At 32.1% G+C, this 57,671-nt stretch carries 43 protein-coding genes, 1 rRNA gene and 1 riboswitch (1 of these 45 running past the window's edge); of the genes, 34 read left to right on the plus strand and 10 right to left on the minus strand.

Features of this window, described 5'->3' with window-relative positions; all coding sequences use genetic code 11:
* Nucleotides 1–57: 57 nt before the first annotated feature.
* The 12 genes from rrf (at nucleotide 58) to C4S75_RS03270 (ending at nucleotide 12,757) form a co-directional block, all read left to right on the plus strand.
* Nucleotides 58–165: ribosomal RNA gene (rrf, locus tag C4S75_RS03215) — 5S ribosomal RNA — on the plus strand.
* Nucleotides 166–340: 175 nt separating this feature from the next.
* Nucleotides 341–1,738 carry a dipeptidase gene (locus C4S75_RS03220; RefSeq protein ID WP_105296892.1) on the plus strand — a complete coding sequence of 466 codons (1,398 nt, stop codon included), beginning with the start codon at nucleotides 341–343 and terminating at the stop codon, nucleotides 1,736–1,738.
* A gap of 59 nt (nucleotides 1,739–1,797) precedes the next feature.
* Nucleotides 1,798–3,129: a DNA recombination protein RmuC gene (locus C4S75_RS03225; RefSeq protein ID WP_105296893.1), complete on the plus strand. Its 1,332-nt coding sequence runs from the start codon at nucleotides 1,798–1,800 to the stop codon at nucleotides 3,127–3,129.
* 74 nt (nucleotides 3,130–3,203) lie between these two features.
* Nucleotides 3,204–4,400: a glycoside hydrolase family 10 protein gene (locus C4S75_RS03230; RefSeq protein ID WP_105296894.1), complete on the plus strand. Its 1,197-nt coding sequence runs from the start codon at nucleotides 3,204–3,206 to the stop codon at nucleotides 4,398–4,400.
* Nucleotides 4,401–4,498: 98 nt separating this feature from the next.
* Nucleotides 4,499–5,488, plus strand: coding sequence for a zinc-binding dehydrogenase (locus C4S75_RS03235; RefSeq protein WP_105296895.1), 990 nt, complete (start codon nucleotides 4,499–4,501; stop codon nucleotides 5,486–5,488).
* 312 nt (nucleotides 5,489–5,800) lie between these two features.
* On the plus strand, nucleotides 5,801–7,564 hold the full coding sequence (gene argS, locus C4S75_RS03240; RefSeq protein ID WP_105296896.1) for an arginine--tRNA ligase: 1,764 nt from the start codon (nucleotides 5,801–5,803) through the stop codon (nucleotides 7,562–7,564).
* Nucleotide 7,565: 1 nt separating this feature from the next.
* Nucleotides 7,566–7,988 carry a Fur family transcriptional regulator gene (locus tag C4S75_RS03245; protein WP_105296897.1) on the plus strand — a complete coding sequence of 141 codons (423 nt, stop codon included), beginning with the start codon at nucleotides 7,566–7,568 and terminating at the stop codon, nucleotides 7,986–7,988.
* A gap of 42 nt (nucleotides 7,989–8,030) precedes the next feature.
* Nucleotides 8,031–9,122 carry a DNA polymerase III subunit gamma/tau gene (gene dnaX, locus C4S75_RS03250; protein ID WP_105296898.1) on the plus strand — a complete coding sequence of 364 codons (1,092 nt, stop codon included), beginning with the start codon at nucleotides 8,031–8,033 and terminating at the stop codon, nucleotides 9,120–9,122.
* A 104-nt stretch (nucleotides 9,123–9,226) separates the two neighbouring features.
* Nucleotides 9,227–9,745, plus strand: coding sequence for a hypothetical protein (locus C4S75_RS03255; RefSeq protein WP_105296899.1), 519 nt, complete (start codon nucleotides 9,227–9,229; stop codon nucleotides 9,743–9,745).
* 226 nt (nucleotides 9,746–9,971) lie between these two features.
* Nucleotides 9,972–10,709, plus strand: a complete 738-nt coding sequence (locus C4S75_RS03260) for an FKBP-type peptidyl-prolyl cis-trans isomerase (RefSeq protein ID WP_105296900.1) — start codon at nucleotides 9,972–9,974, stop codon at nucleotides 10,707–10,709.
* A 28-nt stretch (nucleotides 10,710–10,737) separates the two neighbouring features.
* Nucleotides 10,738–11,508, plus strand: a complete 771-nt coding sequence (locus C4S75_RS03265; protein WP_105296901.1) for an FKBP-type peptidyl-prolyl cis-trans isomerase — start codon at nucleotides 10,738–10,740, stop codon at nucleotides 11,506–11,508.
* Between the two features lie 118 nt (nucleotides 11,509–11,626).
* Nucleotides 11,627–12,757: a DegT/DnrJ/EryC1/StrS aminotransferase family protein gene (locus C4S75_RS03270; protein ID WP_105296902.1), complete on the plus strand. Its 1,131-nt coding sequence runs from the start codon at nucleotides 11,627–11,629 to the stop codon at nucleotides 12,755–12,757.
* Nucleotides 12,758–12,829: 72 nt separating this feature from the next.
* On the opposite strand, the gene C4S75_RS03275 is transcribed toward C4S75_RS03270, so the two are convergent.
* On the minus strand, nucleotides 12,830–14,200 hold the full coding sequence (locus C4S75_RS03275) for a hydroxymethylglutaryl-CoA synthase family protein (protein ID WP_105296903.1): 1,371 nt from the start codon (nucleotides 14,198–14,200) through the stop codon (nucleotides 12,830–12,832).
* A gap of 374 nt (nucleotides 14,201–14,574) precedes the next feature.
* Here C4S75_RS03275 and C4S75_RS03280 point away from each other — a divergent pair, with 374 nt between their 5' ends.
* Both C4S75_RS03280 and deoD read left to right on the plus strand, forming a co-directional pair.
* Entirely contained in the window at nucleotides 14,575–15,771 is a 1,197-nt protein-coding gene (locus C4S75_RS03280; RefSeq protein ID WP_105296904.1) for an aspartate aminotransferase family protein, read from the plus strand.
* Nucleotides 15,772–15,883: 112 nt separating this feature from the next.
* Entirely contained in the window at nucleotides 15,884–16,600 is a 717-nt protein-coding gene (deoD, locus tag C4S75_RS03285) for a purine-nucleoside phosphorylase (RefSeq protein ID WP_105296905.1), read from the plus strand.
* A 61-nt stretch (nucleotides 16,601–16,661) separates the two neighbouring features.
* On the opposite strand, the gene C4S75_RS03290 is transcribed toward deoD, so the two are convergent.
* Nucleotides 16,662–17,981, minus strand: coding sequence for a M28 family metallopeptidase (locus C4S75_RS03290; RefSeq protein ID WP_158254203.1), 1,320 nt, complete (start codon nucleotides 17,979–17,981; stop codon nucleotides 16,662–16,664).
* Nucleotides 17,968–18,429, minus strand: coding sequence for an energy transducer TonB (locus C4S75_RS03295; RefSeq protein WP_105296907.1), 462 nt, complete (start codon nucleotides 18,427–18,429; stop codon nucleotides 17,968–17,970). Before C4S75_RS03295 ends, C4S75_RS03290 begins: the two co-directional genes overlap by 14 nt.
* A 460-nt stretch (nucleotides 18,430–18,889) precedes the next feature.
* Between C4S75_RS03295 and C4S75_RS03300 the strand changes: the two genes are divergently transcribed.
* From C4S75_RS03300 to C4S75_RS03320, 5 genes are all read left to right on the plus strand, one after another.
* Nucleotides 18,890–20,563, plus strand: a complete 1,674-nt coding sequence (locus tag C4S75_RS03300; protein WP_105296908.1) for a M23 family metallopeptidase — start codon at nucleotides 18,890–18,892, stop codon at nucleotides 20,561–20,563.
* Nucleotides 20,550–22,976 carry a TonB-dependent receptor gene (locus tag C4S75_RS03305; RefSeq protein WP_255410573.1) on the plus strand — a complete coding sequence of 809 codons (2,427 nt, stop codon included), beginning with the start codon at nucleotides 20,550–20,552 and terminating at the stop codon, nucleotides 22,974–22,976. Before C4S75_RS03300 ends, C4S75_RS03305 begins: the two co-directional genes overlap by 14 nt.
* 182 nt (nucleotides 22,977–23,158) lie before the next feature.
* Entirely contained in the window at nucleotides 23,159–24,826 is a 1,668-nt protein-coding gene (locus C4S75_RS03310; RefSeq protein WP_105296994.1) for a formate--tetrahydrofolate ligase, read from the plus strand.
* A gap of 123 nt (nucleotides 24,827–24,949) precedes the next feature.
* On the plus strand, nucleotides 24,950–26,323 hold the full coding sequence (gene dgt, locus C4S75_RS03315; RefSeq protein ID WP_105296910.1) for a dGTP triphosphohydrolase: 1,374 nt from the start codon (nucleotides 24,950–24,952) through the stop codon (nucleotides 26,321–26,323).
* 117 nt (nucleotides 26,324–26,440) lie between these two features.
* Nucleotides 26,441–28,588 (plus strand): DNA mismatch repair protein MutS, encoded by a 2,148-nt coding sequence (locus tag C4S75_RS03320; RefSeq protein ID WP_105296911.1) that lies wholly within the window; start codon nucleotides 26,441–26,443, stop codon nucleotides 28,586–28,588.
* Between the two features lie 55 nt (nucleotides 28,589–28,643).
* Here C4S75_RS03320 and C4S75_RS03325 read toward each other — a convergent pair whose 3' ends face one another.
* The 4 genes from C4S75_RS03325 to C4S75_RS03340 form a co-directional block, all read right to left on the minus strand.
* Nucleotides 28,644–29,042 carry a thiol-disulfide oxidoreductase DCC family protein gene (locus tag C4S75_RS03325; RefSeq protein ID WP_105296912.1) on the minus strand — a complete coding sequence of 133 codons (399 nt, stop codon included), beginning with the start codon at nucleotides 29,040–29,042 and terminating at the stop codon, nucleotides 28,644–28,646.
* Entirely contained in the window at nucleotides 29,039–29,680 is a 642-nt protein-coding gene (locus C4S75_RS03330) for an ACP phosphodiesterase (protein ID WP_105296913.1), read from the minus strand. Before C4S75_RS03330 ends, C4S75_RS03325 begins: the two co-directional genes overlap by 4 nt.
* Before the next feature lie 46 nt (nucleotides 29,681–29,726).
* Nucleotides 29,727–31,103, minus strand: a complete 1,377-nt coding sequence (locus C4S75_RS03335; protein WP_105296914.1) for a tetratricopeptide repeat protein — start codon at nucleotides 31,101–31,103, stop codon at nucleotides 29,727–29,729.
* A gap of 108 nt (nucleotides 31,104–31,211) precedes the next feature.
* Entirely contained in the window at nucleotides 31,212–31,907 is a 696-nt protein-coding gene (locus C4S75_RS03340) for a biotin--[acetyl-CoA-carboxylase] ligase (protein ID WP_105296915.1), read from the minus strand.
* A 126-nt stretch (nucleotides 31,908–32,033) separates the two neighbouring features.
* Here C4S75_RS03340 and rsfS point away from each other — a divergent pair, with 126 nt between their 5' ends.
* The 6 genes from rsfS to C4S75_RS03370 all read left to right on the plus strand — a co-directional run bounded on the left by rsfS (nucleotide 32,034) and on the right by C4S75_RS03370 (nucleotide 37,794).
* On the plus strand, nucleotides 32,034–32,408 hold the full coding sequence (gene rsfS / locus C4S75_RS03345; protein WP_105296916.1) for a ribosome silencing factor: 375 nt from the start codon (nucleotides 32,034–32,036) through the stop codon (nucleotides 32,406–32,408).
* Nucleotides 32,409–32,458: 50 nt separating this feature from the next.
* Nucleotides 32,459–34,456 (plus strand): ATP-dependent zinc metalloprotease FtsH, encoded by a 1,998-nt coding sequence (gene ftsH / locus C4S75_RS03350; RefSeq protein ID WP_185116732.1) that lies wholly within the window; start codon nucleotides 32,459–32,461, stop codon nucleotides 34,454–34,456.
* Between the two features lie 99 nt (nucleotides 34,457–34,555).
* On the plus strand, nucleotides 34,556–35,125 hold the full coding sequence (locus tag C4S75_RS03355) for a hypothetical protein (RefSeq protein ID WP_105296917.1): 570 nt from the start codon (nucleotides 34,556–34,558) through the stop codon (nucleotides 35,123–35,125).
* Between the two features lie 12 nt (nucleotides 35,126–35,137).
* Nucleotides 35,138–36,001 (plus strand): phosphatidate cytidylyltransferase, encoded by an 864-nt coding sequence (locus C4S75_RS03360; protein ID WP_158254204.1) that lies wholly within the window; start codon nucleotides 35,138–35,140, stop codon nucleotides 35,999–36,001.
* Nucleotides 35,998–36,654: a phosphatidylserine decarboxylase family protein gene (locus C4S75_RS03365; protein ID WP_105296919.1), complete on the plus strand. Its 657-nt coding sequence runs from the start codon at nucleotides 35,998–36,000 to the stop codon at nucleotides 36,652–36,654. The genes C4S75_RS03360 and C4S75_RS03365 overlap by 4 nt, the downstream gene beginning before the upstream one ends.
* 246 nt (nucleotides 36,655–36,900) lie before the next feature.
* On the plus strand, nucleotides 36,901–37,794 hold the full coding sequence (locus C4S75_RS03370; RefSeq protein WP_105296920.1) for a bifunctional 5,10-methylenetetrahydrofolate dehydrogenase/5,10-methenyltetrahydrofolate cyclohydrolase: 894 nt from the start codon (nucleotides 36,901–36,903) through the stop codon (nucleotides 37,792–37,794).
* 45 nt (nucleotides 37,795–37,839) lie between these two features.
* Here C4S75_RS03370 and C4S75_RS03375 read toward each other — a convergent pair whose 3' ends face one another.
* Nucleotides 37,840–38,892 (minus strand): HmuY family protein, encoded by a 1,053-nt coding sequence (locus C4S75_RS03375; protein ID WP_158254205.1) that lies wholly within the window; start codon nucleotides 38,890–38,892, stop codon nucleotides 37,840–37,842.
* A gap of 3 nt (nucleotides 38,893–38,895) precedes the next feature.
* A complete protein-coding gene (locus C4S75_RS03380; protein ID WP_105296922.1) occupies nucleotides 38,896–41,067 on the minus strand; it encodes a TonB-dependent siderophore receptor in 2,172 nt (723 codons plus the stop codon).
* A gap of 120 nt (nucleotides 41,068–41,187) precedes the next feature.
* Between C4S75_RS03380 and C4S75_RS03385 the strand changes: the two genes are divergently transcribed.
* The 9 genes from C4S75_RS03385 to C4S75_RS03425 all read left to right on the plus strand — a co-directional run bounded on the left by C4S75_RS03385 (nucleotide 41,188) and on the right by C4S75_RS03425 (nucleotide 56,334).
* Nucleotides 41,188–42,423, plus strand: coding sequence for a T9SS type A sorting domain-containing protein (locus C4S75_RS03385; RefSeq protein ID WP_105296923.1), 1,236 nt, complete (start codon nucleotides 41,188–41,190; stop codon nucleotides 42,421–42,423).
* Between the two features lie 43 nt (nucleotides 42,424–42,466).
* The gene (locus tag C4S75_RS03390) at nucleotides 42,467–46,681 is read left to right on the plus strand and encodes a cobaltochelatase subunit CobN (protein WP_105296996.1); all 4,215 of its coding nucleotides are present in this window, start codon (nucleotides 42,467–42,469) and stop codon (nucleotides 46,679–46,681) included.
* A gap of 43 nt (nucleotides 46,682–46,724) precedes the next feature.
* Nucleotides 46,725–47,393, plus strand: a complete 669-nt coding sequence (locus tag C4S75_RS03395; RefSeq protein ID WP_105296924.1) for a hypothetical protein — start codon at nucleotides 46,725–46,727, stop codon at nucleotides 47,391–47,393.
* 34 nt (nucleotides 47,394–47,427) lie between these two features.
* On the plus strand, nucleotides 47,428–48,024 hold the full coding sequence (locus C4S75_RS03400; protein WP_105296925.1) for a MotA/TolQ/ExbB proton channel family protein: 597 nt from the start codon (nucleotides 47,428–47,430) through the stop codon (nucleotides 48,022–48,024).
* A 2-nt stretch (nucleotides 48,025–48,026) separates the two neighbouring features.
* Nucleotides 48,027–48,362 (plus strand): DUF2149 domain-containing protein, encoded by a 336-nt coding sequence (locus C4S75_RS03405; RefSeq protein ID WP_105296926.1) that lies wholly within the window; start codon nucleotides 48,027–48,029, stop codon nucleotides 48,360–48,362.
* 159 nt (nucleotides 48,363–48,521) lie between these two features.
* Complete coding sequence (locus C4S75_RS03410) at nucleotides 48,522–51,053, plus strand: ATP-dependent Clp protease ATP-binding subunit (protein ID WP_105296927.1); 2,532 nt, start codon at nucleotides 48,522–48,524, stop codon at nucleotides 51,051–51,053.
* 113 nt (nucleotides 51,054–51,166) lie between these two features.
* Nucleotides 51,167–52,315 (plus strand): MFS transporter, encoded by a 1,149-nt coding sequence (locus C4S75_RS03415; RefSeq protein WP_105296928.1) that lies wholly within the window; start codon nucleotides 51,167–51,169, stop codon nucleotides 52,313–52,315.
* A 76-nt stretch (nucleotides 52,316–52,391) separates the two neighbouring features.
* Nucleotides 52,392–52,490, plus strand: a riboswitch (SAM riboswitch).
* 106 nt (nucleotides 52,491–52,596) lie between these two features.
* Nucleotides 52,597–55,041 carry a TonB-dependent siderophore receptor gene (locus tag C4S75_RS03420; RefSeq protein ID WP_105296929.1) on the plus strand — a complete coding sequence of 815 codons (2,445 nt, stop codon included), beginning with the start codon at nucleotides 52,597–52,599 and terminating at the stop codon, nucleotides 55,039–55,041.
* A 27-nt stretch (nucleotides 55,042–55,068) separates the two neighbouring features.
* Complete coding sequence (locus C4S75_RS03425) at nucleotides 55,069–56,334, plus strand: APC family permease (RefSeq protein WP_105296930.1); 1,266 nt, start codon at nucleotides 55,069–55,071, stop codon at nucleotides 56,332–56,334.
* A gap of 67 nt (nucleotides 56,335–56,401) precedes the next feature.
* On the opposite strand, the gene C4S75_RS03430 is transcribed toward C4S75_RS03425, so the two are convergent.
* Nucleotides 56,402–57,671: the 3' portion of a C10 family peptidase gene (locus C4S75_RS03430; protein WP_105296931.1), read on the minus strand. Its footprint extends 782 nt past the window's final position; 1,270 of the gene's 2,052 nt are visible here — the last part of the coding sequence; its start codon lies off the right edge, out of view — the gene reads right to left on this strand; the stop codon is at nucleotides 56,402–56,404.

Genomic DNA, 57,671 nt, shown 5'->3' on the forward strand with positions numbered 1-57,671 from the left:
GTTAATATAATTGGCCGTAAGCGTTTACAAATTTATATAAAATCCCATTAAGATATTTAGGGTGGTTATAGCGGTAGGGCTCACCTGTTCCCATTTCGAACACAGAAGTTAAGCCTACTTGCGCTGATGGTACTGCAAACGCGGGAGAGTAGGTAGCCGCCGGTTTTTTAAAAAAGAAAGCTTTGTATAGAATTATACAAGGCTTTTTTTGTTTTTGTTTGGAGTGGTTTTTGGTTACCTTCTTTTTATCTGTTTATTACTTCTTCTTATTTATTAATTTCAAAAACTATCCTGGAAGCGGTTTTTTTATTTATATATTTGTTACTATAATAATAAATAAATGGATAAAGCTTTTCAATACCAAATAGAAAATAAACAAAGATATTTAGACGAATTATTTGATTTATTACGAATCCCATCTATTAGCGCGGATTCTGCATATGCTAATGACATAATAAAATGTGCCAATAGTATTTCTAATAATTTAAAAGAATCCGGATTTGTGAATGTTGAAATATGTAAAACACAAGGGAATCCGGTTGTTTATGCTGATAAAATTATTAGCTCCGATTTACCAACAGTTTTAATTTATGGTCATTACGATGTACAACCTGCAGATCCCTTGAATCTTTGGGAAACCGATCCTTTTGATCCTGTAATAAGAAAATCAAACATACATCCGGAAGGTGCAATTTATGCTCGAGGGTCTGCTGATGATAAAGGTCAATTCTTTATGCATGTAAAGGCTATTGAGTCTCTTATTAAAACAAATTCTTTACCATGTAATGTTAAATTAATTATTGAAGGAGAAGAAGAAATAGGTTCTGTCAATTTGGGGAATTTTTTAAAAGAAAATTTAAGCAAACTTTCATGTGATATTATATTGATATCAGACACACATATTTTTTCAAATCAAGTTCCCACAGTTACAACCGGTTTAAGAGGTCTAAGTTATGTAGAAGTTGAAGTAGAAGGGCCTAATCGAGATTTACATTCAGGTTTATATGGTGGTGCAGTTCCTAATCCTATTAACGTGCTTTCTGATATGATCGCTTCGTTAATTGATAAAGACGGCAAAATTACAGTTAAAGGCTTCTACGATAAGGTAATAGAATTATCTCCTGAAGATCGGGCAGAATTAAATAAAATTCCTTTTGATGAAGAAGAGTTTAAAAAATCAATCGGTTTAAAAGGGACGCAAGGGGAAAAAGGATATAACTCGTTAGAGAGAACATCTATACGACCTACCTTAGATGTAAATGGTGTTTGGGGAGGTTATACAGGAGAAGGAGCTAAAACTGTTATTCCATCAAAAGCTCATGCTAAAATATCCATGAGGTTAGTTCCTGACCAAAATCCTGAGGAAATAACTGAATTGTTTACAAAACATTTTTTATCCATTGCTCCGGAAAGTGTTAAAGTAAAAGTCACCCCTCATCACGGAGGTAATGCGTATGTTTTACCCTCTTCAGATCCCGGATATAAAGCAGCTAAACTGGCTATGGAAAAAACCTTTAATAAAGAAGTTTTACCCTACAGAACCGGGGGCAGTATTCCTATTGTTTCTCTATTTGAAGAATTATTGGGAGCAAAATCCGTTTTAATGGGATTTGGATTGGATAGTGATGCTATTCATTCTCCTAATGAACACTACGGATTATTTAACTTTTATAAAGGAATTGAAACCATTCCCTATTTTCTCAAATTTTATACAGAAAACTTACGAAGTAAAAAATAATATTTAAAACGTAAGTAGAACTTGATTTTTCAAACATCCATTTTTGTACTCTTATATTTATGATTGAAATATTTTTGGTTTTACTATTTAGTATCATTTTTTTATTAATAGGAATATATATCGGAAAAAAAATTAATGATTCATCCATTAATTCCGAAAAAATTCTTTTAAATGAAAAGATAAAAGCTTTACATGCCGGTTTAAGTAAAAGTGAAGAACTAAAAGAAAAAGAGTTGTTTGAAAAGGAAAAAATAAAAAAGGAAAGAGAACAATTATTGCTTGAATTAGCTCGTAAAGATGCCGATTTTGAAAACCTAATGCATAAAAATAAAGAGCAAAAATTAGAGATTGAAGAAATTCAAGATAATTTTAGGAAAGAATTTGAGATAATAGCAAGTAAAATACTGGAACAAAAAACTGAAAAATTTACAGAACAAAACAGGCATAATATAAAAACACTTTTAGATCCCTTACAAGAGAAAATTTCCGTTTTTGAAAAGAGAGTGGAAGAAAGCCAAAAAGAAAATATAGGGATCTATGCATCTTTAAAAGAACAATTACATTATTTACAAAACCAAAATTTAAGAATCTCTCAGGAGGCTGAAAATCTCACTAAAGCTCTTAAAGGAGATACAAAAATTCAAGGAAATTGGGGAGAATTGGTTTTAGAAAGAGTTTTAGAAAAATCGGGATTAGAAAAAGGAAGAGAATATTTTATACAAGAACGCTTGAGTTCTGAAGATGGAAAACGGTATATCCCCGATGTAGTAATATATCTTCCTGATAATAAAAAGATGATTATAGATTCCAAAGTTTCATTAATAGCCTATGAACGTTACATAAACAATGATAATGAAGAAGAAAAAAAACTTCATTTAAAAGATCATATAAATTCTATAAAAAAACATGTTGATCAACTTTCATCTAAAAATTACCAAGGGTTGTATGCAGAAAATTCATTAGATTTTATATTACTTTTCATCCCCATTGAAACGGCTTTTTCTTTAGCTTTAAATTATGAATCATCTTTATATAACAAAGCCTTCGAAGAAAATATTGTTATAGTTACTCCGTCTACTCTTTTAGCAACCTTGAAAACTATTGATAGTATGTGGAATAACCAAAAGCAACAAAGAAATGCATATGAAATAGCTAAAACTGCCGGTAATTTGTATGATAAATTTGAAGGATTTCTACAAGATTTGTTGCGTATAGGGAAAAAAATGGATGAGGCTAAAAATGAATATGGAAACGCTATGAATAAGTTGGTAGAAGGGCGAGGTAATCTTGTCTCTCAAATACATAATTTAAAAAAAATGGGTGCAAAAGCTAAGAAAACTTTGCCTGATGATCTTATATCAAAAGCTGAAATTTTTGAAAGTGAATCTTAATTTTCAAAATCGATGATTAAAAAAAATTTATAAATAAATTGAATGAATTCTCTAAGTAATAAATAATAAAATAAATGAAAAGCAAAAAATTATTTTTGATTGTAGCACATTTTTTATCATTAACATTAATTTTTGCCGGTACTAATGAGCCTGTTGAAGAAGAGAATGAAGAAAAAAACAACAAAGAATTCAGGGCCGTATGGGTGGCTACATTTTTAAATATAGATTGGCCTTCAAAACCCGGTTTACCTGCCGAACAGCAAAAAGAAGAATTTATAACCTTATTGGAGAATGTCAAAAAATGGAAAATGAATGCCATTATTGTTCAGGTGAAACCCGCATCCGATGCTTTATATCCATCTAAATTAAGTCCCTGGTCGGGTTATTTGTCAGGAACTCAAGGAGTAGATCCGGGGTACGATCCCCTTGAATTTATGGTTAAAGAAGCACATAAAAGAAATATAGAAATACACGCTTGGTTTAATCCTTTTAGACTTTCAGCAGCCAATGCCAATTGGAGCTCATTGGCTACTGATAATATTGCATTCAAGCATCCCAATTGGGTGGTTAGATATGCCAATCAATTATATCTAAATCCGGGTCTTCCGGAAGTACGTGATTATGTAATACAGTCTATTATGGAAGTAGTTAATAACTATGAAGTAGATGGTATTCATTTGGATGACTATTTTTATCCCTATAAAGTGGGTAAACTCGATTATCCTGATTTTACGGCTTATACTAAATATGGGGTAACTTTTGCCAGTAAAGCAGATTGGAGAAGAGACAACATTAATACTTTTGTACAAAAATTATATAAGAGCATTAAATCCAAAAATAAAGATATAGAATTTGGAATTAGCCCATTTGGTGTTTGGAGAAATCAAAATAATGATCCTTTAGGATCGAAAACCAAAGCATTACAAAATTATGACGATTTGTACGCTGATGTTTTACTTTGGATGAGAAAAGGGTGGTTAAACTATGTAGCTCCTCAGTTATATTGGCATCGAGGACATAATCTTGCCGATTATGCCACTTTAGTGGAATGGTGGAGCAGTATGGCTAAAGAAACAGACACCAAACTGTATATAGGAATGGCGGCCTATAGAGTCAATCAATGGAAAAATCCGAATGAACTTGTTGAGCAAGTATATTATAATCGTGAATTTCCAGAAGTTAAAGGAAGTATATTTTTCAGTTATAAATCACTAGTAAATGATCCTAAAGGAGTTCTTACCAATTTAATATCCGGACCTTTTGCAGAATAAATTCTTTAAAGTATAAAAGTGTAGGTTTCGATAAAATCCTAATTTAAGTTGAGCAGTTTACATATCATTTATAAATCTATATAAATTGACAAATAATTATGAACGAGATATATTCAAAAGCTTGGTGTTGGCAGCATAGAGGAGAACCGGAAGATTTAATTTGTAAAGAATATAAAATCCGAGAAGTTGAAGATGATGAAGTACTCATTAAAAATGCTGTTATAGGACTTAATCCGGTTGATTGGAAACTGATATCATCCGGCAATCCTTCATGGGTAAAAGATCAAATTCCCGGAGTAGATGGTGCCGGTATTGTTATTAAAACAGGAAAGAAAATGAAGCGTATACAAATCGGTGCAAGAGTATGTTATCATTCTGATCTTACCCAAGCAGGCAGTTTTTCCACTCATACTATTCTTAAAGGGAATCGCATTATGCATATTCCTGAAAAACTTAGTGATTATGCAGCCGCAGCATTTCCTTGTCCCTCCTTAACCGCTTGGCAGGCTATGCAGAAAATTCCGGATATAGGTAATAAAAATGTACTAATAAGTGGAGCAGGAGGATCAGTAGGATATTTTCTTACTCAATTAATTCTGAATGCAGGAGCTAAGGTTTATATAACTGCCGATCTCCAACATCATAACGAATTTTATAAGATGGGAGTTAGTAAAGCAGTCGACTATAAAAATGATGATTGGAAAAATGAAATAAAAGAGGCTCAACCCGGAAGTAACTTTGATGTTATTTTTGACACAGTTAGTGGAAATCATGCTTCTCAACTTTTAGATCTAGCAGCCTATTATGGACATATAGTTGCCATACAAGGGAGAGTAGATACTAATCCTTTACCTCCATTTACAACTTGTGTTTCCTTACATGAAATCGCTTTGGGAGCATTTCACAGATTTGCATCGGAAAAACAAACGGTTCAATTAATGACTGATGGAGAAAACCTTTTACAACAAATCAGTACAGGTAAATTAAAGTTGAGAGATCAAAAAGTCAGCAGTTTTGACCGCTTACCCTCTCATCTGGCCGAAATGAAACAGACTAATTCAAGTTATAAATATCTTATTGAAATATAGATATTTTTTTATAAAAATATGGTGTAATCAAGCAAGCCTATTCATAAGAATATATGACAAACTATTGATGATTGATTATTAATAGATTATATCTTCAAGAAATATTTATTATTTATAATTTGAAGTTTTTATAAATAATAAGCATGTAAATTTAAATAAGTCTACTATGAATTATCGCTATAAATAGTCTTTAAATATAATAATACATTGAAAAAAAATGCGTCATCATATTCGTGTTAATTGAAGTAGGATAAAAAGTTACACTTTTAAGGGAAATGCCTAAATTTGTACATTCACTAGTAATTAAAAACAATGAACCTAAAGTCTTATATAAAAGAACAAAGTATACAAGCAATTGAAAACTTATTTCAACAAAAAGTTGAAGATGTTGAAATACAAATAACTAAAGATGAATTTGAAGGAGATTATACTTTAGTGGTTTTTCCCTTTGTTAAGCTAGTGAAACAGAAGCCGGAGGAAATAGCCAATAAAATAGGATCATATCTTACAGCTAAAGAGGAATTTGTTGCTTACAATGTAGTTAAAGGCTTTCTTAACCTCTCTTTAAATCCGACCGTTTTTACTCAATTATTAAAAGAAAAATATTCAGTTGAAGATTTTAAGCTTACGAAAAAGCAAACTGAAAAAATAATGGTTGAGTATTCCTCTCCGAATACCAATAAACCAATTCATTTAGGACATATAAGAAATAATTTATTAGGATTTTCAATTAGTAACATCTTAAAAGCAGCAGGAAATGAGGTGTTGAGAGGACAAATAATTAATGATCGGGGCATTCATATTTGCAAGTCCATGTTGGCATGGAAAAAATATGGAAATGGAGAAACTCCACAAACAACAGGAATCAAAGGAGATCATTTGGTAGGAAAATATTATGTTATTTTCGATCAAAAATACAAAGATGAAATACAATCTTTAATTTCATCGGGAATGGATGCAGATGAAGCAAAGAAAAAAGCACCCATTCTTTTAGAAGCTCAAGAAATGTTGAAAAACTGGGAAGACGGCGATGCGGAAATAAAAGCTTTGTGGAAAGAGATGAACAGTTGGGTGTATTCAGGTTTCGAGAAAACATATAAAAGATTAGGAGTTTCTTTTGATTTAATCCAATATGAAAGTGATACCTATTTGCTGGGAAAAGATGTTATTGAAGAAGGACTTAAAAAAGGAATTTTATTTAAAAAAGAAGATGGATCTGTTTGGGCAGATTTAACAGAAGAGGGATTAGATCAAAAATTATTGTTGAGAGGAGACGGAACCTCTGTCTATATTACACAAGATTTAGGAACAGCCGTTGAAAGATTTACCCGTTATCATCTTAATGAATTAATCTATACAGTAGGAAATGAACAAGACTATCATTTTCAGGTATTGTTTCTAATTTTAAAAAAATTAGGGTATCAATGGGCAGATAAATTATATCATCTTTCCTACGGAATGGTAGATTTACCAAGTGGAAAGATGAAATCAAGAGAAGGTACGGTGGTTGATGCTGATGAATTAATGGAAGAAATGCATCAAGAAGCAGTTAAAAAAACTTCCGAATTAGGAAAATTAGAAGGCTACACAGAAAATGAAAAAGAACAAGTGAATGAACTTATTGGCTTAGGCGCTTTAAAATATTTTATTTTGAAAGTTGATCCTAAGAAACGAATCTTGTTCGATCCTAATGAAAGTATCGAGTTCAACGGAAATACCGGTCCGTTTATCCAATATACGTATGCCCGGACTTGTTCCGTGCTGAGAAAAGCCGCAAAGCAAACCTTAGAAATTAAAGATAAAGAATTAAATAAAGCAGAACAAAAATTAATCATACTATTATCCTCCTATGAGGAACTAATTGAAAAATCTGCTGCAGATTTAAATCCCGCATTAATAGCCAATTATATTTACGATGTCTCTAAAGAATATAACTCTTTTTATCAAAGTAATCGTATCTTGGATGCCGAAAATGAATCAGAGCAACAACTGCGTTTGGCAATAACCCAGTGGACCGGAAATGTGATTAGACACGGGTTAAGTCTATTAGGTATAGGGGCACCGGAAAGAATGTAGTATGTTGTATGATTTAGAAAATATATTAAAACAAAAAGATATAAATCCCACAGCCATGCGTTTATTGGTTTTAGATTATTTTCTAAAACAAAATACCGCTTTATCCTTGTCGGATTTGGAGTCTGGTTTTGATTATTCTGATCGAACAACTCTATTCAGGACTTTAAAGACTTTTGAAAAAAAAGGATTATTGCATACTATAAATGATGGACATATAACTGTTTATGCCTTATGTATGGATAATTGTTCTGAGGAGCAACATGCTGACAGCCATATGCATTTTTGTTGCAAAAATTGCAAAAAAATATACTGTATGCGGACTGTAAAAACGCCGAATATAAGCATTCCTGAAGGTTTTATTGCTGAAAAATTAGATATAGTTATTCATGGGTTATGTAACGATTGTGCAGAGAAACCTATCTAAAAATTAACAGAAAAAGCAGAAAATTAGTAACTTTGTTCACTCATGGAAAACTTTGTAGTTTCAGCCCGAAAATATAGACCTTTAGAATTTGATGCTGTTGTAGGGCAAAGTCACATAACCAATACTTTGGAACATGCCATTGATAATAATCAATTAGCTCAGGCTTTGCTTTTCTGTGGACCCAGAGGAGTAGGTAAAACAACATGTGCCCGTATTTTAGCTAGAAAAATTAATGAAAAATACGGAGAGACTGATGAGAATGATTTTGCATTCAATATATTTGAATTAGATGCAGCTTCCAATAATTCCGTAGACGATATACGGAATCTGATTGAACAAGTGCGATACGCTCCTCAAGTAGGAAAGTATAAAGTATATATTATTGATGAGGTGCACATGCTGTCTAATGCTGCTTTTAATGCTTTTTTGAAAACATTGGAAGAGCCACCTGCACATGCCATTTTTATTTTGGCAACAACAGAAAAGCAAAAGATTATTCCTACCATTCTTTCAAGATGTCAGATCTACGATTTCAAGAGAATTGAAGTTAACGATATAAACAATCATTTAAAAAAAATAGCTCAAGAAGAAGGCATTCAATATGAAGAAGATGCATTGTATATTATCGCCCAAAAAGCAGACGGGGGATTACGCGATGCTCTTTCTATGTTTGACCGACTCGTTACTTTTACTCAAAAAAACTTAACAGTTGCGTCTGTTACAGAAAACCTAAGCATTCTTGATTATGAATATTATTTTAAAATAACGGATTTAGCTTTAAAAAATGATATTCCGGGATTACTATTAGCTTTTAATGATATTATAAAAAAAGGATTTGATCCACAATTATTTATTTCAGGATTAGGAAGTCATTTTAGAGATTTAATGGTAGCACAGAATCCTCAAACAATCTCCCTGTTGGAAGTAGGAGACAATACCAAGCAAAAATATTTGCAACAAGCTCAAAATTGCTCATCCAGATTTTTGATAGACGCTATTGAAATTTGTCATCAGGCTGATATAAACTTTAGGAATAGTAAAAGTCCTAAACTATCCATTGAAATAGCCTTAATGCAATTGGCATCTTTAACAGCTGGTGAATCTCCCACAACTAAAAAAAAAAGTTTAGGATAATACCACCCCCTAATCATCTTCTTGCAAAGCAGAAAAATAAATTATCACCCCAAACCATAAAATCCGAGGAAGAGAAACAGATAGAAAAAGTTGGTAATTCTCAGGTGAAAGTTGAAAATAATTTACCTTTAAAACCAATTGTAAAAAGTGGAAAACCTTTGAGAAATCAAACTAAAAAAGGATCATTTCTTTCAATAAAGGGATCGCTTCACACGGCTTCTCAAAAAGAAGAAAAGGTAGTTAATTTAGATTTTTCCGAAAGAGATAAAGACGATTTTACTGAAGATCAAGTAAAGAGTTTTTGGAATACCTATTTGGAAACTTTAAAAAACCAACCGGTTTTATATAGTGTTTTAAATACGACTCAATGCAGTGTTAAGCCGAATCATACTATTTTTTTTGAATTTCCTTCCAATTCAGCTTATGACGAATTTGAACACTTACGTGAAGATATTTTTCAAAAACTGAAAAAAGAGGTAAATAATTATTCCATTAATTTTAAATATAGAATTAAGGAAACTCAAAAAACGATCCTTCTAACAGATAAAGATAAATATGAAAAAATGGTAAAGGAAAATCCATTATTAGAGAAATTAAGAAATGATTTTCGATTAGATTTTTAAAATTACTGAAAAAATATAATGAACAACACTTATTTATAAGATTTTTACCGATTAAAAAAGAATAAATTCTTTTTTATAGAATATTAACTAAAATTTATATTCGTGTTTCAATAAATTATCGGATATTTGCAGGGTACTTATAATATTGGAAAAAATAATTTAAATGTTATATTATTCAGTATAAAAATTAGAAGGTCAAGAATAAAAAATAATAAATTTCAAACGAATGAAAAAAAATAAAATCGTTGCATTATTAGGTATAGTTTGCTCATTATCACTTTCTGCACAAGATAAAATTGAATTAAAAACAGATAAACAAAAATTGTCGTATTCTTTAGCATATAATATTGTTCAAAGTTTAAAACAACAAGATATGTTACAAGATATAGATATTAATATATTTAATCAGACATTTAGGGATGAATTAGCCGGTAAACCATCGATTTTCCCTATGGATTCTGTAAATTCCTTTATGCAGAAATATTTTTCAAAAAAAAGACTGGAATTTGAAAAGAAAAGAAAAGAACAAGGAGAACTGAATAAAACTCAAGGATTAGCTTTTTTAGAAAAAAATAAAAAGAAAAAAGGAGTAATTACTACTGCATCAGGGTTGCAATATGAGGTTTTAGAAAAAAGCAAATCTAATGAAAAGCCCAACGAAGATGATATGGTAAAAGTTAAGTATACCGGTAAACTTCTAGATGGAAAAATATTTGATTCGACAGATAAAAATAATGCAGGCAACCCAATTGAATTTCAATTAAACAGAGTAATTAAAGGATGGACAGAAGGGGTAGCCTTAATGACCAAAGGGTCAAAGTATAGATTTTTCATTCCTTCTGAACTTGCTTATGGAGAAAATGGAGCGGGAATGGATATAGGACCTAATTCTGTATTGATTTTTGATATTGAATTAGTGGATTTCAAAAAACCGGAAGATAATACAGAAAACTCAGCCAATTAAAAAAAATTATATTTAACTATTTAACACAATGATAAAGAAAACAATTTTACTGGCATTAGCAGGTATCAGCCTTGTTGCATGTAATAAGGAAGGACAAAGAGTTACAAAATTAAATACCGATGATGAAAAAGCAGCCTATGCAATTGGCTTAGATCTTGCTCGTAATTTTAAAATTCAAGGGTTTGATAAAGATTTAAATGTAAATATTATTAAACAAGCCATGGAAGATAAATTTGAGGGTAAACAATTATTATTCTCAGAAGATTCCATACAATCTTTTATGACTGTTTATGTTCCTAAACATTTGGAAAAAATAGCAAAAAGAAATGCAGAAGAAAGTAAAAAATTCCTAGAAGAAAATAAAAAGAAAGAAGGAGTTAAAACTACAGCTTCAGGACTACAATATAAAGTTGAAAAAGAAGGAAACGGAGCAAAGCCAACCGATGAAGATATGGTATCCGTAAATTATGTATTGAAAACAACCGATGGTTCTGTGATTGAAGATTCTAAAAAACAAACCGAAGGTAAACCGGCAGATATTCCTTTAGCAAGAGTGGTACCCGGATGGAAAGAAGGGGTTAAATTGATGTCTAAAGGAGCCAAATACATATTATATGTGCCTTCAGACTTAGCCTATGGGGAAAATGGTCCTGCGGGTCCTAATCAAGCTCTAATATTTGAAGTGGAATTGGTAGATTTTAAACCAATGCCTAAAGATGTAAAAAATCAAGCACCTATGCAGATTACACCTCAACAATTAGATCAAGTAGAAGAACAAACCCAACAAAAGCAAAAGTAAATTACTCTTATAAAATAGTAGATGAGGTAGAAAAACTCTTATTTTTAATAAGAGTTTTTCTTTTTATAGAAGCGGCATTACAAATTCATTTAGTAAATTTGTGTTCAAAATTTTACATATGAAGAAAATTCAAATGGTGGATTTAATCAACCAATACCAGCATATAAAACCTATTGTAGATAAAGGATTTGAAGAAGTATTAAACACCGCTTCTTTTATCAATGGACCACAAGTCAATTCATTTGCTCAAAATTTAGAAAAATATTTAGATGTAAAACATGTTATTCCATGCGGTAATGGTACAGAAGCATTACAAATAGCTCTAATGGCTCTGAATCTACAACCCGGTGATGAAGTCATAACCGCTGATTTTACTTTTGCAGCAACCGTGGAAGTAATTAGCTTGTTAAAGCTGAATTCTGTTTTAGTAGATGTAGATTATGATACTTTTACTATAAGTCCGGATGCCATAAGAAAAGCCATTACACCTAAAACAAAAGCTATTATTCCTGTGCATTTATTCGGGCAATGTGCAAATATGGAAGAAATCATACAGATTGCAAATGAACACAATTTATATGTTATTGAAGATAATGCCCAAGCTATAGGTTCAGAATATACATTTAGAAACGGAACTCGTAAAAAATCAGGAACAATGGGGATTATAGGAACCACTTCCTTTTTTCCTTCTAAAAATTTAGGTTGTTACGGCGACGGAGGTGCCCTTTTTACAGATAATGATGAATTAGCACATAAAATACGCGGAATTGTTAATCATGGAATGTACAAAAGATATTACCATGATGAAATTGGGGTAAATTCAAGATTGGATAGTTTACAGGCTGTGGTCTTAAATGCAAAATTACCTTTATTGGATTCCTATAATGAAAAGAGAAGAAAGGCTGCTGACTATTACGATCAAGCTTTTTCCAATCACCCTAATTTAGTAATTCCTGTAAGAATGGAAAATTATTCCACCCATGTATTTCATCAATATACCTTAAAAGTGATTAATTCAGATAGAGATGCTCTACAGCAATATCTTTCAGAAAGAGAAGTTCCTGCAATGATATACTATCCTGTACCTTTAAGAAAACAAAAAGCTTACGATAACGGAAATTATAAAGATGAAGATTTTCCGGCAACCAACAAGCTAATCAATGAAGTAATTTCTTTACCTATGCATACGGAATTGCAAGATGATCAGCTAAAATATATTACAGAAACGGTCTTAAGTTTTTTTAAATAAAACGGTAATGATCCTAAAAATAAAAAAAGCCTGAGAATATTTTCAGGCTTTTATATTATATTAAATAATTTTTTATTGTTTAAACTTATAATATCTAGCACCCAGTAATACAGGATTTTCATGTTCAATACTTTCCAACATATATTCATTTTTAGGAGCAAGTACAGATGTTTTTAATTCTTTTTTATATAAAGCATGATAAGTATCCATATCAATAGCCTGAGTTTGTTCTAATGTTTCAAACAAGTGAAGCTTTTCAGATTGAGTTTTCCATTCCTTTTCAATCACACCTTCAAACGCTTTCGATTTTGAACCGCTACCATAAGCTAAAAAGCCAAACTTTTCTCCGATAATTTCGGAATTGTTTTTTACATGATAATACAAGGTAGATAATAATCCCATAAAAATTGAACCGGTATACATATTTCCAATATTGGAAGAAGCAACTTCGGCTGGAGCAAACTTTTCTTGTACAAAAGATTTATATTCCGGAGTTTTACTTATTTCCTTGAGTTTATCGGTGTATTCCTTTTCTTGAGTAGGTAAAGATTCTTTTAAATCGGAATCTAAGGCATATATTTCAGAAAACATTCTTCTCCCTTGAAAAGAATAAGGAGAATGCACAATTATATTTTTCCACTGTTGATAAAGAGTGGTTTCAATGCCTAATAATTTTTTAAGATGAAAATAGGCACCCTTTAGTCTATTCTGATAACAAGTATTCGAATATTGACCGTCAAAGATAGGTTGTTCTTTAAAAAGATTGATTTCGTCTTCTTCAATTCCGAACCAAATCGGATTATTATCTTTTTCAGTGACTTCTTTTTTAGATAAGCTTCTTTTAGGCTTAAAAAAGTCAAAAACCCCTTTTGTACTAATTCCAATTTTATTTTTAATAGAGATGATTCTTGGATCTGCAGACAATAATAAAGCTACTGCACCTGCTCCTTGTGTATATTCTCCGGTAGAATTCAGGTCATATTTTGCATAATCCGTACCGATGACTATCGCTTTTTTATCAGGATTCACTCGAATATAATCTAATGAATTATGTAGGGCATCTACCCCTCCAATACAGGCAAAAGTAAGGTCTACCACATCGCAATGTTCAAAAGAACCTTCCCCATAAAGATCTTCCATTAGGGATACCAGAAAAGATCCGATAGGTTTGGAAGAATCAATACCGCTTTCCGTACCTATATAAATTCGGCTAATTTCTTCCGGGCGCAATCCTTCTTGCTCCAATAATTTTTTTAGAGCGTTAGCGGCAAAAACTATTACGTCTTGATGAACATCAGGAAGCGACATTTTAAGTAAACCTAAACCCTTTTCAAGCTTTGCAGGTTCAATGTCCCTCGCAATTGCTAATTCTTTTATAGGTAAATATATTTTCGGGATATCAAAAGAAAATGCGTCAATACCCACTTTTACATCATAATTCATAATATCAATAAATTCTTCACAAAAGTAGTAAAAACAAATGTATTTTAGGTTGGTATAAAGTTTTATCAAAAGGAAAAGTAATAGGTGTTGAGACTGTTTTTAAGTGAAATATTATAATTAATAAATCTTAAATATTTTCATAAAATACCTATACAGAATAATTTATTTAAAACTATAATAAAATATCTAAAAAAACATTGGATGAAAAAAGGTATAAAAAAAACTAAAGTTGAATCGTCTTTATGATATTTATCATATAATAATAACCGAAAATAAGAATATTAAAAAGAATATTTTAAGAAATAATTATTAAAAAATTACCATTTATAAGATGCAATATATTCCGTATTTTTGCCTGTAAAAATCATTGAGAAATGGGTAAATTACAAGAGGATTTTTTTAAATATCAAGCAAAAACAACTTTTTATGCCTCAGGTTTTGAAGTAGACAAAGCAGTAGGAAATTATATATACGGAAAAGATGGAAAGGCATATCTGGACTTTGTAGCGGGAGTTTCGGCAAATACTTTAGGTCATTCCCACCCGAAAGTTATTCAAGCGATTAAAGATCAGGCGGATAAATACTTACACGTAATGGTATATGGAGAATATGCCATGGAAAAGCCGGTGCAGATATGTAAAATGTTATCGGAAAATTTACCGGAACCGCTCCACACAACCTATTTGGTCAATTCCGGAACGGAAGCCATAGAAGCATCCATGAAGTTAGCTAAACGATATACAGGCAGGCAAGAAATCATTTCGTTTATTGATGCTTATCACGGAAACTCGCAAGGTTCCTTGAGTTTAGCCGGTAGGGATACTAATAAAAAGCCTTTTGAGCCTTTATTGCCTCAAATTAATTTTATACGTTTTAATGAAGAAGAAGATTTAGCTAAAGTAACCGAAAAAACAGCGGGAGTAGTAGTTGAAACCATTCAAGGGGCGGCAGGATTTATAACCCCTGAAAATAATTATTTGAAAAAATTAAAAAACAGATGTGAAGAAGTCGGAGCATTACTAATATTAGACGAGATACAGCCCGGATTTGGCAGAACAGGTAAGTTATTTGCTTTTCAGTGGTATGACCTGGTTCCCGACATCTTGGCCATGGGAAAAGGTATGGCCGGAGGAATTCCGATAGGAGCCTTTATGGCTTCGGCTGAAATGATGGATACTTTAGCAGATCATCCTAAACTAGGCCATGTGACTACTTTCGGCGGTAATCCTATTCCGGCTGCAGCAGCTTGTGCGGTTATGGAAGAATTATTGACAACCGATTTGATGGATCAAGTTCACGGCAAAGAAAAATTATACAGAGAAAAATTAAAACATAAGGAAATTCTCTCCATTAACGGAAGAGGTCTAATGTTGGCTGTGCAACTGCGATCACCTGAATTTAGCTTAAAAGTTGCTGAAAGATGTATGCATAAAGGATTAATCGTTTTTTGGCAATTATACAGAAATGAATTCTTACGAATTTCGCCTCCATTAACCATTACTCCGGAAGAGATTATTAAAGGATGTGATATTATTTTAGAATCCATCGATGAAGTAGCTAAAGAATTTTAAATTGTATTAAGTTCTAAACGAATAATAATTCAAGTTTTAATTAAACAAATAACTAATCAAGTAAAGATAGTATTCTTATCTTTACTTCACGTAAAAACTAAAATTAAATCATATGGCAACTGCACACATTCAGGCAGAATTCGGAGAAATTGCAAAAACAGTATTGATGCCCGGAGATCCCTTAAGGGCTAAATATATAGTGGATAAATATTTAGAAAATCCAATACAATTTAATTCTGTCAGGAACATGTTTGGATATACCGGTCTTTATAAAGGGAAAAAAATATCTATTATGGGATCAGGTATGGGAATGCCAAGTATAGGTATCTATTCTTATGAGCTATTTTCTCAGTACGGAGTTGACACTATTATACGAATTGGTTCAGCAGGTTCGTATGTTGAAGACATTAAAATATATGACGTAGTATTAGGGAATAGCGCATATAGTGAATCCTCTTATGCAAAAGTACAGTCAGGATACAACAAAGATAAAACCTATCCGTCAGAAGAATTAAATGTATTTATTGCAAAGAAAGCAATTGAATTGAACATTTCAATTCATGAAGCCTGTATACATTCCAGTGATGTTTTTTATGTAGAAGGAGGGACTGATTATAAAAAATTAATTCAAGATCATGGTTGCGGTTGCGTAGAAATGGAAAGTTTTGCTCTATTTCATAATGCCCAAGTTTTAGGTAAAAATGCAGCTTGTTTATTGACCATCTCTGATTCATTCATTACAAAAGAAAATATATCAGCACAGGAGAGACAATCCTCTTTTGATACGATGATGGTTCTAGCGTTGGAATCAGCTATCGGTTTTCAATAAAAATTACATGATAAATAAAGTTAAAGGCAAGTAATTTTTACTTGCCTTTTTTATGAATATATTATAATACATTTATAAATTTAGTTAGTAGGGCAACTAACTTATCGAAGGCATACAGAGAAACTTCTGTATCGTATATATCATGATATCCGCTTTTTCCACCTAAAGTATAAATATAAAAAGAAGGAACTCCTTTTTCATAAAAAGGGCAATGATCGCTATTACACGCACTTCCTCTGATTTTAACCTGTTTTAAATAATTATACATGTAACTTATATTTTCAAGTTTAGTAAATTGCTTAAAATACTCTTTACCGTTTACAACTTGAATTCCATCTTCTCCCGTACCTACCATATCAAAATTTATTAAAAATTTAATTTTCTTTAGATCGAACAAAGGGTGATTTACAAAATATTGTGAACCTTTTAATCCAGCCTCTTCTCCGGCAAAAGCAATGAATACTATATCAAAATTGGGTTTATTTTTTTCAAAAACTTTAGCCATTGAAAATAGCAGAGCGACACCACTGGCATTATCATTTGCACCGGGAAATATAACGTCATTAATTTTACCCAGATGATCATAATGTGCAGTTAATACAATAAGGCTGTCGGAACGTTTGCCTTTTATATAACCTACTACATTATTAGCTTCAAAATTAGGTTCAAAATGGGTTTTTATATCTAAAGTAATGGATGAGATAGTATCAGGTACGGATTGATTATTAATAAACAAATTAACGGTTTTAGTTTGTTTAGGACTTAAAGAATGTATAAATTTTGATGAAGTTTGCTGTATTACCAATGGAACTGAAATATCCCAAACTTCATTGCAAATAAGTTGCGGAATCTCACGATATAATTGATTTGCCGATTCCTCCTGTAAAATCAAGTTATCCGGGAAAATTTTATTCGGAAAAACCACTGAACGGGTATTTATTTTTTCCAATTCTTTATCAATATAAGAACGGTCATTCCACTCAAATAAGCTGTCAATTACCCCCGTATTAAATACAACAGGAGAAAACGTTCCCTTTAAAGATGGCGAACCGGCACCAACCAAATAATCTGAACCTAATTTCAGTTCTTTACCATTCACAGAAACAAAACTTTTGTCTATAATATTAATTGGATAAGAAAAGGATTGGAAATACGAATTATGAATTTTAGATAAACCAATTTTTTCAAATTGTGCAGCAATTTCTTCCGATGTTTTTTTCATTCCGTCTTCAACATAGCCTCGACCGGCAAATTCGGAAGAGGTTAGTTTTTTTATCACTTGTTCCGCATATACTTTAGGCGTTTGCGCTACGGATAAATTAAAGAAAAAAATAAATAAAACAATACAACTTTTTGAAATCAGCTTGTTAGTTATGGGCATCTTGAATATAAGGTTTTGATTGATTGGATGGTATTTTAAAATTAACTCGTAAAATATAATAAGACCGAACATGCTTTTTATTTAATATGGCCGAATTCCATCTGGCTTGTGTTTTCTTTAAAACACGAATAATTTCATCGGCACATCCGTATCCTATATCTTTTAAAATTTCAAAATTAGTAATTGTGCCGTTTTTTTCAATAATAAATTTCACAATCACTTTTCCTTGAATATGGTTGTTTATGGCTTTTACAGGATATTCAAGATTGGAAGATAAAATTTTGAGTAATTGCTTTCGTCCTCCTTCATATTCTCCTTTTATTTGGACTTGATACGGTTCATAAATGTTATTTTTAGGTAACGATGATTTTTCTTGAGCAGAAAGAATATTATAAAATAAAATAATGACAATAAATGATAGAACCGTGTGTATGTTTTTTTTTAACATAAAAAGTGGTTTTGTTAAAATTTATAACTATTAAATATTTATACGAGGTAAATTGGTAATAATTTTTCAAATATACGGGATAATTTTTTTTAGGTTTAAATAATTTCAAAATTATAATTCTATCGGGGGAGAGATTTTTTGTTAACTTCTGGATCATAGGTTCATTTGGATGGATAAGCCTGACTTTTTTTATCCTTAATTTATAATGAATGTAAATAATATTTTACTATAGAATTCATTATTCTTTGAATGTAATTCAATATCTGACCAATGACTTTGTCACTTAAGGACAGAATAAACTAGTTAGCGATCTAATCTTTAAATTCATTACCAATTAAAACACCATAAATAAAATTTAACTTAATTAAAGTGTTAAAAGAATCTAAATAAAAATGAAATTCTTATTTTTGAGAAAGATTACTATATCATAATAAATAAAGATGATTATTTAAAATTTCCCATGAAAAAAATAGCAGTAACAGCAGCCCTACTATTCACGCTCTTATCCCATTCACAAAATTATCCTAAAAATTTTGCATCCCCTTTAACTATCCCTATTTATTTATCTGCTAATTATGGAGAACTACGAAAAAATCATTTTCATTCCGGTTTAGATATGAAAACCCAACAGAGAACAGGGTTATCTGTGTTGGCTTCTCAAGATGGTTATATTTCTAGAATTAATATTTCACCCTATGGATACGGTAAAGCAATTTATATAGATCATCCCAATGGATACACAACGGTATATGGTCATTTAAGCGAATTGAAAGGAGCCATTGAAGAAAGAGCACGTAAAGAACAATATAAAAATAAAAGTTTTACTGTTGATTTCTATTTGAAACCGGGAGAACTTCCAATAAAAAAAGGAGAAATTATCGCACTTTCAGGAAACACCGGTGGATCCGGGGGACCTCATTTACATTTTGAAGTTAGAGATACCAAAACAGAAGAAATTTTAAATCCGTTTTTATTCGGATATGATGTTAAAGATCAAATAAAACCTTTATTAAGAGGCACCTGGATTTATCCTGTAAAAGGACAGGTAAACGGCAGCAATTCTAAAATTATAGCGTCTGAAGGTGGAAGTTATACCGTATCAGGAGAAATTGGTTTCGGTGTAAAAGCTTACGATCAACAGAGCGGATCTCAAAATTTAAACGGAGTTTATTTTATTAAAACTTGGGTTAACGGTCAGATCCTATCCATATTTCAAGCGGATAAGCATTCTTTTAGTGAAACCCGTTCTATTAATGCTTCCGTGGATTATCCCGAATTATTGGCTAACAACAGTTGGATATATCGCACTTATTTATTACCGGGTAATTCTTTGCAGATGTATGAACAAAAGGTTAATCGAGGAATTTTAAAAGTAGAAGCAGGAAAAACGTATCAAGTTAAAATAGAAGTGGGAGACTATGCCGGTAATGTTACCGCACGAAGTTTCACCATGAATGGTATTGCTTATAAAAATACAAATGATTCGGAAAAAATAAAATCAGGAAATGAACTTTTAAACGTAAATTTTAAAAATCCATATTCATTTAATCAGGACGGATTGTTTGTAAACTTTGAAAAAGGATCTTTTTATGAAGATTTCATTTTTAATTATAAAAAAATCGGAAGTAATCAATATCAAGTGCATCAATCATCAGTTCCTATTCACAAAAAATATGAAATCACTATAACACCCGATTGGAGCAATTTGAATAAATCTAAAGCAGATAAATATGTTATTATCAGAGAATCTAATTTCGGTCCATTAAAAAAAGAATATTTAGATACCTCTTATGAAAATGGAAAATATAAAGCAACTCCTAAAGATTTTGGAAAATTCTATCTGGCCTTAGATGAATCAATACCTACAATTAGCTGTCCTATGCTCACAAAATCAAAAAAAATAGGAAATAAATTATCATTTAAAATTAAAGACACAGGATCGGGAATTAAAACCTTTGATGTTTTTATCGATGGAAAATGGGTACTTGCTGAATATGAATATAAGCAAAACAGCCTATTTATTTCTAACTTAGAAAAAGAAGGAATTCGATCAGGTAAGCATCAAGTTGAGGTAATAGTTACCGATAAAGTAAATAATAAAAAGATATATACGAGCGACTTTGAAAAATTATAAAATTCTAACATTTCTAGTCTTATGGACGATCTCCTATAGTGTATGGGGGCAGACCATAACTATTTCGGGTAAAATACAAGATAATCATGGCAATCCAATATCCGAAGCTAAGGTTTATGTAAATCCTGAACCAATTTCCATATCTGATAGAAATGGAAATTATGGATTACAAGTACCTTCCCATACTACTCTAACTTTAACCGTTGAACATAAGGGGTATTTATCAGATACAAAAATTTTTATAACGTCTGATCAAGATATCAAGATGGATTTTAATCTTAAGCCCGATAAAGAAAAAGAAATTCCTGAAGTTGTGTTTAAAGGAACTCGAAAAAAAACGGCTGATATAACTATGCAGCAGATCGATGTACACAATCTTGATAATACACCCACTCTTTCCGGAGGAGTAGAAGAAATTTTAAATACGGTTTTTGTAAGTACGGCCAGTGAGTTAAGTTCTCTTTATAGAGTTAGAGGTGGAAATTACGATGAAAATTTAGTCTATATAAATGGAGTAGAAATATATAAGCCCTTAACCGTGCGAAGCGGACAACAAGAAGGAATGAGCATCATTAATCCGGAAATGGTTTCTTCCATTAATTTTTCTGCCGGAGGATTTGAATCTCGATACGGGGATAAAATGTCGAGCGTATTGGATATTCAATACAGAAAACCTCGAAAATTGGAAACCAGTCTGGAAGCAAGTTTATTAGGGGGCGGAGCGACTTTTGGGTATGCAGACAAAAAAAATAAATTTTCGGGAATTGTAGGCGCCAGATATAGAAATACGGATCTTATTTTAAATACTTTTGATGGAGATACGGATTTCAACCCGCAATATTTTGATGTACAAAGTTATCTTCAGTATACCTGGACTCCTCAATGGAAATTGTCATTTTTAGGAAATTATGCTTCCAATGATTATACAATGGAACCCAAAAATAGAGAAGTAGAATTTGGAACTTTACAACAGCCAATCAAGCTAAATGTTGCCTATAATGGTAATGAAAAAGATAAATATAGAACGGCTAACGGGACAGTCTCTTTAGAATTTAAACCTTCAAATAAACTAGCTTTTAATTTAGATGGATATGCTTTTCATTCTAAAGAGCAGGAATATTTTGATATTTCAGCCGGATATATGTTACAAGAAGCAGATCAGGATACAGGCGATTTCTTGCCTTCATTCAATTCAGGAGGACAAATAAATCACGGGAGAAACAATTTGGATATGTTGGTTTTAGGTTCACAATTGAAGGCTAAATATAATTTAAATGTAAATTCATCATTTGAAGCGGGTTTTCAATATCAACATGATGATATAAGAAACCTTAAAAACGAATGGCAGCTCATTGATTCGGCAGGATATGTCATACCAAGACCTTTAGTACCGCCGGGAAATTTAGATGAATCCGACTTGATTTTAATAAATCATGTTTCAGCTAATAATAAGTTAAAATCCAATAGAGTTAATGGATACTTGCAATATTCAACTAAATTTATGTGGAATACCACTCGTGTATTAATTAATGGAGGAGTTCGAGCAACTCATTGGGATTTCAATGGTGAAACCAATGTTAGTCCCCGAGCACAAATTGCTTTAAAGCCGGATTGGAAGATAGATATGCTTTTTCGTTTTGCTACGGGTTTCTACTATCAACCCCCTTTTTATAAAGAAGCTTTACGGTTAGACGGTACGTTTAATGTTAAAATTAAATCGCAACGTTCCATACATTTTATTTTAGGTAATGACTTTGAGTTTAAAATGCTCAACAAACATCCATTTAAATTAACAACGGAAATTTATTACAAGAAATTAAATGATTTAATACCCTATTTTGTAGATAATGTAAGGATAATTTATACCGGAGAAAATAATTCCAAAGGGTATGCCTATGGAATAGATGCCCGATTGAATGGTGAATTTGTAGAGGGTGCCGAATCGTGGTTATCGGTTTCATACGGTAAAACCGAAGAAAATATTGACGGAAGAGGTTATATACCGCGTCCGACAGATCCGAGATTTAAAATTGGATTATTTTTTCAGGATTATATGAAGAAATATCCCCGATTTAAAGCCAATGTAAATTTAGTCTATGCTTCCGGTCTTCCCAACGGAGCCCCTTTATATTCAGATCCGTATAACTATCAAACCACCTTATCGGATTATAAACGAGCCGATGTTGGCTTGACTTATGTTTTTGTGGATCAAAAAAAGAATAAAGCTCGTATCGGTACCGCTTGGGATAAATTTAAGGAGTTATCGTTGGGGTTAGAAATATTTAATGTTTTTGATGTAAGAAATACGGTTAGTAATGATTGGATCAGAGATGTCAATTCAACTTCTTATTACGCTGTGCCTAATAAACTAACGGGAAGGTTTTTTAATGTAAAATTAAATGTAAAATTATAGCCTAGAATCACCTGTTTAAATGATATGTATTTAAAATTTATGATCTGTTGCTATTTTAGATACTTGGTTAAAAAAGTGGTAGTGTTAAAATATTATTATACGATTATCGATATAAAATATATATATTTGGAATTAAGTATTTAAATTTTGATCAGATGAAAAGCAAACATACATATAAAAAAATAAGTTCAGATATAGAAATAGCTCGTTCCATAACACTGAAACCTATATCCGAAATAGCTGAAAACATAAATATTCCTGAAAAGGAAATAATACCTTTTGGAAAATATATAGCAAAAGTTCCCCTAGAGCTGGAATCCAAAGAGAAAATAAACAAATCCAATTTAATTTTAGTAACTTCCATAACGCCAACTAAAGCAGGGATAGGAAAAACAACAGTATCCATAGGTTTAGCTTTAGGACTCAATAAAATTGGTAAAAAAGCAATAGTTGCTTTAAGAGAACCTTCTTTAGGACCTTGTTTTGGCATGAAAGGAGGAGCTGCAGGAGGAGGATATGCACAAGTGCTGCCCATGGAAAATATCAATCTTCATTTTACAGGAGATTTTCATGCTATAACCTCAGCTCATAATATGATTACTGCATTATTGGATAATTATAATTATCAAAACAGAGGCACATCGGAGGTATTAAAAGAAGTGGTTTGGAAGAGAGTATTAGATGTTAATGATCGAAATCTTCGCAATATAGTTTCCGGATTGGGAGGAAATGCTAACGGTGTGATTCAAGAATCGGGATTTGATATAACCCCTGCTTCAGAAATTATGGCTATACTGTGCTTGGCAACGGATATAGATGATTTACGAAGAAGGATTGAAAATATTTTACTGGGCTACAAAACAGATGGTAGCATTTTTACTGTAAAAGATTTGGGTGTAGCGGGAGCCATTACGGTATTATTAAAGGATGCCCTACTTCCTAACTTAGTACAAACCACTGAAAATACAGCCGCATTTGTACATGGAGGTCCTTTTGCCAATATAGCACACGGGTGCAATTCCGTATTGGCAACAAAACTGGCTATGAGTCATGGAGAATACGTAATTACAGAAGCAGGTTTTGGTGCTGATTTGGGTGCTGAAAAATTTTATGATATAAAGTGCAGAAAATCGGGGTTAGAACCTAAACTCACGGTTCTTGTGGCAACGGCGCAAGGACTGAAAATGCACGGAGGAGTTCCAATATCTCATATAAAGGAAGAAAATGTTGACGGAATCGCTCGAGGGCTTCAAAATTTGGAAAAGCATCTCGATAATATTAAATCTTATGGGCAAACCGTATTAGTTGCTTTCAATAAATATTCAATAGATACAGAGAATGAAATATCTTTAGTAAAAGAATTTTGTCAAAAAAGAGGGGTTGGTTTTGCAATAAATAATGCATTTACAGAGGGTGGAATAGGAGCAGTAGACCTGGCAGAATTAGTAGTGGAAACGATAGAAAAAAATCCTTCCGAAAAATTGAAATTTGTATACAAAGATGAAGATTCAATTAAAGTAAAAATTGAAAAAGTAGCTAAAAAAATATACGGAGCTTCATCGGTAAGTTTTAGTAAACAAGCATCTCAAAAAATAAAAAAATTGGAAGATAGCGATATGAGTAAATTTCCCGTTTGCATCGCAAAAACTCAATTTTCATTTTCTGCAAATCCTACGGCTTACGGAGTTATTAAAGACTTTGATTTGGAGATTAGGGATTTGGTAATAAACCGAGGAGCGGAATTTATAGTAGTAATTGCAGGAGATATCATGCGTATGCCCGGTTTGCCAAAAAATCCTGCAGCCATGCATATAAATTTGGTTAATGGCTTAGTAGAAGGTTTAAGTTAAAAATACAATCATCCAATAAATTAAATAAAAATAAATCGGAACAAAGAGGTTTGACGTAAAGTCAATACTACCAAAATTTAGACATATAAAATAATTTTTATTTTAATTATCATTAAAAGAATGATGAATATAAACAAACTGTTCTCAGAAAAAAGAACAGGTATACAATATATATCCACGGATAAACAGACAGACGCAAGGAGTGAGTATCAAAGAGATTTTGATCGGGTTATATTTTCAACCTCTTTCAGAAGATTGCAAAATAAAACACAAGTTTTTCCATTGCCGGGAAGTGTCTTTGTACATAATCGGTTGACGCATTCATTAGAAGTGGCTTCAGTGGGCAGATCTCTAGGAAGCGATATAGGAAATTTTATAGCAACAGCCTATGCTTCGGAGCTAACAGAACAAAATAAAGAATTATATAGACATAGTCTTTACAACGTAATTTCAACAGCTTGTTTATGCCATGATATTGGTAATCCTGCATTTGGACATTCCGGAGAAGATGCAATTGCCAGTTATTTTCAACGAAATGCATCTCAATTAAAAGATAAATTTTCAGCATTAGAATGGAGCGATTTTTTAAATTTTGAGGGAAATGCCAATGCCATACGTATCTTGACACAAAAACAAAATGGTAAGTCCGAAGGAGGTGCTATGCTTACGTATTCAACTTTGGCGTCAATTGCGAAATATCCCTGTGAATCCATAGCTAAAGATAAAAACATAATAGCAAGAAAAAAATTTGGTTTTTTTCAATCAGAAAAAAATACGTTTAAAGACATAACCCACGAAACGTCTATGATTTTGGTAAAAGAAGATCCCTTGTGTTATCATAGACATCCCTTTGTTTGGATTGTAGAGGCTGCCGATGATATTTGCTATAACATTATTGATTTGGAAGATGCCCAACGATTAGGATTTATAAATGCACAAATATGTGAAGAACTTTTGCAGCAAATTATCGAAGAAATACACGGTAATAATAAATGGAGCAGAGTGAAGAAAAAATTGGATAGTATTGAAGATAAAAACGATCGTATTTCTTTTCTACGTGCAGTATCAATCGGTGCATTAATTTCCAGATCAGTGGAATTGTATAAAAAATACTTTGAAGAAATTATAAAAGGTACTTTACAAACTTCCATATATGACCTAATTCAGCAGGAATGCAAAGCAATTCAAACAATCAAAGAATTTTCCAAAACCCATATATATAATCATCGATCGGTAGTTGAAATTGAAAATGCAGGATATAACGTGATGTATGAATTACTGGATCATTTTATACCGTCAATTTTAAAATCAGAAAAAGAACGTTTAGGATATGAAAAAAGAGCGGTTCAACTCATTCCTAAACAGTTTCTATATGAAGACAGAGGAGATTATGAAAAAGTTTTGGGCGTTATTGATTTTGTATCGGGAATGACTGATAATTACGCTACAGATTTATACAGAAAAATTAAGGGAATTGATATAGGCATGACTTTGTAACCGGATATTTAAGCTAAATTTAGGTTTAATATAAGGTGAAGTTTATCGAAGAGTAAATACAGAAGAAGAAAAAAGCCTTATTTTTGTATACGTATTATATACAGCACAAAGGATACTATGCAGATATCAGAAGATACGTTAAAAGAATTAGAATTTCAGAAGATTATTGATGAAATAATACCCTTTTGTTATTCAGAAAAGTCTAAAGATTTAGTAGCTCAGCTCAAACCTCTTAAAAAAGAAAAAATTAAAGAAAGTCTTCACTGTGTCAATGAATATTTAGGAAGCTTTTCTAATGAAAATTATATTCCGTTCCGGGAATATGATGACATTGAAACTGAATTAAAAATGCTTCTTATTGAAAATTTTACGTTAGAAGCAAGATCCTTTCATAAAATCAGGAATTTATCCCAATTAGTGAATTCACTAATTGTACATTTTGAAAAATTTAAAGATTATTTTCCTACTCTACATAAAAATCTCTCACATATTGAATATACCAAAGAAATTATTTTAATGGTAAATAAAATATTTAATCGTTTTGGAGAAGTTAAGAACGATGCAACCGTTACCCTGCAAAATATAAGAGAGCATATCCAGATCGTAAGGAAAACCATACAGGAAAATTTTGATAAGACAGTCACCCATTTTGCTCAAACCGGAGTTCTAGATGAAATCAGGGAAAGTGTTATTGATGATCAACGAGTGTTGGCAGTAAAATCGTCTTTTAAAAAATCGGTCAAAGGCAGAGTATTAGGTTTTTCTAAAACCGGGTCGATTTGTTTTATCCTGCCGGAATCTGTGATTCAACCCAATGTACGATTAATGGAATTAATCAATCAGGAAAAAAAGGAAATAGAAAAAATTCTTTTTAACCTGACTCAACAAATGGTTGAATTTTACCCGTTATTAGAAAAATATCAACACTATATATATAAATTGGATGTAATACAGGCTAAAGCACGATATGCGGAAGCTTTAGATGCAGTATTGCCTGAAATTACTGATCAAGCGGAAGTTCATCTGATCAATGCTTATCATCCAATCCTTTTTCTTACGAATAAAAAAGAGAAAAAAACCACGATTCCACAGACACTTACCCTGGACAAAAACATTCGGATTATATGTATTTCAGGTCCTAATGCCGGAGGTAAAAGTATTACACTGAAAACAGTTGGATTGTTGCAGCTTATGATACAAAGTGGTATTTTAATTCCCGTGCATCCTAAATCTAAAGTAGGATTTTTTAATAAAATACTTACCGATATAGGAGATAATCAATCGATTGAAAACCAGTTAAGTACTTATAGTTCTCGATTAAGGAAAATGCAACAAATCATTAAACAAGCCGATGCACATACCTTATTATTGATTGATGAATTTGGAACCGGATCTGATCCTGAATTAGGGGGAGCTTTGGCAGAAGCATTTTTGGAATATTTCTATCATAAAAAATCTTTCGGTATTATCACGACTCACTATACCAATATCAAATTGAAGATAGAAGAATTAAGTCATACCAAAAATGCATCTATGTTATTCAACGAGAAAACTTTGCAACCTATATATAAGTTGGAAGTAGGACAAGTGGGAAGTTCCTTTACGTTTGAAGTGGCAGAAAAAAATAAAATTCCTAAAGAAATTATTCAGATTGCCAAGCAAAAAATTGAAAAAGATAAGGTTAATTTAGATAAAACTATAGTACGTTTACAACAAGAAAAATATCAAGTTGAAAAATTAAAAGGCGATTTAAATAAGCAAATTGATCATTCAGAAGAAAAGAAAAGACAATTGACCGATACGATCAATAATTATAAGCAAAAACTGATAAATTTTCAGAAGCTGTATGACGAAGAAACTAAGTTAAATCAACTGGGACAAAAATTTGAAAAATATATAGACGCATATTCAAGTGGTAAGAAAAAAAGAGATATTATAAAAGACTTTACTAAAATACTGGAACAAGAAAAATATAAAAAAACACAAGTTACTGAAGTTGAAAAAATTCAAACTAAGAAGCAACGAAACAAAGTTAAGACCGAGTTAAAAAAAGAAGAAATAAAAAAGCAATTAGAAGAAACAAAGGCAGAAGAAGTACGAACAACTGCAGATAGAGCAAAAAAATGGATGAAAGAAGGGAAAAGAGTTCGAATTAAAGGCAGCTCCAGTGTTGCTACCATAGATAAAATTGAAGGAGAAACCGCATTTCTAAATTACGGACTGTTTACAACTAAAATTTCAGTTTATGAAATTGAAAAAATATAATATAAATTTTAATAAAAATTAATGTAAGACATCTTAAAAATATCTATCCGAAATTTTAAATAAATTTTCTTTTATTTTCAGGAGTAGGAACCATGCAGCTATCTTTTTTTCCGAATAAATGATATCTATATTTGGATATTAAAGAATAAATCCAATCTCTTATAAAAGAAGGGATCAACAGAAAAACAGATAAGAGACTATAGGGGAAACCAAGATTCTGTGCTATTTTTAAAGCAGCTGTACTTTTAGTATAGTACGCTACCTCGGGTTCATATAAAATTATTGATTTAAAATCGTTGGAAGCAAGATTTCTTTCCTTTAAAAAATTTTGTCCATATTCGGATTGTAAAGAGGAAAATTTAAATTGATTATGTGTATCTCTCTTAATAATAAATTGTACCGTAGAATTGCAAAGATTACAAACGCCATCAAATAAAACAATGTATGTTTTCATAAGCGATGGGTGTGGTTTTGCAAAATTAAAACTTCGTATTCGGGCATTAATTTTATAATAAATTTTTTACAATAAATTTGAAGTTGAGGGAAAAAATCAAGAAAATGCCTTTCAATTTTTTTTTCTTGTAAATATATCTCCTTAATTGAATTCCCCATATCAGCAATGCTTTGATTAAATTTAGATTTTTTGGTTAGATGATGCAACGTCCATTCAATACCTTCATAAGTACTGTATTTTTCAAACCAATCATCTTCAATTAAAGATTTTACAATGGTATCTAATTTTTTTGGAAACAGTAGTTCTGTACTTTGAACCAAATCATAACATGAATTTTTGAAATGCTCAAAATCCTCTTCATAAAAAAGATGCCAATTTTTTATTAAGAAATAATCATAGATAACATCAGTAATTATTGGAGCAAATTTTCCATACGATTTATGGAAAATACTTGTTGTTTCTTTCACGATAGGATGAGAATCCGTAAATGAATCGATATGCCGATGTAAAAGAATGCCGGTAGCAATAGACTGCGGATAATTTTGATAATCTTTACCCCGAACAACTTCACCCAACACATTACCTAATTGTATATCAGGAATTTGATACGATAGCAATTGATGGGCTACAATGTTCATTGAATATTATCAATTATTCTTTATGATTTTTATTAATAAATAGGTTTTAAATAATGTCGGGATTTTTATATTTAATTGTATTATCCCTAAGTAAAATTGAGTATTTTTCCTGCATTTCTTGTTTTATGGAAGGATTCAATTTTAATGCCATTTTTAAAAATTTTTCACTCTTTTCATAATTCTTCAATAAGAAATAGCAGTTGCTTAATTGATAGTAGAGTTCTGCTCTATGAAAATTCTTAAAACTTTTATGCAATAGTAATGTGGCCTTAGTATAATCCCCCAAACTGATGAGTAATTCAGAAAAAGCCAACCAATTATAAAAATGATTGGGTTCAAGCTCAATAATTATTTCAAACGAATCAGAAGCTTCTTCATATTTTCCAAGCTGAATGTTAAGGTAAGCATATTTTTTCCAATAATTAACCTCTTTTGATTCTATATCCAGAGCTTTTTTTATGTAGTGTAGAGCTTCTTCATTATTACCCAAAGAATCATAGATGTCAGAGATTTCATACCAAGCTTTATCAAATTGAGGATCTTCTTTTACTGCTTTTTGAAAAGAGGTAAGCGCTTGTATAGGTTTACGAAGCTTATTATAAGCCTGTCCAATCTTAAAAAGAGTAAAAGCAGCCGTATCGTCAAAATCTAAAGACTCGATATAAACACTTATCGCTTTTTCCCATTGGTTTAATTTTTCATAGCAAAAGGCTTTTTGTGTATATCCGGCAATGCTCTTAGGGTTAATTATAACTGTATAATCAAAAGCAAATAAAGCTTTATCATACCAATTCAGATTTAAGTATTGTAATCCCAATTGAAACCATGCTTCATCGGAATAAGGATTTACATCAATATATTGATTTAAAAAAGTTATACATTCTCTATGCTGATGTAAAATATCGTAACAATGGATGCAAGAAAATAAGGAATACTCATCGTTTTTGTTAAATTCTAATGCTTTTTTAAAAGAATTTAAAGCAAACGTGGGCTCCTTAATTTCAAGATATTCATGGCCTAAGCAATTATAAATATAATCTTCATCTTCTTCATTTTTTAATGCCTCCTTATAGAAATCAATAGATTTATAAGGAAATTTACGCAAAGACCAATATTTTGCAGTAGCAATTAAGTAATCAGTATCAGCAAAACATATTTCCTTTAACTCATCGATTAATTCGAAAGCATTATGTAAATCTTCGATTTTAACAAAATATTCGAGCTGTTTAATTTTAATATCAATATTGTTTGGGTATAGAGAAAATGCAATATCAAGAGCTTTAATAGCATATTCTAAATCATAAATCTCCAAGTAGAAAGAAATAATTTCGCAAAACTCATCCGCTTCAAAATAAACGGATTTATTTTCTTCCAACATTTCTTCGAACATATTTACCAGCTCATTGTCAAAAAAATCTTCCACTTAGTTTTTACTTTATTTTTAAATTTATGTAAATATAATTAAAAAAAAAGTATTATAACTATTTGAAATAATTTATTATTCACAAGTATTAAACAAAATTTATATAATTTAATATAAAAATTCAATTTCTTTGATTCTAAATTTCATAATCCCCTTATTTTCAATTCTAACCTCTAAAAGTCCGTCTTCTTCAACTTTTTGAATAATTCCGTTTTTAATGGAGTCGCCTATTTTAAAAGCCAGTACTTTTCCTTTACCAAACAGATATTCGTTATAATTGGAAAGAAGATACAAGGGATCATCAAGTAAATGGAAATTATTTTCAAAATCTTTCATTAAACCATGAACCAATTCCGTTAAGTTATAATTTTGAGAAGAAAAAGTAAATAAGGAAGAAGCATGAGGAATTCCCGTGAATTCTTTTTGAAGAACATTAATTCCAATTCCTACAATAAACGTGTTTCCTGATTTTTCAATTAAAATTCCACAGACTTTTTTTTTATTAATTAAAATATCATTAGGCCATTTAATTAAGGCATCAGTTTTTGTAATTTTTTTTATGAATAAACATACCCGAATGGCTACCCAAAAACTAAGATAATTATTAGGAATGGAAGGGGTGGTAAGACAAAATGTCATAGCAATATTTTTACCGGGTTCGAACATCCATTGATGACCATTAACACCTCTTCCTTTCGTTTGATTAAAAGAAAATACACCGTGGAAATTAGTTGAATATTGCTTTATGTTTTCTCTGACAAAATCGTTAGTAGAACCAATTTTATCAAAATATTCTAATGGCATAAGATTTGACAAATACAATTAAATGATAAAATTATTAAATTATAATTAATATAAGTGATAAATTGATTATTTTTGCATAGATTCATTACATTTTATAAAAGACACATTATACTAGAAATAGAATAGATGACTGATACACAGATCGAAAAAAAAGAATTATTAGAAAATATTATAAAAGGGATAGAAGAAGTTAAAGGATACGATATAACTATTTTGAACTTTACCAAATTAGAAAATACAATTACAGATTATTTTGTCATATGCACGGGGGGAACTAATACTCAAGTTTCCGCAATTTCCAATTCTGTGGAAAGATTCGTAAGAAAAAATACTAAAGACAAGCCTTGGCATATTGAAGGAGTTGATAATCAACAATGGGTTTTAATGGATTACGTATCTATAGTTGTTCATATTTTTCAACCCGAATACAGAGAATATTATGATTTAGAAAATTTATGGGGTGATGTGGAAATAACCAGAATTCCTAATCCGGACAAATAAGATCTTATACATATACATAATCCGATAATTATAAAAAATCAGACTTAATTTTGGAAACAAATAATAAAAATAATAAAAAGAAAAAAGATAACAAACCATTTTCGTTTAATTGGTTTTATGGTATACTTATCATATTTGCTATACTATTAGTATCTCAAGAATTTTTAAATTCCGGAAAAGACGTAAAAATAGATTCTGCTAAATTTTTCAGCTACTTAGAAAAAGGTTACGTTAAAAATGTAGTATTTGTTAACGGCTCTTCTGAGGTAAAAGTATATTTGACACAGGAAGCAATGAAGAATCCTGAAGTTTATAATATGGACAATCAAGGATTCAGTCCATTTAAACAACTTTCTGATTCTCCACAATTTTCATTCATAGCAGGAGACAAACAACTTTTTGAAAAAAGATTCAATGAAGACAAAGCAAATTATAATTTAAATACCAACTTAGAATTTGAAAACCCTAGTCAATGGGGAGATGTATTTATTCAATTATTATTACCAATTCTTTTCTTTGCACTAATATGGTTTTTCTTATTTCGTAAGATGGCCGGAGGAAGTGCCGGAGGAGGAGGACAAATCTTTAATATCGGTCGCTCCAAAGCTAAACTTTTTGATGAAAATGATAATGTTCGAGTTACATTTAAAGATGTAGCAGGATTGGAAGGAGCAAAAGAAGAAGTGGAAGAAATTGTTGATTTTTTAAAAAATCCTCAAAAATATACCAAATTAGGAGGTAAAATACCTAAAGGTGCTTTATTAGTAGGGCCTCCGGGAACCGGTAAAACTTTATTAGCTAAAGCGGTAGCCGGAGAAGCTAAAGTTCCCTTTTTCTCTTTATCAGGTTCAGACTTTGTCGAAATGTTTGTGGGGGTGGGGGCTTCCAGGGTAAGAGATTTGTTCAGACAAGCTAAAGAAAAATCACCTTCAATTATATTTATAGATGAAATTGATGCTATCGGTAGAGCCAGAGGTAAAAACAATATTACCGGATCTAACGATGAAAGAGAAAACACGTTAAATCAGTTGCTAACAGAAATGGATGGTTTTGGAACAAATACCAGTGTTATCGTATTAGCAGCAACCAACCGAGCAGATATATTAGACAAGGCATTGATGCGTCCGGGCCGTTTTGACAGATCCATTTATGTTGATTTACCGGATTTAAATGAAAGAAAAGAGATTTTCCAAGTTCATTTGAAACCTTTAAAATTAGATGAAGATCTAGATGTCGATTTCTTGGCTAAACAAACTCCCGGATTTAGTGGAGCAGATATTGCCAATGTATGTAACGAAGCGGCTTTAATAGCAGCACGTAAAGGAAAAGAAAGTGTAGGAAAGCAAGATTTCTTAGATTCTGTGGATAGAATTATCGGAGGTTTAGAGAAAAAGAATAAAGTAATTAAGCCGCATGAGAAAAAGAGAGTTGCTTTTCACGAAGCAGGACATGCTACCATCAGCTGGATGGTTGAACATGCAGCTCCATTATTAAAAGTAACTATTGTTCCAAGAGGACGCTCATTAGGAGCCGCTTGGTATCTTCCTGAAGAAAGGCAATTGACAACCACGGAACAAATGTTAGATGAAATATGTGCTACTTTAGGGGGAAGAGCTGCAGAAGAGGTAATATTTAATAATATATCAACCGGAGCTTTGTCCGATTTAGAGCGCGTAACAAAGCAAGCCAATGCGATGGTAACCATTTACGGATTGAGTGATCAAATAGGGAATATTTCTTATTATGATAGCTCAGGCAACGAATATGGCTTTACAAAGCCTTATTCAGAAGTTACTGCTGAAACTATTGACAAAGAAATATCAAAGATCATAGAATCGCAATATAAAAGAGCTGTTCAGATCTTATCAGATAACAAAGATAAATTAACTAGATTAGCTAATAAATTATTAGAAAAAGAAGTAATATTTAAAGAAGATTTAGAAGAAATTTTCGGTAAAAGAAAATTTGATGAAGAAACTTTTTCAGAAGAAATAGAAGAGGAAAGCCTTAAAGAAAATGATCAAAATAGTGAATCAAAATCCGAATAATGGCAAGTATTTTGATAAATTCTAAACAACATATAAAATAAAAAGTTTTTTATATATTTGATTTGATAATAATTTTGATTTTTAAGTGCTAAAAAGTGAATGGGATTTCTTAACAAAATATTTGGAAAAAAAAACAAAGAAGAAACTACTAATCTAGATTTTTACAATGAAGGAGAAGAAGAGGATGTAGCATTTGCTAGGAAATTTAAAGCAGGAGGAGGGATGTTCTTTTACTGTGAAAATCAGGAAGAATCTTTATTTTATTTACAAGAAATACTTAAGAATGAAGATATTAGTGAAGTCTTATGTGTAGAACCTAAACTAATATCTATGATTAATCAATTAGATTGCAATTATTCAACACAAAGTACAGGCGATCAAGATATTGCCCTCATTAATTGTGAGTACTTAGTAGCTTTGGATGGTTCCATAATGATTTCTTCAGATCAAACCTATCACTTAAAAAAAACGGATTTACCCAAAAAAATTATAGTTTGGGCTACTCCAGGTCAAATCATCTCTTCCTCAAGTGTAGGATTAGCTAAGATAAGATATGCTAAAAAGAATAATATTCCTTCCAATATTACTTCAATACATGGCAATCAAGTACAAGGATTTAGTAGTATATCTACAGCTAAAAAACTATATTTACTTTTAGTTGAAGAATAATTTTTAAAACTGGTGAAAACAATATTTGTCCGTGCCTTATCAGGTCTTGTCTATGTGCTGCTTATTTTTTTATGCACCACTCATTTTCTATCCGACATACTTTATATTTACTTTGACTTAAAAATAAATTCCTCCTATTTATTATATGCTTTGCTTACCTTATTTTTATTAGGGTGCAGTTTTGAAACTGTAAAGCTTTTAAAATATTCAAATTTTATATATAAACTTTTAACCTTTGTCTTAATAGGTGTTGTATATTATACTTTCACTCAAAATTTTTTTAACAGCAGTTTTAGTTTACGGTTACTCTATTGGAGATATATTCTTATTTTAATTTTATTTTGCCTATCCATCATAACTCTATTTTATTTTTCTGATGAGCTCTATACGGACAGTGCAAAACTCATATTCACAACAGCATATTTAAGTATACCTTTTGGATTGAGTCTGGCTATACCTCGGAGTACTAATCCTTTAACTCCCGAAATATTTTATGTCTTTTTATTACTTTGGATAAGTGACAGCTTTGCTTATCTAATAGGCAGTAAATTCGGTAAACGGAAACTAGCTCCCAAGATTTCACCCAACAAATCCGTTGAAGGGTTAATCGGAGGAATAGTGTCTACTATAATAGCAGGATTAGTAATCGAATATGTGGAGCCGGGTTTACGTGGGAATTGGATTGTAATAAGTATAATTATAGCTATATTTGCACCAATAGGTGATCTGGCCGAATCTAAGCTGAAAAGAAAATTTAAAGTTAAAGATTCCGGAAATTTAATTCCCGGACATGGCGGAGTATTGGATCGATTAGATAGTTTTATCTTTTGCATCCCTGCTATATTTGCCTATTATTTAATAAATACTATTGTATGAGGTTACACAAAGAAGGTAAAACCATTATAGGTATTAGTTTAATAGTAAGCATACTAATAAGTATCCTTTCCATTTATTTTCTTAACTATTGGGGACTTATAATAGCGGTACCGGTTCTGGTATTATCATTTTTTATTGTTTGGTTTTTCAGAAATCCGATAAGAAGCTATGAAGCAAAGGCAAATGAAATTATTGCACCTGTAGATGGAAAGGTGGTAATTGTGAAAGAAGTTTATGAAAAAGAATTTCTTAAAACCAATTGCATCCAAGTATCTATTTTTATGTCTCCTTTAAATGTACACGTTTGCAGATATCCGGTAAGCGGAAAAGTTATATTTAAGAAATACCATCCGGGTAAATTTTTAGTTGCCTGGCATGAAAAATCTTCTGAATTAAACGAACGAACTACAGTTGCTGTAGAAACGGAACAAAAACAAAAAATTCTTTTTAGACAAATTGCAGGAGCAATGGCTCGAAGGATAGTAATTTATTCTCAAATAGGAGATACGGCTCAAGCAGGAAAAGATTTCGGTTTTATAAAATTCGGCTCTAGAATGGATGTGTTTCTTCCTTTAGGAACTGAAATTTTAGTTAAAGTAGGAGATATTATATCTGATGGAGGAGAACGGGTAATAGCCAGATTAAAAGAATAATATTTACTAATAATCTTACTTAATTTCATAAGCAAATTTCCTTACAATATTTTTAAAAGTCTATTTTATCGTATAGTTAAGTAATACAATTATACTATAATAATTAAATTATTTTTATCCAAATTTCTATTACATGTATGTAAATAAGAAAAAATATTTGATTGATAAATCAGATAAAAATAATTGATATAATTCTATCATTTAGAAGTTAATTTTTACATTTGTATCACTTTTAAAATTAAAAATATGGCTAATATATTGGAAGGTATTAAATTATCTAAGCAAATAAAACAAGAAATTAAAGAAGAAGTAATCCAATATGTAAACCAAGGGCATCGTCAACCCCACTTATTAGCTGTTCTTGTGGGCGAAAATGCTGCAAGTGTAACCTATGTAAACAATAAAATTAAAGATTGTCAAGCAGTAGGTTTTAAATCTTCCTTATTAAAACTTAAAAGTACTGTAACAGAAGATGAATTACTTGAGGAAGTAAAAAAACTTAATGAAACGGAAGGATTGGACGGATTTATAGTTCAATTACCTCTTCCCAAACATATAAATCAAGAAAAAATTATAACGGCTATAAATCCGGATAAAGACGTCGATGGTTTTCATCCCGTAAATTTTGGAAAAATGGCTTTAGAAATTGAAAGTTTTTTACCCGCAACTCCTTACGGAATTATGGAAATGCTGTCCAGATATAACATTCCAACCGAGGGCAAAGAAGTGGTTGTAATTGGCAGAAGCAGGATAGTTGGGCGTCCGATGAGTATTCTTCTAAGCCGAAAAGGAAATCCAGGGGATGCGACGGTTACTTTAGTACACTCTAAAACAGTTGATATACCTAAACATACTAGAAATGCAGATATTATTATAACCGCTTTAGGAGTTCCCCACTTTTTAAAAGCAGACATGATTAAACAAGGAGCGGTTATTGTTGATGTTGGAATTACTAAAGTTGAGGATTCCACACACGAAAAAGGGTACTATTTAGCAGGAGATGTTGATTTTGAAGAAGTATCAAAAAAAGCATCTTGGATAACTCCGGTTCCCGGAGGTGTGGGGCCTATGACCAGAGCCATGCTCTTGAAAAATACCCTATATGCTTACAGCAAAGAAATAAATAATAAAAATAAATAAAAAAACAGGTTGTTGAAAAACCAACAACCTGTAAATAAAGAGCAATTAATTAGTGAGTAATTTGTATTCGAATTTCGGATATCCTCTTCGTCCATCCTTATCCGTCATATTTAAAAATTTGAGTTTAAATAAATTGCCTTTAGAATCTTTAAGAACATAAAACCGATCCGTAAATACCTTAGCCCCTCCATACGTTGTTCTCCAACTGGAGCCAATAACTCTGTGATCATTATAAACGAATTTAGTATAATCAACTTTTTCCTTAGTAAAATCTTCATAACTTCCCACATCAGATATATTTGCTTGATAGGCTCCGGTGTTATTCATCGTATTTATGGTCACAAAATCAGAAAAAGTATACGTACCATGTCCTTTATTTTCATTTATGAAAACTGTAAAGCATAGATCCCACAAGTTTTTGGCAGGCTGAACTTTGACGATGCCAACGGATAAACTTAAATAAGAAAAAAGATACTCTTTATCCTTTTTAACTATCATTTCTTTATGCGTAGTATCATTTATATCTGCAAATTGAATTTTATAACTGTTAGAATCATTACGAAGGACCCTAATTTTTTTCCATCCTCTGTGTTCTCCTACAACCTTTAAATCATTCGTGTTCCCTGTAAATACTGAATACCCCATATTGACAAGATACACATGATTTTCTTCATCTTTTTCGCTTATTTCATCAATGGCGGTGCGCTCCAAATAATTTCCCATAATATCATCAACATACTGCACATTATCCGCTTTAAAATTACCTACCGTTACTACCGATTTCATAGAAGCGATATCAGATTCGTTCACTTCATCTATCGAAGTAGTATTCAATTTACCAGCAGCCATTAACGTAGAATTATTTAAAATAACACGGAATTTATTCCCACCATAAAATCCAAAATCCCAAGAATCCCTTTGATTTACATTCATACGGTTTTGATCCAGATCAACCCAAACTTGATTAGGTTCGGTAGGGCCGCCAACGGGAACATCTAAAGTAGCTCCCGGTTGAGGAACCACGATAGGACTATCATCTTCTTTGCAACTTAACAGAACAATAAAAGAAATGAGTATAGGTAAAAAATATTTTTTCATCATTTATATATTAAAATTAAAACCAAGTTTAGCGAAGTACGATCTACCATAAAATAAATTGATACTTTTTACAGGTCCGTCGTGAGCTCCTGCTTGTGCAGCAGTAGTATTTACTTTCTTAACATCAAAAATATTTCTTACCCCTGCCGTAAGTTCTATAAATTTGTTAAACAATGATTTCCTAACCGAAAAATCTAATAAATTAAAATCATCTTGTTTTCCCAAGTAATAAGAATCAGTTTTAGAATCTAATACATAAGAAGATTCTTTTCCGTTATATTTATAAAAAAGAGAAAAAGTAGTATCCCATTTCTTAATTGTATAATTAACATTGGAGTTTAGTTGGAAGGTATACAAATAATCATTATCAGGAGTTGTAATAGGAATTCCGTTGATATTGTCTTCTAACGTTCGAGAAACTCCAAAATAAGAAGCATTCAGGTTAAAATGAAAATTCTGAATTCTCATATTTGAATTGAGTTGTACACCCCATGTTTTAAATTTATCCACATTCAAATATTTATATTCTAACGGTTGCATATTAACCGTTGCAAGTTCAATTTTGTCTTTTAAATTAATATATAACGTACTTAGCGTGATATCACCTTTAAAATTATCTTTAGATTTAAATTTCTGATTCCAATAAATGGAGCTGGAGTACCCTTTTTCGGGAACTAAATTTTCATTTCCCTGTACATTATGATTAGTATCTACAAAATACGTATACAATTCGTCAAAATTAGGAGTTCGATTGGTCGAAGTAACTTCCGTTCGAAAATTAGAATTAGGAGATAGTTGATATTTCATAGCCAGTGAATAAGAATACTGATTATCAAATTTTGTATTAAAACTCGCTCGGAATCCGGGTTTTAAATATAGGTCCGGATTTGCCTTGATTTCAGCAGATCCAAACACATCATAATTGTCTAAATGTTTTTTCAAATCTTCTTGAAAGCCGGAAGTGTTCATTCCTCCAATCGAACTGGAATTAGCAGATCTTAATCCTTCATTAAAATTAAATTCATAGCCAATTTGATAAGATAATATTTTACTAAGGGAAGGAGAACTAAAAGTTCCGCGAGTGTACCAAGCATCAGTTCCGGCATATTTTTTATAGGCATCTTTCTTTCCAAAAACCTCTCTCATACCAATATCATACGTATAATCCCTACTTTTTCTACTTTGTTTTTGATAAGAAAAATCTCCGTTATAAGTTAGATAATTGAAAAGTTTGGCACTTAAAAAAAGATGATGAAGCCAACGATCTGTTTTAAAATTTCGATCCTTAGAAGCATAAGTAAAAAGACCACCTTCAGACAATGCCCTATAATCAACGATAGGATTATAATAATTAGTTAACTCATTTAAGAATTGTAAATTATAAAAAGCATTAAAATCAGTAGTTTTATAATTGATAAGAGCATTAGAGTTCCATTGTTCCTTTGGAAGCCATTCATATCCTCTATTACCATCATTCTCATAATATCTTTTACCCTTTTTGTTTCCAAAAAAACCTTTAAAATCATTACGATTTGCTCCTAAAGATAAGAACCATTTATCTGATAAAGAATGAGAAATATCTAATGACTGAATATGTCTTCCCTGTTCTTTCCAATCATATTCTTTACCTACCGTTTCCTCTTGTACATAACCGGAAACTTTCCATTGAGAATTGATTTTTTTACGGGTTATGATATTGACAATTCCCGTCAGAGAATTAGAACCGTAATCCGTACCCATACTCCCTCTCACAATCTCGATCCGTTCCACATTATCTAAATTAATTTTGGTTAAATCAACATTGGAGCCCATTCCATAATCACTCACCATAGGAATATTATCTATCAATACTTTGAAATATTGACCATCCAAACCGAAAAGAGAAGCTTCAGAATCCCCGTTTTTACTGTTGGGTAGAGTATTAAAATTAAGATAATAACTTAAAATGTCCGATATATTGGATGCTGCTCTGTTTTTAATATCTTCTTGGGATATGACCTCAACTTGATATATAGATTTATCAACACTTTGTTGATGATATTGACCTGTTACCACAATTTCGTCAATATCCTTTACTTTATTTTTTTTGTCATTAGTCTCTTGAGAATAAGATAAATTACTTAAAATCAGAGATATATATAATAAAAAGAACTTATTGGAGCTATTCTTTTTCATAGTTTTTTTAGCAAAAGTAAAAATAATTTAGAATAAATCTAAATATTATTGAGAATAAATCTAAATAATAATTATATTTGCCCTAAATAAAAATAGAATAAAAACTTAAATCTATTGATTATGAAAAGGACTATACTGCTTATAGTATGGTTTATGGTACAAGTTACCGTACATGCTCAAGAAAAAAATATCGCTCTTTCCTTAGGCTCTTCTTATACCCAACAAGTATATTTTCAATTGGGTTCTAATAATCAAATTACCCTTCCCACAAAAGATTGGGACTTAGCTTTTCTAAGAAAAGATGCCAGAAGTTTTGCTACTCGCGTGAATGATGCACGCATTAAAGTTTATGAAGCAGCAAATGCAGCTTCAGATTGGAATACTATTGATGTATCTAAAAAACAACAATGGAAAAAATTATATAATAGCGAGGTTAAATGGGAAAAAGGAGCGTTCGATAACGGTTCGGCAACCTACGGATGGGGAGAATATTTTATGCCCACCCATCATGTAGTGGGTTCTATCATATTTGTATTAGAATATGACGATGGAACTCTTATGAAATTTATCATTGAAGATTATTTTAAAGGATATACATGTAAATATGCCATTTGGGAAGGAACTTCATGGAGTTCAGATCGATCCTTTACTATTTTAAATTCCACAGGTGAAGGAAAAATGTTTAACTATTATTCATTGAAAAATAATAAATTGGTAGATACAATTCCCTTGGATGCAGATTGGGATTTGCTTTTTACAAAATATACTTCGTTCTATAAAAACATAGATTATGTTTCTGTAACAGGAGCGTTACAAAACACCCACGTTGCCGTTGCTAAAAAATTGGAAGGCGACCAAACTGAACTTCAAAATGAAAATTTTAAAAAAGATATTAATACCATAGGAGACCGATGGAAGGAATTATCCGGTTATTCATACGTGATTCCAAAAAATAAATATTACGTTAAAACAGAAAAAGATCATACAACGAGCTTATATGAATTATGGTTTACTGATTTTGGAGGAGCAGCTACAGGAACTATCAATTTCACGTACAAAAAAATAAATAACTTAGGGATAGAAGAATTGACAGATCATTCCTCTTTTACGGTTTATCCTAATCCAATAGTAAATAAAACGGCTACCTTACTATATGATATTAAAAATTCCAATGCAAATAAAGCAGAATTATCCATATATAGCTTAAGTGGTAAGAAAATGTACGAAGATAAAATCTTGGGACAAGCAGGTTTTTATTCAAAAGAACTGAATTTATCTGCCTTAACACCCGGAATTTACATTCTCGTATTCAAAGTTGGTGATCATAAAGCGACCAAAAAAATCATTGTCAAATAAACGTTTATCAAAGAAAAATCAGGCTTACATAAATATTATGAAAATGAAAAAAAAGAAGCTCTTATTGAGTATAATAGTGTGTCTATTAGTATTACTAATGGCAAGTTGGATCATTTGGAATAAAACTGCCTCACCAACAAAAGTAGCTTTAGTAAACTTTCAAAAATTTCAAACCACCAGTCTCATTCAATCCAATAAAGACCCCTTCATTCAATACGAAGAAGTCTCTTTAGAAGATTTATCTAAATTAAAAAAGTACGACTTTATTTTAGGATTCGGTATGGGAATGAAAGCATCTGCGGAAGAAAGGGAGCAGCTAAAAAAAATTATGCAAGACGGTAAACCCTTTTATATATACCGCGCAACCAATCCCGAAAATAATCTGTGCAATTTAGACAGCACCCGGATGAAAGCGGTAGAAGCTTTTATGGATAGTGGAAACAAAAAAAATTATCAAAGCCTTGCCAGATATATACGTAAAAACATAGATAAAAAGATATTTTTTGTTACGGAACCGAGCCCCATAGTTGAGACAGCAGAAGATGTATTGTATCATATAAATGAAGACTTGGCTTTTAAAAATGTAAATGAATACGAAAATTACTTAAAGAAAAATAATTTTTACAAAGAGGGCGCGCCCAAAGTTGTCATTTTGGGTGGATTAAATGATCCCTATAGTGGAAATAGAGATAATTTAGACAGCTTACTCGTTTCTTTACCAAAAAAAGGATTTAACGTTTATCCCGTATCCTCCACATTTGAGAGGTTGGAATTTTTAAAGGAAATTCAACCGGATGCAGTTATACATTTCGCACACGGAAGACTAGCATTAGGAAAAGCAGAAGAAGCAGTAAACTGGTTAAAACAAAGAAATATTCCTGTTTTTACGCCACTTACCATATTAAAAACTAAAGAAGAATGGCTTAAAGATCCCATGGGAATGATGGGAGGTTTCCTCTCACAAAGTGTAGTTATGCCTGAATTGGACGGATCTATATATCCATACGTTTTAAATACCCAAGAATTAACAAATAATAATCTTTATTTGTTTAAAACAGTGCCCGAAAGACTCCAAAATTTAGTACAAATTATTCACAATTTTGTAGAGTTAAAACATAAAAAAAATGAAGATAAAAAAATAGCCGTCTACTATTATAAAGGACCGGGTAAAGAATCCTTAACCGCACAAGGACTGGAAACCGTTCCTTCACTTTATAATTTTTTAAAACGATTAAAAAAAGAAGGATATAAAGTAGATAATTTACCCGAAAATGTACAAGATTTTGAAAAAATCTTGATGACCCAAGGTTCTGTAATGAGTACTTACGCCCAAGGAGCTTTTGATGAATACTTGAAAAATGGCAATCCCGAATTGATTGATAAAACAACATATGAAAACTGGGCAAAAAAAACACTTACCCCCGAAAAATATGCCGAAGTTACAGCGGTTTACGGAGAAGCTCCGGGTAATTACATGAGTAAAAATATAGGTGAAAAATCTTATTTAGCGGTTTCACGAGTTCAATTCGGAAATATTGTACTATTACCTCAACCTATGGCAGGATTGGGAGATGATACTTTTGCCATTATCCATGGAGCAAAAACAGCTCCTCCTCATACCTATATTGGGTCCTATCTTTGGGTACAGCACGGATTCCAAGCCGATGCATTGATTCATTTTGGGACACACGGAAGTCTTGAGTTTACCCCTCAAAAACAAATTGCTCTGAGTAATGAAGATTGGCCGGACAGACTAGTTGGAACCTTGCCACATTTTTATTATTATACCATAGGAAATATCGGAGAAAGTATGATGGCTAAAAGACGTTCCTACGCCACCTTACTATCTTATTTAACTCCTGCATTTATGGAGAGCCAAACCCGTTCTCAATTTAAAGAATTGCAAGATAAGATACAATATTACTATAAATCAGAAGAATCCAATCAGCCATTAGCATCCCTAGAAGTAAAGAAAATAGCGGTAAAAATGGGATTGCACAGAGATTTACGTTTAGATAGTATAGCAACAAAACCTTATAATTTAGAGGAGATAGAAAGAATAGAAAATTTTGCCGAAGAAATTTCCAATGAGAAAATGTCCGGGCATCTTTATACTTCCGGTATACCTTATACTAAAGATAAAATCATATCAACCGTTCAGGCAATGAGTACAGATCCAATTGCTTATAGTCTGGCCGCCTTGGATAAACAAAGAGGAAAAGTAACCGAAAAACAACTCAAAAATAAAGTATATTTTAAACAAAGATATTTAGACGCAGCCAAAAATATAGTTAATCAAATCTTATCAGGAAAAGAAGCGAGTCCTGCATTTATTTGCAGCGTTGCCGGAATTGATGAAAAAGAATTAGAACAATCTAAAATGATTATTTCTCCTCCAAAAAGAACGTTTAAAAAAAGTACTAAAAGTACTGCAGGCAAACCTTCTAAAATGGAAAATTCTCCAGGTCATTCCAAAAATACCTCTTCGCAACAAGTTGCACATACAGCTCCAAAGGAATCAAAGAAAAAGCCTATGCATGGAATGGCAGGTAAAAAGATAACTTATACCAAAGAGCAAAAATCAAGAGCGAGAGCCATTGTTGAAATAGAAAGAACTATCACCAACATAAAAAAATACGAAAAAAGCTTAGAAGAAAGTCCGGAATTGGAATTTAAAGCATTAGTCAATGCACTATCCGGAGGCTATATTGAGCCTTCCTCAGGAGGAGATGCAGTGGCGAATCCGAACGGAGTTCCTACAGGTAGAAATTTGTATTCCATTAATGCAGAATCAACTCCTACCGAGATAGCATGGGACAGAGGGAAGGAACTTGTTAATGCAACCTTGGCACAATACAAAGCAAAGCATGGAACGTATCCTAAAAAAGTTAATTATACCTTTTGGAGCAGTGAATTTATTGAAAGCGAAGGAACAACCATAGCGCAAGTTTTATATATGCTGGGAGTTGAACCGGTTCGTGATGCCTTCGGAAGAGTATCCGATCTACAACTAATTGAATCCAAAGATTTAGGAAGACCAAGAATTGACGTAGTGGTGCAAACTTCAGGACAATTTAGAGATCTGGCAGCCTCCCGTTTGGCATTACTATCCCGAGCTGTGGAAATGGCAGCATCTGCAAAAGATTCCAACTATGAAAATCTAGTAGCTCAAAGCACTCTGGATATAGAAAAAAGTTTAGTCGATGAAGGGGTACCTCCTCAAGAAGCCCGTCAGATTTCAACGCAACGAATATTCGGTGGAGTTAACGGAATGTATGGAACAGGAATTCAAGAAATGGTAACCAGCGGAGATAAATGGGAAGATGAAAAAGAAATAGCAGAAACCTATATAAATAATATGGGGGCAATATACGGCAGTGATAAAAATTGGGGTGATTTTCACAAGGGATTGCTAAAAGCTGTACTAAAAAATACAGATATGGTTGTTCATCCAAGACAAAGCAATACCTGGGGAGCTTTAAGTCTGGATCATGTATACGAGTTTATGGGAGGAATGAATTTAGCCATTCGCAATGTTACAGGCAAAGATCCCGATGCCTATTTTGCAGACTACAGAAATCATACTAATTTCAAAATACAGGAATTGAAAGAAGCTATAGGAGTAGAAGCTCGTACCACCATCTTCAATCCGGCTTATATTAAAGAGAAGATGAAAGGGGGAGCATCCAGCGCAGCCGATATAACAGAGATTATAACCAATACCTACGGTTGGAATGTAATGAAGCCCGATGTGATCGATAATGAAATGTGGGATCAGATATATGATACCTATGTAACCGATAAAACCAATTTAGGAACCAAAGAATTTTTCAAAAAAGTGAGTCCGGCAGCATTGGAAGAAATTACAGCGATCATGCTTGAAACCTCAAGAAAAGGGATGTGGAAAGCTACTGAAGAGCAAATAAAACAAACGGCCCTCGTACATACACAAGTTGTGAAAGAATTTGGACATTCAGGAGCAGGATTTTCCGGAAATAATAAAAAACTCCAAGATTATATTTCAAACCAAGTTACACCTCAGCAATCTACAGAATATAAGCAACAAGTAACTAAAATGAAAATAGGAGAATCTTCATCAGATTCTAAAGAGGGGATGGTTTTGAAAAAAGAAGAAGTTTCCAAAGGGGTTAATAAATCAGAAAAAACAGCAGTTAACGGAGTAATTATAGTTACAGTTATCAGCATTGTTGCCCTTTCACTATTAATGTATATAAGGAAAAGAAGAAAAAACGGTTAAGATCAAAGGATATTATTTTATGGAACTCATCATACATTTATTAATGGCACTTATCCTATTAAATAGCATTATTAAGCTAAGTTTTTGGAAAATAGGGCAAATAGCCTTAATGATGCTAGTATACACAGTCTATATACTTTTAATTTATCCCTTAGCCATTAAGCAATCTAAAACACAGATTGAAGATTTTTTAGCTGATCATGTGATGATGCAAAACATGTCCGTACTGGTTACGGTAGAATCGGCGGTATGTTTTGCTTTTTGTTTTGCAGCATTAATGGGACAGTTTGGAAGTAAAAAACATAAGATAGTTCGATTAATATTAAAATATTATCCGGGAATATTACTTTTTTTAGTTTTATTTTATGGATTGACTCAAGCCGCATTTACCTTTACCGGTTTCCACTTTTTAACCATGGCAATCCTTTACGCATCAATCGTTATCTTATGTATGGTTTTAGCTGTCATAGCGCTTAAAAAACTGATTCCGGAATTTGATTTAAGACTTGAAATACATTTTATGGTGAGCTTAATCATTTGTATACTTGGCCTCATAACAACCGTTGATGGAAAAATAGTATATAAAACATCAGAGGAAACCATAAATGTTAACTATATACTTTTATCGATGGGACTATTCATTTTCTTTTTTCTAATAGGATTTTTAGGAAATAAAATTAAATGGAGGTTAACTAAATGGAAAAATTGTTAAACACTAAAAGAAAAAATTAAAATAACTAATAAATATGGAAATTATATCAAAAGTATTATTTTGGGTAGCGAATAGTTTATTAATTCCCGATATCATCATCTTACTAATATTATTCGCTCGTTCATTGCTTCTGTTAGGAAGCTTTTACAATCAATTTATCGTTAAAAGGAATAACGATAAAAAGATAAATCCGGTTATTGAAAACCTTACTCAAGAAAAATTAAAAGATTTACAAGCATCCTTGCCTTCAAAAAACAACTCCTTGTATATAAAATATTTAAGGACATTATTGGAAAATACCACCCATGAAGCCTATGCCGATTATACCATTTCCAATTTTGAAAATGAAGTAGATAAAGACCTTTCCTTATCAAAAATGCTTGCAAAACTCGGGCCTGTCTTAGGCTTAATCGGTACTCTGATAGCCATGAGTCCTGCACTGGTTGGGCTGTCTTCCGGGGATATTTCCGGTATGGCGTATAATATGCAAGTAGTTTTTGCAACAACTGTGGTGGGATTGGTAGTAAGCGCAATCGGATTAGTAACTTTACAAGTAAAACAACGATGGTATGCAAAAGAAGTTAACAATTTAGATTATGTAGCAAGAGTAGTAACGGGTAATGTAAATTAAGGATGAAAAGGCGAAGAAGAATTAACAGATTTCTAAAAGAAGAAGATACCGATCCGCTTAGTGTTATCGTAAACCTATTTGATGTAGCCATGGTTTTTGCCGTAGCCCTTATGGTTGCCATGGTTATGAATTTAAATATGGGTGAAGTATTTTCCAATGAAGATTTTACCGTTGTTAAAAATCCGGGAAAAGAAGACATGGAAATAATAACCAAAGAAGGAAATAAAATAAATAAGTATACCCCATCCCAAGAGAAATCCACAGGTAAAAAAGGGAAAAAAGTGGGGATAGCTTATGAACTGGAAAATGGAGAAATAATATACGTACCCGAGAAATAGTTCCGAATTATATGATATTTTAAAATAATAGAGTACATTTATCAGAAAAAAATATTTTACTTTATCAAGGAATATGACAAAATAACAGATAAGTAAAGTGGCATGATAAATGCAAGATTTAAATCGTAAAATATTAATATATAGAACAGTAAGTCATACATGGACGAAAATTTTTCACAACAAGTCAAAGATGTAATAAGCTTCAGTAATGAAGAAGTATTACGATTAGGTAATGACCATATAGGGACGGAACATCTTGTACTGGGTATCTTACGTGAAGGTAACAGCAAAGCTATTACCATACTTCAAAGTTTAAATGTTGATTTAGGTGACTTAAGGAGAAAAATAGAAAATCTTAATAAACCTGAAATAAGTATAAAAGTAGACAGGAATCGCATCCCGTTTACTAAAGCTGCCGAAAGAGCTTTAAAAACAAGCTTTTTAGAAGCTAAGCTTTTTAGAAGCCCGGAAATAGAAACCATACATTTATTGATATGCATTTTGAGGATAGAAAGCGATCCGGTAACCCAGCTTTTCAAAAAGTATAATATCGATGCTAATATCCTTAAAGAAGAATATAGATTTCAGTTTCAAGAAGATTTTACAGAACAACCCACCAATGAATTTTCTGAAGAAGAAGGCATTAGTGAAGGAAATCAATACGAATCACCCAAAGGTAGCAGATCCAATCCTTCGAAAAGCAGAACACCGGTATTAGATAATTTCGGTAGAGATTTAACCACTGCTGCACTCGAAGGTCGTTTAGATCCGGTGGTAGGAAGGGAAAAAGAAATTGAAAGAGTATCTCAGATATTAAGCAGGAGAAAAAAGAATAATCCTTTGTTAATAGGAGAGCCCGGAGTTGGTAAATCAGCCATTGCAGAAGGTCTCGCTTTACGAATTGTTCAAAAAAAGGTTTCTCGTGTTTTATACAATAAACGTGTAGTTACCTTAGATGTAGCCGGACTGGTTGCAGGTACTAAATATAGAGGACAATTTGAAGAAAGAATGAAAGCCATTATGAATGAGCTTGAAAAAAACTCGGATATTATTCTCTTTATTGATGAAATCCATACCATAGTAGGAGCCGGAGGAGCCACAGGTTCTTTAGATGCTTCCAATATGTTCAAACCCGCATTAGCAAGAGGAGAGATACAATGCATCGGAGCGACTACTTTGGATGAATATAGGCAATATATTGAAAAAGACGGCGCTTTAGAAAGAAGATTTCAAAAAGTAATGGTTGAACAAACTTCTCCGGAAGAAACCATTATCATATTAAATCAAATTAAAGATAAATACGAAGAACATCATAATGTAACTTATACCGAGGAGGCAATTAAAGCTTGTGTAAATCTTACTACAAGATACATTACCGACCGATATTTGCCGGATAAAGCGATTGATGCGCTCGATGAAGCGGGATCAAGAGTCCATATCAAAAATATCAAAGTTCCAAAGGAAATAGTTAATTATGAGAAAGAATTAGAAAAAATCAGAGCTGAAAAGACTAGGGTAATTAAAAGCCAAAAGTATGAAGAAGCTGCAAAATTAAGAGATACTGAAAAAGAGATTGAAACAAAATTAGCGAATGCACAAAGAGAATGGGAAAAATCTTCAAGAGAACATCGGGAGATTGTTACCGAAGATAATGTTGCAGAGGTAGTTTCAATGATGAGCGGTGTACCTGTACAAAGAGTAGCAGAAGGAGAGCTTAAAAAACTTGCTCAAATGAAAGATCTGATGAAAGGAAAAATTATCGGTCAGGACGAAGCAGTCAACAAAGTTGTAAAAGCCATTCAGAGAAATCGTGCCGGATTAAAAGATCCTAACAGGCCTATAGGAACATTTATATTTTTAGGAGCAACCGGTGTTGGAAAAACTCAATTAGCAAAAGTTATTGCCAGAGAATTATTTGATTCAGATGATGCTCTCATTAGAATAGATATGAGTGAGTATATGGAAAAATTTGCCGTATCTAGATTAGTAGGAGCTCCTCCGGGATATGTAGGATATGAAGAAGGGGGGCAATTGACTGAATCCGTAAGAAGAAAACCTTATGCTGTAATCCTCTTAGATGAAATAGAAAAAGCGCATCCGGATGTATTTAATATTCTTTTGCAAATTTTAGATGACGGACATGTTACGGATAGTTTGGGAAGAAAAATAGATTTTAGAAATACAATAATCATTTTAACTTCCAATATCGGAACTCGTGAACTTAAAGAATTCGGTGACGGTGTTGGATTTGGAACTTCTGCCAAAAAATCATCATCCGATATAAGAGCAAAATCTACTCTAGAAAACGCTTTAAAGAGAACATTTGCTCCTGAATTCCTAAATAGGATCGATGATGTTATCATCTTTAATAATTTGGAAAAGGAAGATATATCCAAAATTATAGATTTAGAATTGAAAAATGTGTACGATAGAATTGCTAAAATAGGATATGAAGTAGAATTATCTCCGGAAGCAAAAGAATTCATCATTGAAAAAGGATGGGACAAAAATTTCGGTGCACGTCAGCTTAAACGAGCGATCCAGAAATATGTGGAAGATGTGATCGCTGAAGAAATTATCAATTCATCGATACATGACGGAGACCATCTCTATATTGGATTAAATAAAGAAAAAGACAGTACGGAAATTAAAATACGGGAGGTTGAAAAAGAATCTCCGACAAAAGATTAAAAAGATAAATAATGAAGAGCCTGTTTGATTGAATCAAGCAGGCTTTTTTATGTTATAAATACGCGGAGTTAATGATAAATGAATAATCCAATAAAAATCCGAGAGAATTACTAATGATAAACAAAAAGCATTTGCCCAGAATGGCTGTAACCCTTTTATTTTTTTTCTTTGGAGGCAGTTCCGCGACTTGGGCTTCACGGATTCCAACAATTAAATTATCGATGAATGTTTCCGATTCCAATTGGGGATTGGTTTTACTATTTTTATCAATCGGAACACTTATTACGTTACCTTTTGCGGGTAATCTTATAAAAAAGCTGGGAAGCAAAAAATCAACCCTTACATTTATCATTCTTTACTTTATATTTTTAATTGGGATTGGATTTTGCGGTGAATTATGGCAATTGAAACTCAATTTAATAGCCTACGGGGCCATAGGTAATTTAACCAATATAGCTATAAATACACAAGCTGTTAATGTGTCAAAATCCTATAAAGGCCAAATAATAGGCTCCATGCACGGTACTTGGAGCATTGGAGGTTTTTTTGCTTCTTGGTTAGGAGCAGTAATGATTGCTAAAAATATTCCACCCTCAGAGCATTTTATTTTATATTCTTCCGTAGGAATCCTGGTTTCCCTTTGGTTATTCAGATACTTATTGCCGGATGAAGCCATAGAAGAACCGATGGAATTACCGAAAAAATCAAAATTTATCAGAGTTGATAAAAATCTTATTGTCTTAGGATTTTTAGCTTTTTTTGCTATGGTTTCTGAAGGAACGATGACCGATTGGTCCAATGAATATATGAGGAATATAGTGAAAGCCGATAAAAAATATATCGGATATGGTTTGACTGCCTATATGGCAGCCATGGCTTGCGGACGATTCATTTCTGATTTTATAGTTCGGAAATTCGGTTCAAAAATTACGTTGATCATCAGCGGATCTTTAATTTTTACAGGTATGATCTGTGCTGTTCTATTTCCAACATTACTAACCACACTTCTTTCGTTCATTATAGTTGGATTGGGTATATCTGCAGTGGTACCCTTAGTATATACCTTAGCGGGAAATTCAAAAACTGCTTCGCCAGAACAAGCGCTTACAGTTATAACCAGCATTGGTTTTATCGGTTTTTTTCTAGGTCCTCCTTGCATTGGTTTTTTAGCTGAAAAATTTTCATTACAAATATCTTTTACTTTCATTTCCTTGTTTGGAATAGGAATAATTTTCTTGGTAAGATTTTTTAAGATAAAGTAAATTTATTTCTTTATCTTAGAGGTAAAATAATATAATATAAAATTATTTTATTATGAAAATTATGGTATATTTACATCACTTATCAAGAAAGGTGGAGGGACTGGCCCTGTGAAACCTTGGCAACCGGCCTGCTTAGGCTTGGTGCTAATTCCAGCCCTGAGGGGAAAGATGAGTGATTCGCGAATTGTGAGTGTGTTGAGTTGTGAATAATTTCTTTTTTCCTTTCCGGTTTTTCTTGATACAGTTTTAATAAATATAATTTAGTAACTGTAAGAAAAATAATGAAAAAAGTTTCTTTGTTAATGGTAAGTTTAATTTTAGAATTTACCAATTATGTAGATGCTCAAGAAAAACGAGCCGTAGATTCCCTTGATCTTGAAGAGATTGTTGTGGTCGGTGGCAGAAGTTCAGAACGAACCAAAGTAAATTCTCCCGTTGCCATAGACGTAATAGATGTCAGGAAAATAGAAAAGGCATCTCCTCAATTAACCGTTAACGACTTATTAAATTATTTAGTACCTTCATTCAATTCTGTTCGCCAATCTTCTTCCGATGGAACGGAACATATTGATCCTGCTACCTTGAGAGGTATGGGGCCCGATCAGGTTCTGGTATTAGTGAATGGAAAAAGACGGCATACTACCTCATTAGTCAACTATCAAAATACGGTAGGTAATGGATCTGTGGGTACAGATTTAAGTGCCATACCCGTTTCAGCAATAGAAAAAATAGAGGTTTTAAGAGATGGTGCGGCAGCTCAATACGGCTCGGATGCCATTGCCGGTGTAATTAATATTATTTTAAAAAAGAATGAGGGCGGCTCGGCATCCATCACCTATGGATTAACCAATAGAAATGACGGGGAAACTTACAATTTTAGTGGAAATTACGGGGCTAAATTAGGAGATAAAGGAGGAAGTATCAATCTTTCTTTTGTAGTCAGCCAAAGAAATAAAACCAATCGTTCTTATGATAATAATCTGGACAAGTTTGGCGATAACTTTGCCTATGATTTTGCACCGGATCCCAATCAGGCCAGAATAAACGATGAAAAAATTATGGCAGAAATGGGGTTAACCCAAAAAGATTTCCGTTTCAGGGCCGGAGATGCTCAAATTAAAAATCAACAATTTTTTATAAATTCCATTTATCCATTATCCGAAAAGTATGATTTCTACTCATTCGGTGGAGCAAGTTTAAGACAAGGAGAAGGAGCTGAATTCCGAAGACTTCCCAGTGAAAAAACTAATGTAGTTAAAGAGCTTTATCCGATAGGATTTCAACCTTTATTAAAATCCACTATTTATGATATTTCTAACTCTACGGGAATAAGATATATGCATAATAATTGGATGGTAGATATAAGTAATACTTTTGGAGAAAACCTCTTTAATTATAAGGCAACGCATACAAACAACGCTTCATTGGGCATACATTCACCAACGGAATTTAAAGCCGGGGGACATGAGTTTATGCAAAATACTATCAATCTGGATATTTCTAAAAAAATAAATACACTTCTTTCCATTGCCTTCGGAGGAGAATTTAAATACGAACAATATAGAATAAAGGCAGGAGAAGAGGGATCATGGATGCGTTACGATAAATTTGGTAATCCGGCAACAGCATCTACCCTTCCCACAGATATACTGGGAGAGGGGGGAGCACAAGGTTTTATAGGATTTTCTCCTGAAAATGCGTTAAAAGAGGACAGAAATAATGCATCCGGTTATGCGGATGTAGCATTTAAAAAAGGAAAATTTACCGGTGATTTGGCAGGAAGATATGAGCATTATTCCGATTTTGGTAATTCTTGGATAGGAAAGTTGGCGGTGCGTTATGAATATGTAAACGGATTTGCTGTAAGGGGAGCTTTCAGTAATGGATTCAGAGCCCCGTCTCTTCAACAGCAATATTTTAATAATTCTTTTTCCAGTATCTCATCGTCGGGATCAGGAGTTGTTTCTAAAGGTATATTCAGAAATGACAGTCCTTTGGCAAAAGCATTAGGTATTGATAAACTTAAAGAAGAAAAATCAATTAATGCAAGTGCCGGTTTAACATTTAAACCTTCTAAAAAAATCTATGTAACGGCTGATGCTTACTATATCAAAGTTAAAGATCGTATTGTACTCACGAGTGAATTTGTTAATGCAAAAGTAGAATCTTATGGAGTGGAAGGAGCACGATTTTTTACTAATGCTGTAGATACGGAAACGAAAGGTATTGATATAGTGGCCACGTATAAAGTTGGTTTAGGAAGGGGAAATCTGGATATAAGTTTATCAGGAAACTATACAGAAACAGAAATTGTTGATTATCATTTTCCGAAAGTTTTTGAAGGAGACAGAAATGAATATTTCGGACCCGATCAAACCAATATTATTGAATCTCTAAGTCCGAAAGCAAAGGCAACTTTAGGCTTCAATTATTCGGTTTCGAAATGGAATCTATTAGTAAGAAATACCTATTTCGGTAAAGTTACGAGGGATGGTTATCCCTACGGTTCGGTACAACATCACGATCCAAAATTAGTAACCGATTTTAGTATCAGTTATTCCATACGAAAAGATTTAATACTAACGATGGGCGGAAATAATATTTTTGATGTCTTTCCGGATAAGCAAATCTATGAAAATTCTTATTATAATGTTTTCAAGTATGCACCGGTACAGATGGGTACAACCGGAGCTAATTGGTTTACTAAGCTATCTATGAATTTCTAATATTAGACTTATATATTTAATATAAATATGAAAAAAATAGGCTGGAAGACAGCAACTGCCATAGTCATATCCAATATGGTAGGAACGGGAGTGTTTACAAGTTTAGGATATCAAGTTCCGGAATTACACAATACGTTTACTATTATTCTTTTATGGACAATCGGGGGAATACTGGCTTTAATAGGTGCTTTTATCTATGCAGAATTAGGAGCTCGTTTTAAGCAATCGGGAGGAGATTATATTTATCTTTCTCGTACTTATCATCCCATCATGGGATACATCACCAGTTGGGTATCGCTTATTGTTGGCTTCTCCGGGCCAATTGCTTTAGCAGCATTAGCTATGGCTAAATATTTAGGTTTTGAAAATGAAAGAAGTACTGCCATTCTCATTATCATTATTATTGCTGTATTTCAATGTTTCAGCTTAAAGGTAAGCAGTCGTTTTCAAAATATATTTGCCGTTGTTAAGGTAGCTTTTATCTTAGTACTCATTGTAATTGGAATTTCGATAAGTCCGTCTCCTACCAATGCATTATTATGGGATAACTCTTGGACTCATGAAGTCATTGTTCCGGCTTTTGCCAGTTCTTTGGTATTTGTAACCTACGCTTATACCGGTTGGAATTCTGCCTCTTATATTGTTGAAGAAATTGAAAAGCCTAAAGTTAATCTTCCCAAAGCGTTGATAATAGGAACTGTTTTTGTAACAGTAAGTTATGTGTTGGTAAATTTTGTTTTTTTAAAACATGCTTCGATCGAACAAATGGAAGGAAAAGAAGACATTGCCAATATCGCATTTACTAATATTTTAGGAGTTCGAGGCGTAAAATGGATAAGTTATTTGATTGCATTGCAATTAGTTTCAACAATTAGTGGCTATTTGTGGGTTGGATCGAGAGTAACCCAGGCAACAGCAAAAGAAAATCATCTTTGGAGTTATTTAGGTAAAGAAAATAAAAACCGAATACCTATTTGGGCAGTAGTTGCTCATACCCTTATCAGTATACTAATAATATTGAGTGGTAAATTTGAAGAAATTTTTATTTACACAGCATTTGTACTTCAGCTTCTTTCAACGGCTGCTGTGAGTACTTCTTTATTTATTAAGAAAAAAGATCGGGTACTTTTCAAAGGTAATATTTTTTTACTGATGCCCGGTATCTTTTTACTTTTCAGCTTTTATATTTTGTATTTTACTTTTGTCAACCATCCTCGGGAGAGTATTATTGGATTAGGGATCATAGGAGCCGGTATGACTCTTTATTTTTTTGATAAAAAAAAAGTTGATTAATAATGTTAATTTAATGTATAAAAAACCGAAAGATTTATCTTTCGGTTTTTTAACGTAATTCTTACGTTTATTTTTTTATGAATTTGTAATTCTTTCCTAAAATTTTTATAATATAAAGATTGGGCTGTAGATCAGAGACATTTATAGAAATTTTGTCTTCAATTAATACACGTATATTTTTAACTAGTTTTCCACTATTATCAAATATAGTTAATGTTATAAATTTCTGAATATTTGAAGGAATTCCTTTTATATTAAGAGTTTCATAAGCGGGATTAGGATATAAGATTAAGTTATTGCTATCAGTAATTTTATCATTGAACATTTGATTTACGATTAAATCATAGCATTTATTGTCAAGAAATGCATCTTTATATCCTTTAACCATTATATAATATGTTCCGGGTATTAAATTTATGTGTAATTGATTTTTATTATTCTCCATATTCGTACTACCGGTAATATAATTCTTTGAAGAATTATATAAAGCTAAGGTATAATTTTTAGATACGTTTTTAAGAATAATTTGGATAGTGGATTTATTATAAATTGAAAATTTATAATAATCTAAATCATAGCTAGAGCCAAGTGCAGCTGAATATAAAGTATTGATATTTATAGGATATGCAGTTTCAAACGAGTCATTAGGTTCATAATTAGCCGTGCAATTAGAAGAGGTATAGAATGAGTTTTCTTCAAAATTGGAACTATTAGAAGTATAGCAATTTGCTTTTACTCTCCAACTATATGAAGTATTTGGTTTTAATCCTGTAAGGGTGTATAATGTGTCGGTTGATTCAAGGGTTTTGGTATTCCAATTTTCTTCTTTATTTGTTTTATATTCAATAGTATAACTTAGAATGCCCGGAATGTTATTCCATTTTAAAACAGCACTAGTTGAAGATATATTCGAAGTGGTGAGACCCGAAGGTATAGAACAAGTATAATTAATAGGGTGTATATTTATTATTGCACTTTGATTGGATTTATAACCTGCCGGTTCAGATAATTGAAAGTATCCATCTGCATAACCGCCCCACCCAAAATTAAAATGAATGAGGTTGTTATTATCAATTCCATCAGCAATAAAGGTGTGTGCTCCTTGCCTGTTGCTTCCTTTATAAAACACAGGATAATTTTTTATCAGCTGATCCTTAATTAGTTTTATCCACTCGAAATTACTATAATTTCCTTTATTAACCATTTTTATATCCGAACTATATTGAAAGTAATTTTTCAATGCTTTTAAAACAGAGTTATTAAATGCCCCCGAACTGTTAGGTCCGTAAATCATATTAACCGATATACCGGTGTGAAGCATTAATGTGGCAACTGCA

It is taken from the genome of Apibacter sp. wkB309, assembly GCF_002964915.1.
Taxonomy (GTDB): Bacteria; Bacteroidota; Bacteroidia; order Flavobacteriales; family Weeksellaceae; genus Apibacter.

What these genes read in the sequence shown, in the direction of transcription:
- rsfS (WP_105296916.1), top strand. Translation starts at nt 32,034, where the DNA reads ATGACTGATACACAGATCGAAAAAAAAGAATTATTAGAAAATATTATA.
- C4S75_RS03325 (WP_105296912.1), bottom strand. Translation starts at nt 29,042, where the DNA reads ATGAAAACATACATTGTTTTATTTGATGGCGTTTGTAATCTTTGCAAT.
- deoD (WP_105296905.1), top strand. Translation starts at nt 15,884, where the DNA reads ATGGCAACTGCACACATTCAGGCAGAATTCGGAGAAATTGCAAAAACA.
- C4S75_RS03270 (WP_105296902.1), top strand. Translation starts at nt 11,627, where the DNA reads ATGAAGAAAATTCAAATGGTGGATTTAATCAACCAATACCAGCATATA.
- C4S75_RS03370 (WP_105296920.1), top strand. Translation starts at nt 36,901, where the DNA reads ATGGCTAATATATTGGAAGGTATTAAATTATCTAAGCAAATAAAACAA.
- C4S75_RS03405 (WP_105296926.1), top strand. Translation starts at nt 48,027, where the DNA reads ATGAAAAGGCGAAGAAGAATTAACAGATTTCTAAAAGAAGAAGATACC.
- C4S75_RS03295 (WP_105296907.1), bottom strand. Translation starts at nt 18,429, where the DNA reads ATGTTAAAAAAAAACATACACACGGTTCTATCATTTATTGTCATTATT.
- C4S75_RS03365 (WP_105296919.1), top strand. Translation starts at nt 35,998, where the DNA reads ATGAGGTTACACAAAGAAGGTAAAACCATTATAGGTATTAGTTTAATA.
- C4S75_RS03425 (WP_105296930.1), top strand. Translation starts at nt 55,069, where the DNA reads ATGAAAAAAATAGGCTGGAAGACAGCAACTGCCATAGTCATATCCAAT.
- C4S75_RS03410 (WP_105296927.1), top strand. Translation starts at nt 48,522, where the DNA reads ATGGACGAAAATTTTTCACAACAAGTCAAAGATGTAATAAGCTTCAGT.
- C4S75_RS03415 (WP_105296928.1), top strand. Translation starts at nt 51,167, where the DNA reads ATGATAAACAAAAAGCATTTGCCCAGAATGGCTGTAACCCTTTTATTT.
- C4S75_RS03380 (WP_105296922.1), bottom strand. Translation starts at nt 41,067, where the DNA reads ATGAAAAAGAATAGCTCCAATAAGTTCTTTTTATTATATATATCTCTG.
- C4S75_RS03290 (WP_158254203.1), bottom strand. Translation starts at nt 17,981, where the DNA reads ATGCCCATAACTAACAAGCTGATTTCAAAAAGTTGTATTGTTTTATTT.
- dnaX (WP_105296898.1), top strand. Translation starts at nt 8,031, where the DNA reads ATGGAAAACTTTGTAGTTTCAGCCCGAAAATATAGACCTTTAGAATTT.
- dgt (WP_105296910.1), top strand. Translation starts at nt 24,950, where the DNA reads ATGAATATAAACAAACTGTTCTCAGAAAAAAGAACAGGTATACAATAT.
- C4S75_RS03230 (WP_105296894.1), top strand. Translation starts at nt 3,204, where the DNA reads ATGAAAAGCAAAAAATTATTTTTGATTGTAGCACATTTTTTATCATTA.
- C4S75_RS03320 (WP_105296911.1), top strand. Translation starts at nt 26,441, where the DNA reads ATGCAGATATCAGAAGATACGTTAAAAGAATTAGAATTTCAGAAGATT.
- C4S75_RS03265 (WP_105296901.1), top strand. Translation starts at nt 10,738, where the DNA reads ATGATAAAGAAAACAATTTTACTGGCATTAGCAGGTATCAGCCTTGTT.
- C4S75_RS03390 (WP_105296996.1), top strand. Translation starts at nt 42,467, where the DNA reads ATGAAAAAAAAGAAGCTCTTATTGAGTATAATAGTGTGTCTATTAGTA.
- C4S75_RS03420 (WP_105296929.1), top strand. Translation starts at nt 52,597, where the DNA reads ATGAAAAAAGTTTCTTTGTTAATGGTAAGTTTAATTTTAGAATTTACC.
- C4S75_RS03385 (WP_105296923.1), top strand. Translation starts at nt 41,188, where the DNA reads ATGAAAAGGACTATACTGCTTATAGTATGGTTTATGGTACAAGTTACC.
- C4S75_RS03220 (WP_105296892.1), top strand. Translation starts at nt 341, where the DNA reads ATGGATAAAGCTTTTCAATACCAAATAGAAAATAAACAAAGATATTTA.
- C4S75_RS03245 (WP_105296897.1), top strand. Translation starts at nt 7,566, where the DNA reads ATGTTGTATGATTTAGAAAATATATTAAAACAAAAAGATATAAATCCC.
- C4S75_RS03355 (WP_105296917.1), top strand. Translation starts at nt 34,556, where the DNA reads ATGGGATTTCTTAACAAAATATTTGGAAAAAAAAACAAAGAAGAAACT.
- C4S75_RS03280 (WP_105296904.1), top strand. Translation starts at nt 14,575, where the DNA reads ATGGGTAAATTACAAGAGGATTTTTTTAAATATCAAGCAAAAACAACT.
- C4S75_RS03395 (WP_105296924.1), top strand. Translation starts at nt 46,725, where the DNA reads ATGGCACTTATCCTATTAAATAGCATTATTAAGCTAAGTTTTTGGAAA.
- C4S75_RS03235 (WP_105296895.1), top strand. Translation starts at nt 4,499, where the DNA reads ATGAACGAGATATATTCAAAAGCTTGGTGTTGGCAGCATAGAGGAGAA.
- C4S75_RS03260 (WP_105296900.1), top strand. Translation starts at nt 9,972, where the DNA reads ATGAAAAAAAATAAAATCGTTGCATTATTAGGTATAGTTTGCTCATTA.
- C4S75_RS03300 (WP_105296908.1), top strand. Translation starts at nt 18,890, where the DNA reads ATGAAAAAAATAGCAGTAACAGCAGCCCTACTATTCACGCTCTTATCC.
- C4S75_RS03340 (WP_105296915.1), bottom strand. Translation starts at nt 31,907, where the DNA reads ATGCCATTAGAATATTTTGATAAAATTGGTTCTACTAACGATTTTGTC.
- C4S75_RS03400 (WP_105296925.1), top strand. Translation starts at nt 47,428, where the DNA reads ATGGAAATTATATCAAAAGTATTATTTTGGGTAGCGAATAGTTTATTA.
- C4S75_RS03330 (WP_105296913.1), bottom strand. Translation starts at nt 29,680, where the DNA reads ATGAACATTGTAGCCCATCAATTGCTATCGTATCAAATTCCTGATATA.
- C4S75_RS03275 (WP_105296903.1), bottom strand. Translation starts at nt 14,200, where the DNA reads ATGAATTATGATGTAAAAGTGGGTATTGACGCATTTTCTTTTGATATC.
- argS (WP_105296896.1), top strand. Translation starts at nt 5,801, where the DNA reads ATGAACCTAAAGTCTTATATAAAAGAACAAAGTATACAAGCAATTGAA.
- C4S75_RS03225 (WP_105296893.1), top strand. Translation starts at nt 1,798, where the DNA reads ATGATTGAAATATTTTTGGTTTTACTATTTAGTATCATTTTTTTATTA.
- C4S75_RS03375 (WP_158254205.1), bottom strand. Translation starts at nt 38,892, where the DNA reads ATGAAAAAATATTTTTTACCTATACTCATTTCTTTTATTGTTCTGTTA.